This is a genomic window from Microbulbifer sp. ABF4_148 (genome assembly GCF_056158985.1).
In genome coordinates this window covers 3490343-3548013 of record NZ_JBSWUI010000001.1, presented here as the reverse complement: position 1 = coordinate 3548013, position 57671 = coordinate 3490343, and the positions used below count along the sequence as shown (strand labels likewise).

51 protein-coding genes (2 of these 51 running past the window's edge) are annotated in these 57671 nt (G+C 56.9%); 41 read left to right on the top strand and 10 right to left on the bottom strand.

Going from position 1 to position 57671, the window contains the following annotated elements; translation table 11 throughout:
- Nucleotides 1-1673, top strand: partial view of an EAL domain-containing protein gene (locus ACXAD0_RS15660; protein WP_475089550.1) — the 3' portion only. 1336 nt of this gene lie to the left of the window's left edge; 1673 of the gene's 3009 nt are visible here — the last part of the coding sequence; its start codon lies beyond the left edge, outside the window; its stop codon occupies nt 1671-1673.
- Nucleotides 1674-1735: 62 nt separating this feature from the next.
- Here ACXAD0_RS15660 and ACXAD0_RS15655 read toward each other — a convergent pair whose 3' ends face one another.
- Entirely contained in the window at nt 1736-2539 is an 804-nt protein-coding gene (locus ACXAD0_RS15655; protein WP_475089548.1) for an inositol monophosphatase family protein, read from the bottom strand.
- 217 nt (nt 2540-2756) lie between these two features.
- Between ACXAD0_RS15655 and trmJ the strand changes: the two genes are divergently transcribed.
- From trmJ to ACXAD0_RS15560, 19 genes are all read left to right on the top strand, one after another.
- Nucleotides 2757-3578 (top strand): tRNA (cytosine(32)/uridine(32)-2'-O)-methyltransferase TrmJ, encoded by an 822-nt coding sequence (gene trmJ, locus ACXAD0_RS15650; protein WP_475089547.1) that lies wholly within the window; start codon nt 2757-2759, stop codon nt 3576-3578.
- Between the two features lie 161 nt (nt 3579-3739).
- Entirely contained in the window at nt 3740-4243 is a 504-nt protein-coding gene (gene iscR / locus ACXAD0_RS15645; RefSeq protein ID WP_475089546.1) for a Fe-S cluster assembly transcriptional regulator IscR, read from the top strand.
- 76 nt (nt 4244-4319) lie between these two features.
- On the top strand, nt 4320-5534 hold the full coding sequence (locus tag ACXAD0_RS15640) for an IscS subfamily cysteine desulfurase (protein ID WP_475089544.1): 1215 nt from the start codon (nt 4320-4322) through the stop codon (nt 5532-5534).
- Nucleotides 5535-5563: 29 nt separating this feature from the next.
- Entirely contained in the window at nt 5564-5974 is a 411-nt protein-coding gene (iscU, locus tag ACXAD0_RS15635) for a Fe-S cluster assembly scaffold IscU (protein WP_475089543.1), read from the top strand.
- Between the two features lie 13 nt (nt 5975-5987).
- On the top strand, nt 5988-6311 hold the full coding sequence (iscA, locus tag ACXAD0_RS15630; protein ID WP_475089542.1) for an iron-sulfur cluster assembly protein IscA: 324 nt from the start codon (nt 5988-5990) through the stop codon (nt 6309-6311).
- A 115-nt stretch (nt 6312-6426) separates the two neighbouring features.
- Entirely contained in the window at nt 6427-6951 is a 525-nt protein-coding gene (gene hscB / locus ACXAD0_RS15625) for a Fe-S protein assembly co-chaperone HscB (RefSeq protein WP_475089541.1), read from the top strand.
- Between the two features lie 2 nt (nt 6952-6953).
- A complete protein-coding gene (gene hscA / locus ACXAD0_RS15620) occupies nt 6954-8813 on the top strand; it encodes a Fe-S protein assembly chaperone HscA (RefSeq protein ID WP_475089540.1) in 1860 nt (619 codons plus the stop codon).
- Between the two features lie 55 nt (nt 8814-8868).
- Nucleotides 8869-9207: an ISC system 2Fe-2S type ferredoxin gene (gene fdx / locus ACXAD0_RS15615; RefSeq protein ID WP_475089539.1), complete on the top strand. Its 339-nt coding sequence runs from the start codon at nt 8869-8871 to the stop codon at nt 9205-9207.
- A gap of 38 nt (nt 9208-9245) precedes the next feature.
- Nucleotides 9246-9440, top strand: a complete 195-nt coding sequence (iscX, locus tag ACXAD0_RS15610; RefSeq protein ID WP_475089538.1) for a Fe-S cluster assembly protein IscX — start codon at nt 9246-9248, stop codon at nt 9438-9440.
- 253 nt (nt 9441-9693) lie between these two features.
- The gene (gene ndk, locus ACXAD0_RS15605) at nt 9694-10122 is read left to right on the top strand and encodes a nucleoside-diphosphate kinase (protein WP_475089537.1); all 429 of its coding nucleotides are present in this window, start codon (nt 9694-9696) and stop codon (nt 10120-10122) included.
- Nucleotides 10123-10256: 134 nt separating this feature from the next.
- Nucleotides 10257-11384, top strand: a complete 1128-nt coding sequence (rlmN, locus tag ACXAD0_RS15600; RefSeq protein ID WP_475089536.1) for a dual-specificity RNA methyltransferase RlmN — start codon at nt 10257-10259, stop codon at nt 11382-11384.
- Nucleotides 11385-11494: 110 nt separating this feature from the next.
- The gene (gene pilW / locus ACXAD0_RS15595; RefSeq protein ID WP_475089535.1) at nt 11495-12274 is read left to right on the top strand and encodes a type IV pilus biogenesis/stability protein PilW; all 780 of its coding nucleotides are present in this window, start codon (nt 11495-11497) and stop codon (nt 12272-12274) included.
- The gene (locus ACXAD0_RS15590) at nt 12264-13256 is read left to right on the top strand and encodes a RodZ domain-containing protein (RefSeq protein ID WP_475089534.1); all 993 of its coding nucleotides are present in this window, start codon (nt 12264-12266) and stop codon (nt 13254-13256) included. The genes pilW and ACXAD0_RS15590 overlap by 11 nt, the downstream gene beginning before the upstream one ends.
- A gap of 151 nt (nt 13257-13407) precedes the next feature.
- Nucleotides 13408-14520, top strand: coding sequence for a flavodoxin-dependent (E)-4-hydroxy-3-methylbut-2-enyl-diphosphate synthase (ispG, locus tag ACXAD0_RS15585; RefSeq protein WP_475089533.1), 1113 nt, complete (start codon nt 13408-13410; stop codon nt 14518-14520).
- A gap of 77 nt (nt 14521-14597) precedes the next feature.
- Nucleotides 14598-15860, top strand: coding sequence for a histidine--tRNA ligase (hisS, locus tag ACXAD0_RS15580; RefSeq protein ID WP_475089532.1), 1263 nt, complete (start codon nt 14598-14600; stop codon nt 15858-15860).
- 81 nt (nt 15861-15941) lie between these two features.
- On the top strand, nt 15942-16670 hold the full coding sequence (locus ACXAD0_RS15575; protein WP_475089531.1) for a YfgM family protein: 729 nt from the start codon (nt 15942-15944) through the stop codon (nt 16668-16670).
- Complete coding sequence (gene bamB / locus ACXAD0_RS15570) at nt 16667-17830, top strand: outer membrane protein assembly factor BamB (protein ID WP_475089530.1); 1164 nt, start codon at nt 16667-16669, stop codon at nt 17828-17830. Before ACXAD0_RS15575 ends, bamB begins: the two co-directional genes overlap by 4 nt.
- 128 nt (nt 17831-17958) lie before the next feature.
- Nucleotides 17959-19353: a ribosome biogenesis GTPase Der gene (gene der, locus ACXAD0_RS15565; protein ID WP_475089529.1), complete on the top strand. Its 1395-nt coding sequence runs from the start codon at nt 17959-17961 to the stop codon at nt 19351-19353.
- A gap of 87 nt (nt 19354-19440) precedes the next feature.
- Nucleotides 19441-20904 carry an NAD-dependent succinate-semialdehyde dehydrogenase gene (locus ACXAD0_RS15560; protein WP_475089527.1) on the top strand — a complete coding sequence of 488 codons (1464 nt, stop codon included), beginning with the start codon at nt 19441-19443 and terminating at the stop codon, nt 20902-20904.
- 36 nt (nt 20905-20940) lie between these two features.
- On the opposite strand, the gene ACXAD0_RS15555 is transcribed toward ACXAD0_RS15560, so the two are convergent.
- Complete coding sequence (locus ACXAD0_RS15555; RefSeq protein ID WP_475089526.1) at nt 20941-21354, bottom strand: hypothetical protein; 414 nt, start codon at nt 21352-21354, stop codon at nt 20941-20943.
- Nucleotides 21355-21420: 66 nt separating this feature from the next.
- On the bottom strand, nt 21421-21933 hold the full coding sequence (locus ACXAD0_RS15550; RefSeq protein WP_475089525.1) for a MerR family transcriptional regulator: 513 nt from the start codon (nt 21931-21933) through the stop codon (nt 21421-21423).
- Nucleotides 21934-22066: 133 nt separating this feature from the next.
- Between ACXAD0_RS15550 and tsaA the strand changes: the two genes are divergently transcribed.
- The 5 genes from tsaA (at nt 22067) to ACXAD0_RS15525 (ending at nt 27265) form a co-directional block, all read left to right on the top strand.
- A complete protein-coding gene (gene tsaA, locus ACXAD0_RS15545) occupies nt 22067-22777 on the top strand; it encodes a tRNA (N6-threonylcarbamoyladenosine(37)-N6)-methyltransferase TrmO (RefSeq protein ID WP_475089524.1) in 711 nt (236 codons plus the stop codon).
- Between the two features lie 120 nt (nt 22778-22897).
- Nucleotides 22898-25009 carry a protein-disulfide reductase DsbD family protein gene (locus ACXAD0_RS15540; RefSeq protein WP_475089523.1) on the top strand — a complete coding sequence of 704 codons (2112 nt, stop codon included), beginning with the start codon at nt 22898-22900 and terminating at the stop codon, nt 25007-25009.
- A 101-nt stretch (nt 25010-25110) separates the two neighbouring features.
- A complete protein-coding gene (locus tag ACXAD0_RS15535; RefSeq protein WP_475089521.1) occupies nt 25111-25725 on the top strand; it encodes a thioredoxin family protein in 615 nt (204 codons plus the stop codon).
- Nucleotides 25726-25755: 30 nt separating this feature from the next.
- Nucleotides 25756-26259 (top strand): protein disulfide oxidoreductase, encoded by a 504-nt coding sequence (locus ACXAD0_RS15530; RefSeq protein WP_475089520.1) that lies wholly within the window; start codon nt 25756-25758, stop codon nt 26257-26259.
- 193 nt (nt 26260-26452) lie between these two features.
- Entirely contained in the window at nt 26453-27265 is an 813-nt protein-coding gene (locus tag ACXAD0_RS15525; RefSeq protein WP_475089518.1) for an MBL fold metallo-hydrolase, read from the top strand.
- Nucleotides 27266-27325: 60 nt separating this feature from the next.
- On the opposite strand, the gene ACXAD0_RS15520 is transcribed toward ACXAD0_RS15525, so the two are convergent.
- Entirely contained in the window at nt 27326-29386 is a 2061-nt protein-coding gene (locus tag ACXAD0_RS15520; RefSeq protein ID WP_475089516.1) for a TonB-dependent receptor plug domain-containing protein, read from the bottom strand.
- 143 nt (nt 29387-29529) lie between these two features.
- Here ACXAD0_RS15520 and ACXAD0_RS15515 point away from each other — a divergent pair, with 143 nt between their 5' ends.
- The 5 genes from ACXAD0_RS15515 to ACXAD0_RS15495 all read left to right on the top strand — a co-directional run bounded on the left by ACXAD0_RS15515 (nt 29530) and on the right by ACXAD0_RS15495 (nt 36872).
- On the top strand, nt 29530-30084 hold the full coding sequence (locus ACXAD0_RS15515; RefSeq protein WP_475089514.1) for a MotA/TolQ/ExbB proton channel family protein: 555 nt from the start codon (nt 29530-29532) through the stop codon (nt 30082-30084).
- Entirely contained in the window at nt 30084-30428 is a 345-nt protein-coding gene (locus ACXAD0_RS15510; protein ID WP_475089513.1) for a DUF2149 domain-containing protein, read from the top strand. The genes ACXAD0_RS15515 and ACXAD0_RS15510 overlap by 1 nt, the downstream gene beginning before the upstream one ends.
- A 114-nt stretch (nt 30429-30542) precedes the next feature.
- Nucleotides 30543-34589: a cobaltochelatase subunit CobN gene (cobN, locus tag ACXAD0_RS15505; protein WP_475089511.1), complete on the top strand. Its 4047-nt coding sequence runs from the start codon at nt 30543-30545 to the stop codon at nt 34587-34589.
- Nucleotides 34590-34951: 362 nt separating this feature from the next.
- Nucleotides 34952-36010: a hypothetical protein gene (locus ACXAD0_RS15500; RefSeq protein WP_475089509.1), complete on the top strand. Its 1059-nt coding sequence runs from the start codon at nt 34952-34954 to the stop codon at nt 36008-36010.
- Nucleotides 36011-36161: 151 nt separating this feature from the next.
- Nucleotides 36162-36872 (top strand): NlpC/P60 family protein, encoded by a 711-nt coding sequence (locus ACXAD0_RS15495; RefSeq protein ID WP_475089507.1) that lies wholly within the window; start codon nt 36162-36164, stop codon nt 36870-36872.
- 93 nt (nt 36873-36965) lie between these two features.
- Here ACXAD0_RS15495 and ACXAD0_RS15490 read toward each other — a convergent pair whose 3' ends face one another.
- Entirely contained in the window at nt 36966-38831 is a 1866-nt protein-coding gene (locus tag ACXAD0_RS15490) for a DUF885 domain-containing protein (RefSeq protein ID WP_475089505.1), read from the bottom strand.
- A 462-nt stretch (nt 38832-39293) separates the two neighbouring features.
- Here ACXAD0_RS15490 and ACXAD0_RS15485 point away from each other — a divergent pair, with 462 nt between their 5' ends.
- Together ACXAD0_RS15485 and ACXAD0_RS15480 are read left to right on the top strand one after the other, a co-directional pair.
- Nucleotides 39294-39635, top strand: coding sequence for a 4a-hydroxytetrahydrobiopterin dehydratase (locus ACXAD0_RS15485; RefSeq protein WP_475089504.1), 342 nt, complete (start codon nt 39294-39296; stop codon nt 39633-39635).
- A 137-nt stretch (nt 39636-39772) separates the two neighbouring features.
- Nucleotides 39773-40003, top strand: a complete 231-nt coding sequence (locus tag ACXAD0_RS15480; RefSeq protein WP_475089502.1) for a DUF1272 domain-containing protein — start codon at nt 39773-39775, stop codon at nt 40001-40003.
- A 38-nt stretch (nt 40004-40041) separates the two neighbouring features.
- On the opposite strand, the gene ACXAD0_RS15475 is transcribed toward ACXAD0_RS15480, so the two are convergent.
- A complete protein-coding gene (locus tag ACXAD0_RS15475; RefSeq protein WP_475089500.1) occupies nt 40042-40800 on the bottom strand; it encodes a TlyA family RNA methyltransferase in 759 nt (252 codons plus the stop codon).
- Between the two features lie 110 nt (nt 40801-40910).
- Here ACXAD0_RS15475 and nhaA point away from each other — a divergent pair, with 110 nt between their 5' ends.
- Nucleotides 40911-42392, top strand: a complete 1482-nt coding sequence (gene nhaA, locus ACXAD0_RS15470; RefSeq protein ID WP_475089499.1) for a Na+/H+ antiporter NhaA — start codon at nt 40911-40913, stop codon at nt 42390-42392.
- Here nhaA and ACXAD0_RS15465 read toward each other — a convergent pair.
- Nucleotides 42386-43210 carry a Mut7-C RNAse domain-containing protein gene (locus ACXAD0_RS15465; RefSeq protein WP_475089498.1) on the bottom strand — a complete coding sequence of 275 codons (825 nt, stop codon included), beginning with the start codon at nt 43208-43210 and terminating at the stop codon, nt 42386-42388. The two genes, nhaA and ACXAD0_RS15465, sit on opposite strands and share 7 nt — an antisense overlap.
- A 223-nt stretch (nt 43211-43433) precedes the next feature.
- Here ACXAD0_RS15465 and ACXAD0_RS15460 point away from each other — a divergent pair, with 223 nt between their 5' ends.
- From ACXAD0_RS15460 to ACXAD0_RS15450, 3 genes are all read left to right on the top strand, one after another.
- On the top strand, nt 43434-44807 hold the full coding sequence (locus ACXAD0_RS15460; RefSeq protein ID WP_475090404.1) for a flavin monoamine oxidase family protein: 1374 nt from the start codon (nt 43434-43436) through the stop codon (nt 44805-44807).
- Between the two features lie 183 nt (nt 44808-44990).
- Nucleotides 44991-46376: a hypothetical protein gene (locus ACXAD0_RS15455; protein WP_475089497.1), complete on the top strand. Its 1386-nt coding sequence runs from the start codon at nt 44991-44993 to the stop codon at nt 46374-46376.
- Between the two features lie 5 nt (nt 46377-46381).
- Nucleotides 46382-46762, top strand: coding sequence for an MmcQ/YjbR family DNA-binding protein (locus ACXAD0_RS15450; RefSeq protein ID WP_475089496.1), 381 nt, complete (start codon nt 46382-46384; stop codon nt 46760-46762).
- Nucleotides 46763-46863: 101 nt separating this feature from the next.
- Here ACXAD0_RS15450 and ACXAD0_RS15445 read toward each other — a convergent pair whose 3' ends face one another.
- A complete protein-coding gene (locus ACXAD0_RS15445; protein WP_475089494.1) occupies nt 46864-49359 on the bottom strand; it encodes a hypothetical protein in 2496 nt (831 codons plus the stop codon).
- A gap of 241 nt (nt 49360-49600) precedes the next feature.
- Between ACXAD0_RS15445 and trxA the strand changes: the two genes are divergently transcribed.
- Both trxA and ACXAD0_RS15435 read left to right on the top strand, forming a co-directional pair.
- Entirely contained in the window at nt 49601-50455 is an 855-nt protein-coding gene (trxA, locus tag ACXAD0_RS15440; protein ID WP_475089492.1) for a thioredoxin, read from the top strand.
- 26 nt (nt 50456-50481) lie between these two features.
- The gene (locus tag ACXAD0_RS15435; protein ID WP_475089491.1) at nt 50482-50799 is read left to right on the top strand and encodes a YqfO family protein; all 318 of its coding nucleotides are present in this window, start codon (nt 50482-50484) and stop codon (nt 50797-50799) included.
- 71 nt (nt 50800-50870) lie between these two features.
- On the opposite strand, the gene ACXAD0_RS15430 is transcribed toward ACXAD0_RS15435, so the two are convergent.
- Entirely contained in the window at nt 50871-52055 is a 1185-nt protein-coding gene (locus ACXAD0_RS15430) for a sterol desaturase family protein (protein ID WP_475089489.1), read from the bottom strand.
- 92 nt (nt 52056-52147) lie between these two features.
- Complete coding sequence (locus tag ACXAD0_RS15425; RefSeq protein WP_475089488.1) at nt 52148-52687, bottom strand: NUDIX hydrolase; 540 nt, start codon at nt 52685-52687, stop codon at nt 52148-52150.
- A gap of 101 nt (nt 52688-52788) precedes the next feature.
- Here ACXAD0_RS15425 and ACXAD0_RS15420 point away from each other — a divergent pair, with 101 nt between their 5' ends.
- The 3 genes from ACXAD0_RS15420 to ACXAD0_RS15410 form a co-directional block, all read left to right on the top strand.
- Nucleotides 52789-54132, top strand: a complete 1344-nt coding sequence (locus ACXAD0_RS15420; RefSeq protein ID WP_475089486.1) for an efflux RND transporter periplasmic adaptor subunit — start codon at nt 52789-52791, stop codon at nt 54130-54132.
- A 44-nt stretch (nt 54133-54176) separates the two neighbouring features.
- Nucleotides 54177-57344 (top strand): efflux RND transporter permease subunit, encoded by a 3168-nt coding sequence (locus ACXAD0_RS15415; RefSeq protein ID WP_475089484.1) that lies wholly within the window; start codon nt 54177-54179, stop codon nt 57342-57344.
- A 101-nt stretch (nt 57345-57445) separates the two neighbouring features.
- Nucleotides 57446-57671, top strand: partial view of an NUDIX hydrolase gene (locus tag ACXAD0_RS15410; protein ID WP_475089483.1) — the start only. The gene runs 383 nt beyond the window's last position; the window shows 226 of its 609 coding nt (coding positions 1-226); the start codon lies at nt 57446-57448; the stop codon falls past the right edge of the window.

Below are 57671 nucleotides of genomic sequence, written 5' to 3'. Positions count from 1 at the left end.
CCCTTGCTGCGATCACCGATGCGGTCATTTCCACTGACACCGAGCTCCGTATTACCTACATGAATCCCATTGCGGAGCAAATGACAGGCTGGACGCTCGAAGAGGCGCGCGGTATGCCGATCGATACGGTGTGCTCCATTACCGATAGTGGCAGCGGCCAGAAACAGGTGGCCCCGGCGGCCGAGTCGCTGGTGCGCGGCGCGACGGTGTCGGGCCCAGACAGCGCGGTGCTGCATGGTTTGCATGGACGTAGCTACGACATCGAGAGCTCTGCCTCTCCGTTGTCCAACCCGCGGGGAGAGCAGCTGGGTAGCGTGCTGGTGTTCCAGGATGTGAGTGAGCAGCGTCGATTAATTGCGCAGCTCAGCTACAAAGCCTCTCACGATGACCTCACCGGCCTGCCCAATCGTGACGCGTTCAAGCGTGAACTCCTCAATGCGATTGAGGAGGCGGATGCAGAGGGCGTACGGCATTGCCTGGTGTATCTGGATCTGGACCGCTTCAAGGTCATCAATGACAGTGCCGGTCATCTCGCCGGCGATGCCCTGTTGCGCGAGGTCAGTAATTGCTTGCGCAGTCAGTTGCGCGAGGGGGATCGCGTCGCGCGGCTCGGGGGGGACGAGTTTGGTCTGCTGTTCCGCAACTGCAACAGCGCTGAATCCTTGCGTCGCAGTGAGGGCCTGATCGCCCAGATCGGTTCCCTGCGTTTTCCCTGGAACAACCGGATTTACGATGTCGGTGCAAGCGCGGGCGTAACAGAAATCAACCATGGCAACAGTCGTTTGGGGGATTTGTTGAGCCAGGCGGATGTTGCCTGCTACTCGGCAAAGCGCACGGCGCGCGGCAGTGCCATGGTGTACGAGGCGGAATCCAGTACCGCCGCGGACCAGCACCGCGAGCTGATTATGGCTTCGGCTATCCAGGAGGCGATTGACGAGCAGCGTTTCTCGCTCTGTTTGCAGCCCATTGCAGTTAGTGAATCCCCAGAGCAGATCAGCCATTACGAATTGCTGTTGCGCATGCGGGATGAAGCGGGCCAGCTGATTATGCCGATGGACTTTGTGCCGGCGGCAGAACGCTACGGTTTGATGCTCAAAATCGACCGTTGGGTAATTGGGGAAGTACTGCTGCGGCAGGCGGCGAAGATTACCGAGGTGGGCATCAGTCTGTTCATTAATATTTCGGCAGACGCACTGGGTGATCGGGAATTTCAGCAGCAGTTGCTAGAGGCGTTGGACCGTACCCCGATTCCGCTGGATCGTATTGGTTTCGAAATTACCGAAACCGCGATGATCAACCAGATGGATCGTGCCAGTCATTTTGTGACGAGCCTGCGTCGCATGGGGTGTCGGATTGCTTTGGACGACTTTGGCAATGGCCTCAGCTCGTTTAACTACCTGAAGGCATTCGCTATCGACTTTATCAAGATCGATGGGAGCTTTGTCCGTCAGGTGGAAACCAATTTCGTGGACCTGATTATCGTGGAGTCCATCCATCAGGTTGCCCACCGTCTCGGTGCGCGCACTATCGCGGAATATGTCGAAGATGAGGCGACGTTGGAGCGGGTGCGCTCAGTGGGGGTAGATCTTGTACAGGGCTACTTCATTGGCCGCCCACTGCCACTGCAGCACTTGCTTGACCCTGAAATTATCGAGGCAGACAACCCCGATTGAGCGCGAGAAAAAATTGGGGGTGCCCCGCCAACCGCGATCGGGTTGGCAGGGTGCGGGTGTACTTAACGGACTTTGCCCAGGTGGCGCCCAACAATCTGCAGCAGGGGCTTGAAGACTTTGGGGCTTGCGCAAACCAGGTGGCCCGAGTCGAGGTAATCCTCGCCGCCGCGGAAGTCGCTGATCAGGCCGCCGGCTTCTTTAACCAGTAGAGAACCTGCGGCGATATCCCAGCTGTTCAGGTGCATTTCCCAGAACCCGTCAAAACGGCCCGCCGCAACGTACGCGAGGTCCAGGGCCGCGGCCCCGGGACGACGGATACCCGCGGTTTGTCCCGCAATTTCTTTCAGGGCGGCGAGATAGGGGTCGATATTGTCCAGGGCCAGGCCGTTAAAGGGAATTCCGGTGCCAATCAGGGCGCCTGACAGGTTTTTGCGCGGAGACACGCGAATTCGGCGGCCGTTCAGTGCGGCGCCGCGACCGCGACTTGCGGTAAATTCTTCACGTTTGATCGGATCGAGAACAACCGCGTGCTCGATACGGCCGCGATAGCGGCAGGCGATCGAAACGGCGAACTGTGGGATCCCGTGGATAAAGTTGGTGGTGCCATCCAGCGGATCAATGATCCACTCGTAGTCAGGCTCTGCGCCTTCAATGCGGCCACCTTCCTCGCCCAGGATGCTGTGTTTGGGGTAGGCCTTGCGCAGGTGATAGATGATCTCCTGTTCACTGGCGCGATCCACTTCCGTTACAAAGTCATTGCGGCCTTTTTCTTCGTATTGGGTAATATCATTCCGCTCCCAGGCCCGTTCGATCAATTCTCCAGCCTTGCGCGCAGCGCGCAGGGCGATATTCAGCATGGGTTCCATAACTCTTCGCACCAGTAAATAAAAGATTTAAACAGCAGACTCGGGCCGGCCGAGCGGGCGCGATTGTAACAGGCCTTGGCATCGCAGGCCTATAGTCGATAGCCCTGTGAGTGTCTGGCTGGTCGCAGCACGGGATTGGCACGACGCCCTTGTGGGGATTCCCGTGCATTTTTGCTACACTCGCGCGCCCGCAACTGCTCAACGCTTGCTTATTAGTATGGCCAAGTCTCCTTTTGATACCTTCGATATTGCTGCGTCGCTCGACAATGTGCGTATTGTCCTCGTCAACAGTGCCCACCCGGGCAACATTGGTGGGGCCGCCCGCGCGCTGAAGAATATGGGGCTGAGTCAGCTATATCTGGTGGCGCCGCGTGAGTTCCCGGCGGCCAATGCGGTGTGGCGGGCTGCCGGGGCCGCAGAACTGCTGGATTCGGCGGTTGTGGTGGATACCCTCGAGGAAGCGGTTGCCGATTGTGGTCTGGTTGTCGCGACCAGTGCACGCGAGCGGCGTATTCCCTGGCCGTTGCTGACGCCGCGTGAATGCGGCGAGCGGGCTGTGGCGGAGGCGTCGACTCATCCTGTGGCGCTGGTTTTCGGGCGCGAAGACCGGGGGCTTACCAACGAGGAGCTACAGGCGTGTAACTTCCACGTGCATATTCCTTCCAATCCGGAGTACAGCTCACTGAACCTGGCTACCGCGGTGCAGGTGCTGGCTTACGAGGTGCGGGTTGCTGCGCTCGAGGCGGAAAAGGGTGGCGCCCTCAATTACGCTGATTGGGACCGGCCACCGGCCAAGGCCAGCGATATGGAGCTGTATTTCGATCACCTGCAGCTGGCGCTGGCGGAGCTCGGCTTTATCGATCCAGACAATCCACGTCAGACAATGACCCGTTTGCGCAGACTGTTCAGTCGAGTCCGTCCGGACGATATGGAGCTCGGTATCCTGCGCGGTATGCTCACGGCCATTCAGAACCATATTCATCGCTCCGGAGGGCAGGGGCGCCCCGCATCCGATCAGGCCAGCCCCGAGTCTGAGTGATCCCACTGCGTAACCAGAAGTGATTGACTGGTCGTGCTGGTTTGGTCCTTGTTGGCGCTTAACAATACCCGACTAAATCACTTGGTTGTATACTTGACTGTGGAGGTGGGTTATTCCATACTCGCGCCCGCAAATGGGCGATGGACCAGTTGGGAGCAGACATGCGATTGACAACCAAGGGCCGTTACGCGGTCACGGCGATGCTGGATCTGGCGTTACACGCTGATCGCGGGCCGATTAGTCTGGCGGATATCTCCAAGCGCCAGGGTATCTCGCTGTCTTATCTCGAGCAGCTGTTCTCCCGCCTGCGGCAATCCGGTCTGGTCTCCAGTGTCCGTGGGCCCGGAGGCGGCTACCGTTTGGCGCGAGGCGGGGACGACATCTTCGTTGCCCAGATCGTGGACGCGGTCAATGAATCGGTGGATGCCACCAGCTGCGGCGGTACCAATAACTGCGCAGGCGGTGAGCAGTGCCTGACCCATCACCTGTGGTGCGACCTGAGCGCCCAGATTCACAGTTTTCTGAATGGCATCAGCCTGGCCAATCTGGTGGCGCGGGCAGATGTGCAGGAAGTCGCGCGACGTCAGGATATGCGCGAGTTTGCGACAGACGAGGGAGCGAACAATGCTCCCGAGGAAAAAATTGCGTTGCTGGGTGGCCTCTGAGAGAGGCTTTCTCTGGCGAGAAGGACCACAGCACGTCTTTTGATAGACAGAGTTTAGTGCGCGGAGATTGTTGACTATGAAACTTCCTATTTACCTGGATTACTCTGCTACCTGCCCGGTAGACCCGCGCGTGGCCCAAAAGATGGCAGAGCAGCTGACGATGGAGGGTAACTTCGGTAACCCGGCGTCCCGTTCCCACCTGTTCGGCTGGAAGGCGGAAGAGGCGGTCGAAGATGCACGTCGTCACGTCGCTGACCTAATCAATGCGGATCCGCGCGAGATTGTCTGGACCAGTGGTGCAACTGAGTCCGACAACCTGGCAATCAAAGGTGCTGCGCACTTTTACCAGGGTAAGGGCAAGCACATCGTTACCTCCAAGATTGAGCACAAGGCGGTCCTGGATACCTGTCGCCAGCTTGAGCGTGAGGGCTTTGAAGTCACTTACCTCAATCCGCGCGAAGACGGTCTGGTGTATCCCGAGCAGGTGGAAGAAGTCCTGCGCGATGACACCATTCTGGTGAGCCTGATGCACGTCAACAACGAAATCGGCGTAGTGAACGATATTGACGCAATTGGCGAGCTGTGCCGCGCACGGAAAATTATTTTCCATGTGGATGCTGCGCAAAGCCTTGGCAAGATGCCGATCGACCTCGGTGCAACGAAGGTCGACCTGATGTCCTTCTCTGCCCACAAAATTTATGGCCCGAAGGGCATTGGTGCCCTGTATGTGCGCCGCAAGCCGCGTGTGCGCCTTGAAGCGCAGATGCACGGCGGCGGTCACGAGCGCGGCATGCGTTCCGGTACGCTGGCAACCCACCAGATCGTGGGTTTTGGTGAAGCCTGTCGTATCGCCAAAGAGGAAATGCCCGAAGAGGCGAAGCGTCTGGAAGGTCTGCGTGATCGATTCTGGAAGCAGATCGATGACATGGAAGAGGTGCATATCAACGGCACCCTGGATGCTCATGTACCGGGCATCCTCAACGTCAGCTTTGCGTTTGTTGAGGGCGAGAGCCTGATCATGTCGCTCAAGGATCTCGCGATCTCTTCCGGCTCCGCCTGTACCTCAGCAAGCCTGGAACCGAGCTATGTCCTGCGAGCGCTCGGCGTCAATGACGAGCTTGCACACAGCTCGCTGCGCTTCAGCTTCGGCCGTTTTACCTCGGAGCAGGATGTGGATACCGCTGCAGCAGAAGTGCGCAAGGCGGTAGAAAAATTGCGCGAACTGTCCCCCCTGTGGGACATGTACAAGGACGGCATCGATCTCAACACGATCGAATGGGCCGCCCACTAAGTAGCACGTGAATACTCAGGAGAAACGTCATGGCCTATAGCGATAAAGTAATTGACCACTATGAACATCCGCGTAACGTCGGTCGCCTGGATGACAAGTCAGACAAAGTCGGTACTGGTATGGTCGGTGCACCTGCCTGTGGTGACGTCATGCGATTGCAGATCCAGGTGGACGACAATGGCGTGATCGAGGATGCCAAGTTCAAAACCTACGGTTGTGGTTCTGCCATTGCCTCCAGCTCCCTTCTGACGGAGTGGGTCAAAGGCAAGACCATCGATGAAGCCGAGCAGATCAAGAACACTGCGATTGCGGAAGAGCTGGCTCTGCCGCCGGTAAAAATTCACTGCTCTGTGCTCGCCGAAGATGCGATCAAAGCGGCAGTGCGTGATATCCGTGAAAAGCGCGGTGAGACTGTCAGCAGCGAAGAAGCTGCGAGCTGAGTAAAGGCGTAATATGGCAATCACCATGACCGAGGCGGCGCAGGCTCACGTCCAGCGCCAGCTCGAAAAGCGTGGCAAAGGCATCGGGATCCGTGTTGGTGTACGCACTGCCGGATGCTCGGGGATGGCATATGTCCTCGAATTCGTCGATGAGGCCGAGGCCGAAGATCACGTGTTTGAGCAAGGTGGCGTCAAGTTACTGGTGGATCCCAAGAGTCTCGCCTTTCTCGACGGTACTGAGCTGGACTTTGTCAAAGAAGGCCTCAATGAAGGCTTCGCCTTCTCTAATCCCAACGTCAAGAACGAGTGTGGGTGCGGGGAAAGTTTTCACGTGTAATCCCGGCTTTGCCTGGGTGAAGGGCCGGATGCCGCGCAGCATGCCGGCCTTTTTTGTAGGTCCCCGGTAAAGTGCGAAGGTCTTTTTACCGGGTGCGAGTGGAGATCAGGAAGGAATGAGCGAGCAGCAGAATTATTTCGAAATTTTCGCCCTGCCGCCGGCCTTTGATGTCGATCGAGCGGCGCTGTCACAGCGCTATCGCGAATTGCAGAAGGAGTTTCATCCTGATCGCTATGCGTCGCGCTCGGATCGTGAGCAGCGGCTTGCGATGGAATATGCCGCGCGGATTAATCAGGCGCACGCAACGCTGCGTGATCCGGTGGCGAGAGCGGCCTATCTATTGGAGTTGGCGGGCGTGGAAATTGCGCCCGAGCAGACGACGTCGGACACCTCCTTTTTGATGCAGCAAATGATGCTGCGCGAACGCCTCGAAGAGGTGCGCGGCGAGGCTGATCCGGCTGCGGCACTGGAATCGCTGGAATTTGAGGCCTCTGAGCTGTTTCGTGCGCAACAACAGACATTTGCCGAGTGTTATACCGCGGGTAAGGTGGCTGACGCCGAGGCGTCGATGCGCAAGCTGCAATTTCTCGCCAAACTGCTGCGGCAAATTGAAGAACTGGAAGAAGAGTTACTGGACTGAGCATGGCATTACTGCAGATCTCTGAGCCGGGCCAGACGCCCGAGCCGCACCAGCGCAAGCGCGCAGTAGGAATAGACCTAGGGACGACGAACTCCCTGGTCGCAGCCATGCGCAGCGGCAGCGCGGAGGCGATTGCCGCGGAGGATGGCAGCATCATCCTGCCGTCGGTCGTGCACTATGGCGACAAGGACGTTTTGGTTGGCGCGGCTGCGCGTGCGCATGCGGCGGTGGATCCGTACAACACGTTGTTGTCGATCAAACGATTGATGGGCCGCGGTGTGGGTGATGTGCAGGGGCTCGGTGAGCAGTTGCCTTACCGTTTCGCTGAGACGAACGGCGGTATGCCCGCAATTGAGACCCGCAGTGGCGCGGTGAATCCGGTGCAGGTGTCTGCTGAGATCCTGCGGGTGCTTGCCCGTCGCGGTGCAGAGGCCCTGGGTGGAGATCTCGATGGCGCAGTGATCACTGTGCCTGCGTATTTCGATGATGCCCAGCGGCAGGCCACCAAGGACGCTGCACAGTTGGCCGGGCTGCATGTGCTGCGCCTGTTGAATGAGCCCACGGCAGCCGCCGTGGCCTATGGCCTCGATCAGGGCGAAGAGGGTGTCATTGCGGTCTACGACCTCGGTGGCGGCACCTTTGATATTTCGATCTTGCGCCTGTCACGTGGTGTGTTTGAAGTGCTTTCTACCGGTGGCGATACCGCGCTGGGCGGGGATGACTTTGACCGCGCGATTGCAGAGTGGATTGCCGCAGAAGCGGGTATCGGTAGCGACCTGGATCCGGGCACCCAGCGGACTTTGTTGGATCAGGCATGTGCGGCCAAAGAAGCGCTGGCGCAGGAAGCAGAAGTGGCACTGGCGTTCGGCGAGTGGCGCGGCAGTTTGGATCGCGCCGGTCTGGCGGCACTGCTGGACCCGCTGATTGAGCGCACGCTGAGGGCGTGTAAACGTGCTCTGCGGGATGCCGGTCTGGACAAGGGCGAGGTTGACGAAGTGGTGTTGGTGGGTGGCTCCACTCGGGCACTACGGGTGCGTGAGCGGGTTGCCGACTTCTTCGGACGCGCGCCCCATGCGGATATCGATCCAGATCAGGTGGTGGCGATCGGCGCCGCGATCCAGGCAGACGTACTGGTAGGAAACAAGTCCGGCGACGACCTGCTGTTGCTGGATGTCATTCCCCTGTCCCTGGGGATTGAAACCATGGGTGGTTTGGCGGAAAAGCTGATTCCCCGGAATACCACGATTCCTGTGGCCAAAGCCCAGGAGTTCACCACATTCAAGGACGGCCAGACGGCCATGGCAGTACATGTGGTTCAGGGCGAGCGCGAACTGGTGCAGGATTGCCGCTCGCTGGCGCGTTTTGAGTTGCGCGGGATCCCGCCGATGGTAGCCGGTGCCGCGCACATCCGGGTGACTTTCCAGGTAGACGCGGACGGTCTCCTGTCGGTCACTGCGATGGAAAAGAGCAGTGGCGTCAGTGCGGATATTACTGTTAAGCCATCCTACGGCCTGGACGATTCTGAAGTGACGCGGATGTTGCGGGACTCGTACGATCACGCCGAAGAAGACATTGCCGCGCGCTCCTTGCGTGAAGCGCGTGTGGAAGCTGAGCGCACCCTGGAAGCACTGTTGGTTGCCTTGCAGGAAAACGGTGCAGAACTGCTGCATGCCGAAGAGCTCGATGCGCTCGAGTCTGGTATGCAGGCGTTGCGCGAAGCGCATAACGGCAGTGATGCCGACGAGATTCGTCGTCGGATCGAGTCCCTCAACGAGGCTTCCGAGTCCTTTGCTGCGCGACGCATGGATGTTTCCATCAAGCGCGCGATGCAGGGGCACAACCTGGATGAATTTGATCAATAAGCTGTTTGCTGGCGTATAGGCCCCGCCGGCGTGAGCAGACAAGAGAGCGAGAGTTATGCCGAAAATCGTATTCCTGCCCCATGAGGAAATTTGCCCGGAGGGGAAAGTCGTTGAAGTCGAGAGTGGTGTCAGTATTTGTGATGCTGCTCTGGCGCATGGTGTAGAGATTGAGCACGCCTGTGAAAAATCCTGTGCCTGCACCACCTGTCACGTGATTGTGCGCGAGGGTTTCGATTCACTGGGCGAGGCCGACGAGCTGGAAGAAGACCTGCTGGATAAGGCCTGGGGCCTGGAGCCCGAGTCGCGCTTGTCCTGTCAGGCGCTGGTAGAGGATGAAGATCTGGTGGTCGAAATTCCCAAATACACGATCAATCAGGTTTCTGAGCGTCACTGATCCCCGGGTCAGCGACGAGGAATGAAAGGGAGTGCACCATGAAGTGGACCGATATCAACGATATTGCCATTGAACTCTATGAAGCCCATCCGGATGTCGATCCACTACAGGTCAACTTTGTCGACCTGCGCTACTGGGTGATGTCCCTGCCCGGATTCGACGACGATCCCAGTCGCTGCGGGGAGAAGATCCTGGAGGCTATCCAGGCGGCCTGGATCGAAGAGGCAGAGTAGGGTGCCTGACCGGGTGGTCGGCCTTCGCTGTCCTGCCCGCCGGTACCCCCTGGCGTGATCGTGGAGAAATAGTACAAACTTCGTGCAGTACCGCGTATAATCCGCCCGCCGCGAATGGCGGCCGGCCCGGAACCAGTCCCGTAATTGACGGTTTAGTCAGCGGAATACCGGGCCTCGACATCAAAGGAATTCAAGGAAGAGCAACTACGGTTGCTCTTCCTGTATGTAAAACCATTTATATCTGGAGAACACAATGGCCCTGGAGCGCACTCTTTCTATCATCAAGCCGGACGCGGTCGCCAAGAACGTTATCGGCGAAATCGAGAGCCGTTTCGAGAAGGCTGGTCTGCGTATTGTTGCCATGAAGATGGCCCACCTGAGCCGTGAAAAGGCGGAAGGTTTCTACGCTGAGCACAAAGAGCGTCCTTTCTTCAAGGATCTGGTCGACTTCATGACTTCCGGTCCGGTCGTTGTGCAGGTTCTGGAAGGCGAGAATGCTATCCTGGCGAACCGTGACCTGATGGGTGCCACTAACCCGCAGGAAGCCGCTGCCGGTACCATCCGCGCCGACTTTGCCCAGAGCATCGACGCGAACGCCGTTCACGGTTCCGACTCCCCGGAATCTGCAGCGCGTGAAGTCAGCTACTTCTTCGCTGACGACGAAATCTGCCCGCGCGGCTGATCCTGTCACTGGAGGTCTTCCTCCGGTACGCTTTCCCGGTCCGCCCGCTGCGCGGGCCGTGGAAACTCCCCACTGGCGCGAGCCGGTGGCGGCATCTGACTATCAATCGTGCCTTATCGGCGCAAGGTGTATCCATGACCGCAACCACCAACGAAAAAGTTAACCTGCTGGGTTTGTCGCTCGACAAGCTGGGTGCGTTCTTTGAGTCGCTGGGCGAGAAGCGCTTTCGTGCCGTGCAGGTGCTGAAGTGGATCCACCAGAATGGCGTCGACGACTTTGAGCAGATGACCAATGTCAGCAAGGCACTGCGGGCGAAGCTGGCAGAAATTGCTGAAATCCGTGCGCCGGAAGTCATCAAGCAGTGGGATTCGGCCGACGGGACCCGTAAGTGGCTGATCAAGATTGAGGGCGGCAACGCGGTGGAAACCGTGTATATCCCCGATGGTGACCGCGGAACCCTGTGCGTTTCCTCGCAGGTGGGTTGCTCCCTGGATTGCAGTTTCTGTGCGACCGGCAAGCAGGGTTTCAATCGGGATCTCACCGCGGCAGAGATTATTGGCCAGGTCTGGATTGCCTGCCGGTCTTTTGGCCAGATGGGGCCGAATACACCGCGCAAGGTGACCAATGTGGTGATGATGGGTATGGGCGAGCCCCTGCTCAACTTTGATAACGTTGTCGATGCCATGAACCTGATGATGGAAGACAATGCCTACTGCATTTCCAAGCGCCGGGTGACCCTGAGTACTTCCGGGGTTGTGCCTGCATTGGATCGGTTGGCAGAGGTCACGGATGTCAGCTTGGCAATCTCCTTGCATGCTCCCAATGACGAGTTGCGCAACGAGCTGGTGCCGATCAACAAGAAGTACCCGATTGCCATGTTGCTCGACAGTGCCCAGCGGTATATCGCCCAGATGCCGGACAGCCATCGGAAGATGACCATCGAGTACACCCTGATTCGGGAGGTGAACGATCGTCCGGAGCACGCGGAGCAGCTGGCCGAATTGCTGCGAGATGTGCCCGTCAAGATAAATCTGATACCCTTTAACCCGTTTGAGCTGTCGGACTACCAGCGGGTCAGCAACAACGCTTTGCGACGCTTTCAACAGATTCTGCTGGACAAGGGGTATACAGTAACGGTCCGAACGACCCGTGGCGATGATATCGACGCGGCTTGTGGTCAATTGGCAGGGAGCGTCAATGACCGCACCCGGCGCTCACAGCGCTATCGGGATACAGAGCGCCCGGTACGCATCGTTGGTTGATCGGTGACCACAAGACCGGTCATCCGTTGGCGACACGAGCGCAATAAGTAATCAAACATAGCTGGCGAGGGACCCGCGGCAACAACCAAATAAAAATTAAAGGTGATGTTGTGTTGGCACGACCCTTTTCCTTGCCCCTCGCCGCAATCCTGCTGAGTGTGTGGCTGACAGGCTGTGTGACCACCGGCCTCCCGCCCAAGCAGGAGGTCAATCTGGATAAAGCGGTCGAGACCCATGTCCAGCTCGGTCTGCGCTATCTCCAGAGTGGCGATAATCGCGATGCAGCCCGATACCACTTCCACAAGGCCCTCGAACTGGGCAAGCGCAACCCACAGGCACACCATGGCCTGGCGATCCTGTACCAGGCGGACAGTGAGCACGAAGTTGCTGAAAAGCATTTCCGCAAGGCCCTGCGCTTCGATCCCGAATTTTCCATGGCACGGACCAATTACGGTGCTTTCCTGTACAAGCGCGAGCGTTATGAAGACGCGGTAGAGCAGTTTGAAAAAGCTGCCGCAGACCTTGCCTACAATCGTCGTTCCTACGCCCTGACCAACCTCGGCCGGAGCGCCCTGAAACTGGGCGATACCGAAAAGGCTGAGCAAGCGTTTACCCGTGCGCTCGCGCTGGACAAGCGTTTGCCGATCGCGCTCCTGGAGCTCGCGGAGCTCAAGTATCAGGCAGGTGCCTATAGCCAGGCGAAGCGCTACCTCGATTTGTACGCGCAGGGTAATCGGCAGGTGCCCAAGTCCCTGTGGCTCGGCGTACGTATCGAGAAAGTATTTGGCAACCGTGACAAAGAGCGGAGTTACGGTCTCGCCCTGAAGAATCTCTATCCCTACTCGGCGGAAACGCTGGAATACCAGAAGATGATGGCCAATGACGGATAACGTGAGCGATCAGGTAGTACAGGAAAACCCGGCGGAGGTAGCGGCCGATTCAACAATGACCCCTGGCGAGCAGTTGCGCACCGCGCGTGAGCGCGCCGGGATAAGCTGCGCGGAAATGTCTGAGCGGCTGTGCCTGACGGGCACCAAACTGGAACTGCTGGAGGCAGATAGCTTTGACCGGCTGCCCGGTCCCTTGTACGTGCGCGGCTACATCCGCAACGTGTGCAAGGAGCTGGATATGGACCCTGCCCCTGTCCTGGAAGCTTATGCCGGTTACTGCGGCGCGGAAGGCGAGAGTGCAGCGATTGTTGCACATATCCAGAGCAGTGCGACACCGGGTGCACGCAAACGTGCCGGTTTCCCTGGTATGGCCCTGTTACCGCTGGTCCTGGTCGGCGCCGTATTCTGGTGGTTCAACGGTCGCGAAGCGGCACCGCCCGCTGCCGTATCCACCCCGGCTGTTGCGCCTGAGGCTATCGCGACCGTTGCAGAGGCCCCAGTCGAACAGTCCCAAGCTTCTGTGGACGGTGCGGCAGAGCTGCTGCCCGTGAACGAGGAAGACGTTGCTGCTTCGCCGGAAGCTGCAGCCTCGCCGGCAACTATCGAGTCCCCAGCGTCAGCAAGCCTGTTTGAGGTAGCCGCGGCAGCCTCTGCGGATGCGACGGAAACGGTCGCAGACGAGCCTGTTGCCGAGGCGCCCACTGCGGCAGCGGCGCCAGTGGCTCAATCGGAGCGTGCGACCAGTGGACCGCTGGAGCTGAGCTTCACCGAGGAGGCCTGGGTCGAGGTGACCGATGCCAGTGGGCAGGTGCTGCTGGCAAATCTGCAAGGCGCCGGGACCCGTATTGCCCTGGAGGGTGTCGCGCCTTTCAGTGTGATGATGGGCAATGCCGCGGCAACCGAGGTTCGCTACCTGGGAGAGCTGGTGGACAGTGATCCACTCGGTTCCCGCCGCACCCGTCGCCTGACGATTGGCGAGTAAGCGGCTCTGTGATCCCGCGCTGCGGCGCGGGATCACCATGTAACCCGCCACCGCCAGATTCCTCTCCCGGCCAGAGACCATCGAATTTCACGCTGTCAGGCCCTATAATCTCCCCTCAATTTTTCAGACGGCAGTACTGTCAGGTCATCCTATGCAATTTGAGTCTCCCATCGTACGCCGGGTGTCGCGCCAGATTATGGTGGGCAATGTGCCTGTGGGTGGCGGTGCGCCCATCTCTGTTCAGAGTATGACGAATACCGATACCTGCGACGTGGCTGCCACGGTAGGGCAGGTGCGTCAGCTCGAGCAGGCCGGAGCGGATATTGTGCGAGTCTCCGTCCCGACAATGGATGCTGCAGAGGCGTTTGGTGAGATTCGCAAGCAGGTCGACGTGCCGCTGGTAGCCGATATCCACTTTGATTACCGGATTGCCCTCCGTGTGGCGGATCTGGGCGTGGATTGCCTGCGCATCAACCCGGGTAACATTGGGCGGGAAAAGCGTATTCGTGCCGTCGTCGACAAGGCGCGTGACCTGAATATACCGATCCGCATCGGGGTTAACGCAGGGTCACTGGAGAAGGACCTGCAGAAAAAGTACGGAGAGCCCACGCCCGATGCGTTGGTGGAATCCGCTCTGCGTCATGTCGAGATTCTGGATGCCCTCGACTTCCAGGACTTCAAAGTGAGCGTCAAGGCTTCCGACATCTTTATGGCCACTGCGGCGTATCGCAAGCTGGCTACCCAGATTGAACAGCCCCTGCATCTCGGTATTACCGAAGCGGGTGGCTTGCGCTCGGGCACGGTGAAATCCGCCATTGGCCTGGGTGCGCTGCTGCTCGACGGTATCGGCGATACCCTGCGGGTTTCTCTCGCCGCTGATCCCGTGGAGGAGGTCAAGGTTGGCTGGGACCTCCTCAAGAGTTTGCGTCTGCGGACCAAGGGGATCAATTTCATCGCCTGTCCCAGTTGCTCGCGCCAGAACTTCGACGTGGTCAAGACCATGAATGAACTGGAAACGCGTCTGGAAGACATCACTACCCCACTGGACGTCGCTGTGATCGGTTGTATTGTCAACGGTCCCGGGGAAGCCAAGGAGGCGGATATCGGCTTGGCGGGCGGCACCCCGAGCCACGCGATTTACGTCGATGGCCAGCCCAATACCAAACTGAAAAACGATAATCTGGTGGACGACCTGGAGCGGATGATCCGCGAGAAAGCGGCAGCGAAGGCGGCCCGGGAAGCGGACATCATTGCCAAGGCCTGATGGAATCACTGCGTCCCCGCCGTGTATCCGGAAAACAGGTCGTTGAAACCCGTAAACAAGATCATTAAGGAACAGCGTTGAAACAGCTTCGCGCCATTCGAGGCATGAACGACTTGCTGCCGGGAGACTCTCCTACCTGGCAGTACGTGGAATCGACTCTCAGTGAACTCTTTGGCCGCTACGGCTATAGCGAGATTCGCACGCCCCTGCTGGAGACAACCCAGCTTTTTGCCCGCGCCGTAGGTGAGGCTACCGATATTGTTGAGAAGGAAATGTACACCTTCGACGACAAGAGTGGCGATAGCGTAACCCTGCGCCCGGAGGGTACTGCCGGCACCGTGCGTGCGGCGATTCAGAACAATTTGCTGATTACGCCCCAGCGCCTGTGGTATTTCGGGCCGATGTTCCGCTATGAGCGCCCCCAGAAAGGCCGCCTGCGTCAGTTCCACCAGTTTGGTGTCGAAGTGTTTGGCATCGAGGGTCCGGATATCGATGCTGAGATCCTGATCATGACGGCCAGGTTGTGGCGTCAGCTGGGTCTAGCCGACCATGTCACCCTGCAGCTGAACTCGCTTGGTAACAGTGAGAGCCGAGCGGCCTATCGGGATGCCCTGGTTGCCTATCTTTCTGAGCGTCGCGATCAGCTGGATGAGGACAGCCAGCGTCGTCTGGAGCGGAACCCGTTGCGTATTCTCGATAGCAAAAATGCGCAAACTCAGGAACTGCTGGCCGAGGCACCTTGTCTACTGGACTTCCTCGACGAGGAATCAGCCGGGCACTTCGAGACATTGAAGACGATCCTCGATGCGGCCGGCGTTGCCTATGAGGTTAACCCGCGCCTGGTCCGCGGCCTGGATTACTACGGCAAGACCGTATTTGAATGGGTGACAGACAGCCTCGGTGCCCAGGGTACCGTCTGCGCGGGCGGCCGTTATGATGGCCTGGTCGAACAGATGGGCGGCAAGCCGACGCCGGCGGTAGGATTTGGCCTCGGTGTGGAGCGACTGGTACTGCTGCTCGAAACATTGGCGCTGTTGCCCGAAAGCCTCGACCAGCAGGTGGATGCCTATCTGGTTGCGGTGGGTAATGTACAATCGGCGGCTCTGGCGACCGCTGAACAGCTGCGAGACAGTCTGCCCTGGCTGCGGCTGCAGACGCATTGCGGCGGCGGCAGCTTCAAGAGCCAGATGAAAAAAGCCGATAAAAGTGGCGCAGATTTCGCCCTTATTATCGGTGAGGACGAAGCGGCGGCAGGACAGGTGACTGTGAAACACCTGCGCGATGAAGCGCCCCAGCAAACCGTGACGGTAGAGCAATTGTCGGCGCTGCTGCAGGGCTGAAAATAATCACTAAACCAAGTTGGGGTGGGGTTTTGCCCGCCCCCGGAATACTCCGGCATTACAGGAAAGGCGAGTTACGCGATGGCTGAACATCTTACCGAAGAAGAACAATTAGAAGCGCTGAAACGCTGGTGGGCGGAAAACGGCAAGGGCATTGTCACTGGCGTTGTCCTGGCATTGGCGGCCTATTTCGGTTTCCAGTTCTGGGAGAGCAACGAGCGCGCCAGTGCAGAGTCTGCTTCGAATCTCTATCAGGGGTTCGTTGAGGCCATCTCTGCCAACGAGGGCAATCCCAACGAAGCACAGCGCACGACTGCCAACAGTCTCGCGGATCAGCTGAAAGAAGAGTTCGGCGATCGTATCTATGCGACCCAGGCTGCACTCGGGCTTGCGGCCATGGCGGCAGAAGGCAACAACCTCGAGGCCGCGGAGCAGCAGCTGCAGTGGGTGCTGGATAATGGCACGGCGCCAGAACTGGTTTTTCTGGCCAAGCGTCGATTGGCTGCCGTGAAGGCGGCGCGCGGTGATGCAGATGCGGGCCTGAAGTTGCTGGAAGGCACCGTGCCTGAAGCATTTGCCGCCCTGTATGCAGAGACTCGCGGCGACATTTTGTTGCAGCAGGGCGACAAGGCAGGTGCCAAGATCGCCTATGATGAAGCACTGGCCAAATTGCTGCCGGAGCAGGCCGGCTCTGCCCAGATCCTTCAGCTAAAAGCAGACAGTGTCGCTGCTGCGGCACCGAAGAAGGACGAGACTGCGGAGCAGTCCGCAGAGCCCGAGCAGGGCACACAGGAGAGTGATGAACAATGATGCCAATCTACCGCGCGCTGAAGCTGCCGCTCGTCCTGGTGTTGGGTGTGCTGCTGGCGGCATGTTCCTCTAACGAGGAAAAGGAAGATACCGACCCGGTTGAGCTGCAGGAAATTCGTGCCACTGCCGGGCTGAAAAAAGTCTGGAGCGGCAAAGTGGGTGGTATCGATCGTACCCGCTATTCCATGCTGCGCCCGGGCCTGGCCGGTGGCAACCTGATTGCAGCCAGCAGTGATGGTGATGTGTCGGCGTTTGATCGCGGTACCGGAAAGCGGCAATGGCGCACGGAACTGGATATTCCCCTGAGCGGTGGCGTTGGTGTTGGTTCCGGCCTGGCGGTTGTGGTTGATTTCCGTGGGCGGGTGATTGCACTGAACTCTGCCGACGGCAGTGAACTCTGGACCCATCAGCTGTCGGGAGAGGTGGTGTCCGCGCCGGCCATTGGATCGGGTTCCGTGGTGGTTCAGACCGTCGACGGAAAGCTGATAGGCCTGGATGCTACTGACGGCACGCGTCGCTGGCAGCACGTCACTCAACTACCGGTGCTGACCCTGCGGGGTACGGCGTCACCAATTATTTCCGGCGGCGTGGTGTTTGCTGGCCTGGATAACGGCAAGCTCATCGCTTTGAGCGCTCGTGACGGCATCCCGCGTTGGGAACAGCGCGTCGCGATTCCCCAGGGTACCGGTGAGCTGGAGCGAGTGGTGGATATCGATGGCGCGCCTGTTGTACGCGGTGAACTGGTCTTTGCCGCCAGCTACCAGGGGCGCGCGGTGGCGCTGTCACGCGAAGATGGTCGCGGTTTGTGGGCGCGGGATGCGTCTACCCACCACGGTGTGGAGGTGGGAGCCGGGCAGGTATTCCTGAGCGATGCCTCCGGAAGCGTCTACGCCTACAATGTGGGCAATGGTCAGGTTGTCTGGAGTAACGGCGACCTGCTGCGTCGTGAGCTGAGCGGTCCGGCCTATTTCGGTGATGTTCTGGTGGTCGGTGATCTGGACGGTTACCTGCATTTGCTGGATCCGGGCACCGGGGTCATGATCGGTCGCGAGAAAATTGATGGTGATGCGATTCGTATCCCCCTGCTGGTGGATGGCGACCTGCTGTTTGCCCTCTCCGATGGCGGTAAACTGGTTGCGTTGCGACTGGAACGCTTCTGAGTTCATCCTCAATCCATAGGCCTGAGCGCAGGCCCTGCCGCCCATAACGGGCGGCAAAACCTTCCGCCCGCGTTTCGCGGGCGTTCGTATTTTTGGCAAAAGTGATTTTGCCCCGAGTAGATTGAAATATGCTTCCTGTGATTGCCCTGGTAGGGCGCCCGAATGTGGGCAAATCCACCCTGTTTAATCGCCTGACCAAGAGTCGTGATGCGCTGGTGGCGAATTACGCCGGCTTGACCCGTGACCGTAAATACGGCGAAGCCGAATTCGCGGGCAAGAAAATGATTTTGGTGGATACCGGCGGTATATCCGGAGGGGAAGAGGGTATTGATGCAGCGATGGCGCAGCAGTCCATGCAGGCGATCGAAGAAGCCGACTTTGTTCTGTTCCTGGTGGATTGTCGCGCGGGCCTGACGCCCGCAGATGAAATGATTGCCGAGCAGCTGCGCACTCGTTCCAAGCCGACGCTCGTGGTCGCGAATAAGGTGGATGGGGTAAACCCCGATATCGCGCTGGCGCCATTTTATGAAATGGGCATCGGAGAGCTCTTCCCGACCACGGCGACCCATGGTCGTGGCGTACGGTCGTTGATGGAGCGGGTTGTCGATGGTCTGCCGGACCAGGTTGTGCCTGAAGCGCTCGATGAAGCCAAGGGGATCAAGATTGCCATTGTCGGGCGGCCCAACGTGGGGAAATCAACGCTGGTGAACCGTCTTCTTGGAGAGGATCGAGTGGTCGTTTACGACCAGCCGGGGACCACGCGAGACAGCGTTTATATTAACTATGAGCGCGATGAAAAACCCTACACCATCATTGATACCGCCGGCATTCGCCGTCGCAAAAATATCAGGGAGTCGGTGGAGAAGTTTTCCATTGTGAAGACGCTGCAGGCGGTAGAGGACGCGAATGTCGTGGTGCTGGTGATCGACGCGCGCGAAGGGTTGGTGGATCAGGACATGCACCTTATGGGCAGTGTCATCCAGGCCGGACGTGCTCTGGTAGTCGCGCTCAACAAGTGGGATGGCCTGGAGTCGGATCACCGCGACTACGTCAAGGCTGAGCTCGAGCGACGCCTGCGTTTTGTCGACTTTGCGGATGTCCACTTTATTTCGGCGCTGCATGGCACTGGCGTGGGTCATCTGTACGAATCCATCGAGTCGGCGTACAAGTCGGCGACGGACAAACTGTCTACCAATCACCTGACGCGCATCCTGCAATGGGCCGTTAGCGAGCACCAACCACCACTGGTACATGGTCACCGGATCAAGCTTCGCTATGCCCATGCCGGTGGGCAGAATCCGCCGGTGATTGTCATTCATGGCAACCAGACCGAGCAGGTTCCCGCACACTACGTGCGCTACCTTGAGAAGACCTATCGCAAGGCTCTGGGTCTGCACGGGACGCCGGTTAAAATTGAGTTCCGTACCAGTGAAAACCCCTATGCGGGCAAAAAGAACAAACTGTCAGATCGCCAGAAGGCGAAAAAACGTCGTCTGATGAAGTTCGTGAAAAAGAAAAAGTAGCGCTCCTCCGGGAGCTGCCGCCTGCGGTCAGAGTTGATTTTGCGCCGGCGGGCCATGGATTAGGCGGGAAGCTGAAAGGAGATCGCCATGCTGAACCTCAATAACCCAGCGCTGTTGCGTACCCAGTCATACGTCAATGGGGAATGGATAGATGCTGATTCGGGGGCCACGCTCGACGTCGCTAACCCCGCAAACGGGCAGGTCATCGCGGCCATTGCGAGTTGTGGTGCGGCGGAAACCCGGCGTGCCATTGAGGCGGCGGATGCGGCCTGGCCCGCGTGGCGGAACAAGACCGTCAAAGAACGGGCATCTATCCTGCGACGCTGGTTTCACCTGATTGTCGAGAATGTCGATGACCTCGCGGCGATCCTGACGGCAGAGCAGGGCAAGCCGCTGTCGGAATCGCGCACCGAAGTCCTTTACGGTGCGAACTATGTGGAATGGTTTGCCGAAGAAGCGAAACGTATCTACGGCGATATCATTGCCCCTCCCTCCCCGGACAAGCGGATTGTGGTAATCAAGCAGTCTGTGGGTGTTGCAGCCTCTGTTACGCCCTGGAATTTCCCCAGTGCGATGATTGCGCGAAAGATGGCCCCAGCGCTCGCTGCCGGCTGCACATTTGTCAGTAAGCCCGCATCCGAGACACCCCTCTCAGCGCTGGCGCTCGCGGTACTCGCAGAAGAGGCGGGTATTCCCGCCGGCGTATTCAATGTGGTCGCCGGTAAGAGCTCGCGGGAAATTGGCGCGGAGATGACATCCAATCCGCTGGTGCGCAAGTTTACCTTTACCGGCTCAACGGCGGTCGGTAAGCAGCTGCAGGCCCAGTGTGCGCAAACCATTAAAAAAACCTCCATGGAGCTGGGCGGCAACGCGCCGTTCATCGTGTTTGATGACGCGGACCTCGATGCTGCCGTGCAGGGGGCGCTGGTGTGCAAGTATCGCAATGCCGGTCAGACCTGCGTTTGCGCCAACCGTATTTTCGTCCAGGAAGGTGTGTATAACGAGTTCGCGCGGAAATTTTCCCAGGCCGTCAGTAACCTGAAACTCGGTGAGGGTACCGAAGATGGCGTTGAGATGGGGCCGATGATTAATGCCAAGGCAGTAAAGGATGTGCATGCGTTGGTGGATGATGCGCTGGCAAAGGGTGCCAAGGCCCCGGTGCCGGGTGGCCCGAGTGAGCGAGGTGCGTGCTTTTACGCACCTACGGTGCTGACCGATGCACGTCCGGATATGAATCTGTTCCGCGAAGAGATTTTTGGGCCAGTGGCCGCTCTGTATAAGTTCTCCACCGAGGAAGAGGTCATCCAGCTCGCCAACGATACCGAGTACGGATTGGCCGCGTATTTCTACGCCCGTGATATTGGCCGAATCTGGCGGGTAGGCGAAGGACTCGAGTACGGTATGGTCGGCGTAAACGAGGGCATCGTCTCTAACGAGATGGCCCCGTTCGGTGGTGTGAAAGAGTCCGGCACCGGCCGAGAGGGTTCCAAGTATGGCCTCGACGATTATCTGGAAATCAAATACCTGTGCCTGGGCGGTATCGACCGGTAAAGTGAGGTCGACACGCAGCCATGCGAATAGCGGTCGTCAACCAAGCGGTTTCAGATCGGGCTCTACGAATGCGTCCCTGGCGTGTGCGGAATGGAGCAGGGCGTCTGAGTAATATTTAGACAGGAACCGCGGATTGAAGAGCGCCGGGTGTATTTGCAGAAAGCCATCGGCGTCGGCGGTTGCCGTAGAATTGGACATCAAATGATGGAGTACGGTTAACCACGCGCGGGTGATGGTTTCGTGGTAGATGTTGTCTTCCACCTGGTTACGTTCGAGTAATCTGAAAATCCCTGTGCGTATCCTGCTGGCTGCTTCTTCCACGGTGTAAGTAGTCAGATAGCAGTAGGCGATGCGCAGGTGCGCGCGATGGTCGAAGTCCGCGATGGGGTATTCGCCGCTTTCGAATTGGTGCACAAAGCTTGTGTCTTGTAGTGAATGTTGATACTGCAAAATGGCTACCTCCCTTAAGTATTGATGACCGATTCTGGCCGGTTTATGACGCTGCTTGTTGAACCTCTAAAGGTTACGGATTCTGCGGATTTCCTCCGGCCCAATGCCCAGTGACTCAAGAAAGCGCTGATGCTCCTCCGGTTCCATTTGTTCGAACTTCTGGTGCCAGATCGTCATCTCTGCATCGTCGAAACCTGCTGCACGCATAATGGCGACCCATCGCTCCTTGGTGACGGCGTTGTCCCGGATCAGTTCCGGCTCCTGTAAGAGGGAAACCATTGCTTTCTGTTGATCGCGAAGCTGCTGGATTTCCCGTTCCAGCTGGTCGAAATGATCCCTGAGAATCTGGCTCTGGGATTGCGCCCCCGTGTGATCCAGTAGCGTACCGATTTGGTCTATGGGCACTCCGTAAGAACGGTAGGCGATAATGGCCTTGAGTCGCGCGACTTCTCGCTCGCCGTACCACCGGTAGCCGTTTGCGGAGCGGCTTGCGGGTTCCAGCAGTCCGACCCGTTCGTAGTAGAGCACCGAAGTACGTGAAGATCCGCAAGCGCGCGCCAGTTGGGTAACAGTCAGCATGGGCAAGTCCAGTCCATATTGCTCACAAGGGTGAACCCTATACCGGTAGACGGGTCAACAGGTAGTGAATATAGTCGAGCGAAGGTACTGGCTCAGCAAATGCTCTGAGCCCCGCTGCTGTGGATGAAACGTTATGAGTATCGAACCGATCGGCCGCGTTCACTCCTGTTTTGGGGAGAAATTCGGGGTGCCGCGCCAGCCCCTCCTGGCGGATGCCAGCCGGGCATCGATCGAACTATTGCCGCCTTGGAATTGCGCGGAGATGGTCGCGGGTTTGGAAGACAATTCCCATCTCTGGGTTGTGTTTCAGTTCCATCAGGTCGCCGGTCAATGGTCTGCCAAAGTCAGGCCGCCGCGTCTTGGTGGCAACCGCAAGCTCGGCGTCCTGGCGACGCGCTCGCCCTTCCGCCCAAACAATATTGGTTTGTCTGTGGTGCGGTTGTTGGAAGTGCGCACATCCCCGAAAGTGGAGTTGATCATCGGCGGCGCGGATTTGGTCGACGGCACTCCTGTACTGGACGTGAAACCCTATATTCCCTATGCGGATGCCCTGGAGCATGCTGTTAGTGCCTTTGCGGATGGGGCTCCTCCCCCTTTGCCCGTGGTCATTCCCGACAACGTTTTGCGGCAAGCCCGTGCCTTCCGGGACGACTGGGGCACGGATTTACCCCGGTTGATTGAACAGGTACTGGCGCAGGACCCCAAGCCGGCGTATCAGCAGCCCCAGCCGGAGCGTGTCTTTGGGATGAAACTGTGCGGCTTCGATCTGCGCTGGCGCTACGAAGATGGTCGCATCGTCGTGACCGAGTTGGCTGCTGGAGAGACTGGCGATGATTCTCCCTGATACATGCGCGGTCGATTTGCAGCGACGCGTCGAATCCGATTGAATGGTGGCAGCGTAAACGAATAACTAAGAATTGCCCGTAACAATCGTGACGTCTGTGCGACTAAGCAGGATGGTCAAATGGCGCGCTATGAGCTGGATGCTATCGCGCTGGTGACTTCCGGGCATTTTTCTAATCAGGAGCCATTGGTGAGCAAGTTGAAATCCCTTTTCAGTAGTCTGCTCCGTATCGTCCCCTTACTTTGTGTGGTCTTGTCGAGCGCCCTGTATCTGGGCGCGGCTCATGGTCAAGATACGGCCAGTGGTGACCACGTCAAGGTGCGCTGGCTCGTCCCCGACAGTTTTGAGGCGGGGCAGACCACCACCATCGGTTTGTATTTTGAAGTTGATCCGGAATGGCATGTCTACTGGCGTAATGCCGGGGATTCTGGTGCAGCGCCGCGCTTCGCATTCAATGCGAGTGGTGCACAGGTGGGCGAGACGCAATGGCCCGCGCCCGTGCGGCTTCCCGTTGAGCATCTGACCAACCTGGGGTATCCCGGTAATGTCGCGTATCTCTTCGATGTAACGCCAACGGCGGACACCGCGGAAGTCGCACTGCAGGTCAGTTTGGAATGGCTGGTCTGCAAGATCGACTGCATCCCGGGTTTCGGCAACATGAGCGTGACCAAACCGGTGACCCTGGAGGCGTCGCGCTGGCCCCCGGGTGACCTGCGCCTACGTGATCAGTTTGTTGCACAGGTCCCTCGAGCCGCGGCGTACAGCCCGTGGCAACCGGAGGGCCTGCAGCGTCTGGCAGACGGGACTGTGCAGCTCACCGTTGAAGGAAATACAGCGAGTGAACTGCCTGAAGTCTTTCCGCTGGATGGGGATGTCCTGACAGCAACCGCCCCAAAGGTACGTAGAGACGGGGATCAGCTGCAATACGTCTTTACAACGGTGCCGGGGGCGACTGAGCCGACGGCAGCGAGCTTTGTGGTTGTCGCCAACCAGGAAGCCTGGCGCCTCGACAATGTGCCGTTTGCTGCGACTGCAACGGGTCCGGCCACCGAGGCCTCTGCCACACCGCTGTGGTTGTTACTGCTGTTTGCCCTGGTTGGTGGTGCCATCCTTAACCTGATGCCCTGTGTCTTTCCGGTGCTGTCGATCAAGTTAATGGGATTGGCACGCGCGGGGGAGGGCGATGGCTCACACCTGCGCGAAGGCCTGCTGTATACCGCGGGTGTCCTGGTGACATTCGCTGCCCTGGGTGCCCTGTTGTTGGCGCTGCGCGCCGGTGGTGCAGCGGTTGGCTGGGGATTCCAACTGCAGTCACCGGTGGTGGTTCTGGGGCTGATATTGCTGTTCTGGTTGATGGCGCTCAGCTTCAGTGGCGTGTTCGAATTTGGCCACCGCCTGATGACTGTCGCCGGCAACAGTGATCGTGGGGGCAGTTTCGCCACTGGAGTGCTCGCGGTGTTCGTGGCCGCTCCCTGCACAGGCCCGTTTATGGGCGCGGCACTGGGTGCTGCAGCTGTACTGCCTGCCATGTCGGCCATGGCCGTATTTATCGGTCTCGGCGCAGGGTTGGCTGCGCCATTCCTGTTGCTCTGCATCAGCCCTGCGCTGTTGCGGCATTTACCGGCTCCGGGTCCCTGGATGGAGAAGTTGCGCCAGTTCCTGGCGTTTCCTCTCTATGCCACGGTGATCTGGTTGATGTGGGTACTGGGTCGTCTGGTGGGTGAAACCGGTTGGCTCATCAGCGCCATGTTAATGCTGGCGGTGGGCTTTGCCATTTGGCTGGCACGGGGCGCCACTCGAGTGTCGCGTCTGACGGGCTACGGTGTATTGGCTGTTGCCCTGCTCGCCGCATTCAGCACGATTCGACTGGGGTCGCCGGTTGCCACGCCGGTGGCAGAGCGTTGGCAGCCATTTTCTCCTGCGTTGATTGAGCAGGCTCAGGCGGAAAAGCGGTCTATCTTTATCGACTACACCGCCGCCTGGTGTATTACTTGCCAGGTCAACAAGAAGCTGGTGCTGGATACACCCGAGGTAGAAGCGTTGTTCGAGGCCAATGATGTACTGCTGGTGCGCGCGGACTGGACCGACCACAATCCTGATATCACTGCGGCACTAAACGCCCTCGGCCGCAATTCGGTTCCGGTCTATGCGTGGTATCCGCAAGGCGCCTCCCAGCCCGAATTACTGCCGCAAATATTACGCGAGAGCATGATCGAGGCACTGTTCGAGTAGTGTTCTGATTGGGCTTTCCCGAGGTAGCAGGCAATCGCGCATTTGCGCGGTTTGTCCAAAAATGATGTGCTAATCGCAATCTAAAAAGAGGACTTATTACCATGAAAACGACACGTACGATTCGCAATGCGTTGGCCTCGCTGATGCTGGTTGCACCCGTACTGGGGTTCGCAGCCGCAGAGCCGGGAAAGCCGGCCCCGGCCTTCTCCGAGGTAGACGCCAAGGGTGCCACGCATTCCCTGGAAGATTACAAGGGTAAGTGGTTGGTGATCGAGTGGTTCAACAAAGATTGCCCCTACGTGCGCAAGCACTATGGCAGCGGTAATATGCAGGCGCTGCAAAAAAAGTACACGGACCAGGACGTTAACTGGCTCACGGTCATCTCGTCTGCGCAGGGTAAACAGGGATACCTGAAGCCATCAGAAGCGATGGATGTCTTTGGCAGTCACAACCTGGTTGCGAGCGCCCCGTTCTTGCTCGACACCGATGGCAGCATGGGTCGGGCGTATGGTGCGAAAACCACTCCGCATATGTTCATCATTAATCCGGAAGGACAGGTCGTCTATGCCGGTGCCATCGACGACAATGACTCTGCCAACCCGGCCGTGATTCCCGACTCAAAAAATTACGTTGCAGCTGCGCTGGATGCCTCGCTGAATGGGCAGCCTATCGAGATTGCCTCGTCACGCGCGTATGGCTGTTCCGTAAAATACTGATTGGGTCGGGCTCCTTTGGGCGCACAAAAGATGGCAAGCCGGTCGCGCCGATGGCTGCGTGAAGTGCTGGTGTTCGTGGTGCTGGCCGTGCTGGTTGGCACCGCGATTGGGCTTTATCAGCAGCGAGACGTACCCAGGGATCAGGCGCCGGCGCTGGCCGGCGAGCTGTTGACCGGTGGCACGTTCGATTTGGCTGCGCTATCCAAAGAGGGGCCTGTACTTATTTACTTTTGGGCGACCTGGTGCGCGTACTGCAAGGTGGTTTCCCCCGCCGTCAGTGGGCTTGCTGAAGAGTATCAGGTCGTTTCTGTTGCCTTGCAGTCCGGTAACGATGAAGACGTTAAGCGTTTTATGGCGCGGGATAAGATTTCCATGCCGACCCTGAACGATCCCTCCGGCTTGCTCAGCCACCGTTGGGGCGTGCGGGTGACTCCGACGATTGTCATTGTCGGCAGTGATGGTCGCGTGCAGTGGGTGACCTCCGGAGCGACCTCCAAGCTGGGTCTCGAAGCCCGATTGGCGATGACCGACTAATTCTTGATCTTCCATTCTCCGAACCCTACCGCAATGGCTGAAAAGTGGCCCTGGCGGTCAGAAATGTCACTCAATATCCATCAATCTGCCATTCAATCTGGCCCGCGCACTGCCGGACAATGACCGCAGTGGCAGAATCCGCATCATCGGGGTTTCTGCATGTTTTTCGTCAGGTAACGCAAGCAGGTACCGCGTGTCTGTAATTGAGACTTTTCGCCATCACGATCTTGAAGCCATTCGCGTAGGCCGCCTGAACATGGGGGTGAATTCCTCGTTTGTGGTGTACCGACTCAATGGCACTTTGATTGATTGTGGTCCCAGCAATCAGTGGAAGTTCGTCAAGACCTTCATCCAGTCGGGGCCGGTGCGTCAATTCTTGCTCACGCATCATCACGAAGATCATTGTGGTAATGCGGGCGCGATCCAGAATCTGACTGAGGTGCAGCCACTGGCGCCTGCAGCGACGGTGGAAATCCTGCGCAAGCGCTATTCGGTACCGTTCCTGCGACGCTTTGTCTGGGGGGAGCCATTCTGGGCAGATGCTGCACCTTTGCCGCAAGAGTTACATATTGGCAAAGAGTCCGTGGAAGCGCTGTTCTCACCGGGGCATTCGGTGGACATGACCTGTTACCTGCTGCCAGAGCGCGGCTGGTTGTTTAGCGCCGATATGTATATCGCCAACTATCTCAAGATGCTCCACAACGGTGAGGACCTGCCCACACTGCTGGACAGCATCCGCAAAACATTGCGTCATGACTTCGATACTATTTTGTGTCCGCATCGGGGGTTGGTCGAGAGTGGGCACCAACGCTTGCAGGAGAAATATGAGTTCCTGCTGAACCTTTCCAGCGATGCACAGAATCTCAGCCTGCAAGGCCTGTCCCCCGGGGAAATCACGCGTAAACTTCTGGGTAAGGAACCCATGCTCGCCCTGATGACCGGGTTTGAATTCAGTAAGCAGCGTTTGATTCGCGCTTGCTTGAAAGTCCGCTTGGCTGATTATTAATTTCTTCGAAGCAGAGTGTATGCAGGGGGCCGGAGCCCCCAGACTTTGTGTCCCCGAATATTACCAGTCGTAGGTTGCGCGTAGCATGACCGCACGCCCGGGCGCGAGTAGCGTTTCGCTTGCGGTTGCGTAAACCTTATCTCCCAGATTGCTGAGCTCAAGATTCACCGAAACCTGCTGATCCGGTCCGAAGCTGGTACCTGCAGCAATGTTGGTTGTACCCCAGCCCGCATAGCGTATGCGCGTGCCATCGCTCAGCGCATCGTCGGCGCCGCTCGCCCCGCGACCGAATAGGTCCACATAGTAGCTGGGCAGCCAGCTGAAGGTGCCGTCGTAACGAATGCCGGCACGGCCCTGGATACTTGGCAGGCCAACCGCATCGGTTGCAAAGCTACCGTTGTCTTCTTCGCGATGGGTCCAGCTCGCGTTGAGGTAGGGCACCAGATTTTCAGTGACTGCATACTGTACGCTGAGCTCCAGGCCCTTGGATGTTGCGCTGTTGGCGTTGGTGTAGGTGCGTTGCTCGTCTGACAGGCACGCAATAGCCACGTCACTACAGAAGGTTTCGGTAATATAGTTCTCTGCATCAGAATAGAAGAGCGCCGCGTCCAACGTGAGGGATTCGCCATGGAAGCGGTAACCCAGTTCGTGGTTCAACGATGTTTCTGCCTTGAGGTCCGGGTTCGGATTGACGAACTCGGGGCCAAGAGTACCGCCCACCGCAAGTTGCAGCAGGTTGGGGAAGTGGTAACCCTGGCTCAGGGTGCCGCGCAGGTTGCCGTAATCACCCAGGCTGTAGTTCAGCGCGATGGAGCCAACCTGATGGCTATCATCGTGGGTGCCCGGCTCCAGTCCATCGCGGGTGGAGCTGAGCAGATCTGCTTCGATCTGGTAGCTGCGAACGCCGGTAGTCAGCAGCAGTTGTTCGGTAGCCTGCCACTCGTGCTGTGCATAAACTGCCGTCGTGGACATTTCCGCTTTTTCAATACGGCTGTCGCTGCTGTTCAGGAAGTCCATCGGCGCGTCGAAGAACATTGCGGTTTCTGTCTGTTTCGCCAGGGACTCGTCTGCGTACTGCAGGCCGACAATCACGTAATGTCCCTCCGCCGGTGTCAGGTCCAGCTGTCCGTTGATGCCATGGGTATCCAGTAGTTCAGCGATGGTGGTATCCATGGCAAAACCGGGGAATGCCATGTTCTGGACGAAGTTACGATCCACCTCCTGGGTGTAGGCATCGATATGGAAGCTGCGCAGACCCATGCCAAAGGTCTCCTCCAAGTGGCCAACGTCATATGCGATGGCAATTTTTTCCCGGTCGCGTCTGGGCATATCCAGGTGAAAGCCGGGCTCCAGATCGGCAATTTGGCTCGCCATACTGTATTGCGTGAAGTTGGCAGACAGCTTGTGATAGCCGAATTTGACGGCGCCATAGGCATACAGGGTGTCGCTGGAGAATTCGGTGTTGCTTATGGTGCCTTCCGGGGTTTCGCGGTCGCCGTGGTCAGCGGCGGTATAGGCAATCCGGTATTCATAGGTGTCGTTGCCGCCGTAAAGTGAGGCGATGGACTGGGTACCTTCCGTGGCATTGCTGAAGCTGGTGCCCAGCGTTAAATTCACCGACTCTTCGGCGCCTTTTTTGGTGATGAAATTCACCACACCACCGAGTGCCTTGCCGCCATATAGTACGGACGCTGTGCCGCGGATCACCTCGATGCGCTCGACCAGTGCCGGGTCGAGCAGCAACGGCACACCGTAGCCGGAGTGGTCTGTCACTTCCTGGCCATCAATCAGGATGGCCACCCGCTGGGAATTTTCACCGCGCAGTGTCAATCGCTTCATGCCCGGAGTGGCTGCGTCGGTAATTTGTACACCGGGTACATCCCGTAGCGCTTCCGCCAGCCCGTCATTGGTTGCCCGGGCGATGTCTTCCGCGGTAACGACGGAAATCGAGACAGGACTTTCTTCCAGAGTTCGGGTCGTTCGCGTTGCGGTAACGCTCACCTGCTCCAGATGCGGATCCTGCGCTGTATCCGTGCCTTCTTCAGCCAGAGCGGGAAAAGAGAGTGCTGCAGCCAGGGGCAGCAGGGCGAAAGGCAGTGCGCGAGCATCCATTTTGTTCATAGCGGTATCCGTTAAATCGGGGTTGGGAATTGTTTGCGAATGAGAGTGTTTCTCATTTCGGGTTGGATTCTAAGCTTAAATATGTTGATTATGCAAATAAGAATGATTAACATTTACGAAAATTTCTTGAAGGACCCAACCCAATGTCTGCTGTACAGTCCCTAGAACAGTTGATGTATCAGGTCGCAGACCTGTTGCTGGCCCCGGTACTGGTGATCATTGCCGCACTTTTTGTCTATTCCTTGATTGCGCTGGGTCGCTTTACTGGCCTGTACCTACAGCGAAAGCGCAATGCCATGCGCTATCAGCGTTTCCTGGACACTTCCAAGTCTGAGGACGAATCCGCAGCTGCACCGATGGCCGGCTACCAGCTCCATAACTACTGGGTGGCCAACCGCACTGCCAGTAGTGATGAGCTCGAGGTCTTTGCACTTAAGAAGCTTGAAAACCTGCGTGTCGTTACCCGTATCGCTCCGATGCTGGGCCTGATCGCCACCATGATCCCGATGGGACCAGCGCTGAAGGCGCTGGGTGACGGAAACCTGCAGGGGATCAGTGACAATCTGGTCATTGCATTTGCGGCCGTGATCTGGGCGCTGGTCATTTCCTCCCTGACCTATTGGCCGGCCAATGTGAAGAAGCGCTGGTTGGCGACTGAGCTCATCAACATTAACAGCTTGCGTGAAGGTAAGTCCTGATGCGCCTGCTGGATGAAGATGAGGAGCTGAACCCGATTCTCTCCGCAGTCAACCTCGTGGACGTTTTTCTAGTGATTATTGCTGCGCTGATGATTGCGCTCGCACAAAACCCCCTCAGTGTATTTTCCGATGCGGAAGATGTAACGGTGATCAAGAATGCCGGCAAGCCGGATATGGAGATCATCGTGAAAGAGGGCAAAACCGTGACCAAGTACCAGTCTTCCGGAGAGATTGGCGGTGGTGAAGGCCGTCGGGCGGGCGTGGCTTACAAAATGGCTGACGGCTCCATGGTTTACGTCCCCGAAGATAAAGAAACACCTGCACAAGGTGGTGGAGCACAGTAAGTGTATTCACCCGATTTAAGCGCCGCCGGCTAATCACAGCTACTGGCAGGTATTGAAAAGAACAGCTCAAGGATGCGGCCCGCTGAGGGGCCGCGCACCATTCTGGAATACTCTATGATCCCTTTGAATGTTTCCCGCATGGTGGCGCGATGCGCTGCCAGAGTTTCTGCCAGCACAGGACTGGTTCTGGCCCTGTTAGCAGCGGGTTTGATGGCTCCGGCAGCATACGCGGACGTGACCGCTTCACAGCGCCCGAAAGTACTGCTGTTCCAGTCCAGTCACGCGGCGCCGGCAAAGACCCGTTTGCTTAACGCAGCAGCAGAGGGGCATAGCTTTGACCTCGTTTCCGAGAAACTGTCCGGCAAGGATGAAGGAGAGCTGGCTGTACTCTGGTCTTCCGCAGACCTGATTTTGCTCGATGGCATCAACCCTGCGCTGTCGCGCTTTATGTTCCATAAACATGCACCGCTGGTACAGCAGCACCCAAAGGTGCCGGTGATTGGCGTTGGCGACGCGCCTAATTCACCAATGCATAACGGGCTTGAAGGTCAGGTACGCGAAACCATCAGTACCTACTTCCTGAATGGTGGTCGCAAGAATTACGCGAATATGATGGCGTATATTGATTACCAGCTGTTCCAGATTGGCAATGGGGAGATTGCAGCACCCCGTGAAGTTCCGATGACCGGCCTTTACCACCCATCCTATCCGCAGCAACTGACTGCAGACGAAACACAATTCTTTGGTTTTCTCGATGGCCATGCCTCCGATAAAGACCTTAGTGGCCGCAGCATTGGTATTGCCATTCACCGCTCGGTGATTGATTACGAACAAACCGGCATTGTTGATGGGCTGATCAATGCGATCGAGCAACAAGGTCTTCCAGCGTTTGCGTTCTTCCATGAAGGGGAAGATACCGAACTTAATTACATCGACCTGTTGAACGATGAGCAGGGCAATACCCGCCCGGCTCTGGTTATTTACTATCGGTCATTACACTACGCTGAAAAGCGCAAGAAAGAATTTGCCAAGCTGGATGTGCCGGTATTGCATGCACTGAACTACCAGGATGGCGACGCTGACGCTTATCTGAAAGATCACACTGGTGTGTCTGCCAACATGACGCCGTTTTTCCTGGTAATGCCAGAAAGCGCCGGTGTTGTGGATCCCACGGTTATTGCGGGTAAGAGCAGCAGCGAAGGCCACGGAGGTGGCGACAAGATCGCGTTTGATTTCCAGTTGAAGGCTCTCGCAGAGCGCGCGGCTAACCACGCGAGCCTGGCGTCTACCACTGAGGCCGATAAGAAAGTCGCCGCCTTTATCTGGAATTACCCTCCAGGAGAGAAAAACGTCGGTGCGGCCTTCCTTGATGTGCCGAGTTCGCTCAGCAACATTGCCAGCGCGCTACGCGACGCGGGCTATCAGGTAGAGGAAAAAGATCCTGCGTTCTTTATCGATGGTGCGGGCCGCTTACTGCGTCCTTTTTATCGCAATGAAGATGCGTCCGACCTGCCAGAGCAAGATCTCGCGGACTACCTGCCGCTGCAAACCTACCTGGACTGGTTCTCCAAGTTGCCGGAATCGGTTCGAGAACCGATTGTTGCGCGCTGGGGTGAGCCTGGCTCGAACGCCATGCTGGTCGATAACCCGCAAGACAACGGTAACAAAGCGTTTGTGATTCCACGCATGAACGTTGGCAACATGATCGTGTTGCCCCAGGGCGTGCGCGGTGAAGACCCCGAGGGCAGTGCTTCGCTGTATCACTCCACCGTCACCCCGCCGAACCATTACTATCTGGCGTTGTATATTTATGCCCGCGAAATTTTTGGTGCAGATGCATTTGTCCATCTGGGTACCCATGGTTCCCAGGAGTGGCTGAGTGGTAAGGAGCGTGGCCTGAGTATCTACGACGCACCTTCACTGGCGGTGGGCAATACCCCGGTGTTCTACCCCTATATTATCGATAATGTGGGCGAGGCTATGCAGGCCAAGCGTCGTGGTCGTGCCACCATGATTTCCCATATGACCCCGGGCTTTGCCAAGGCGGGTCTGTATCGAGAAGTGGCTGAACTGGGCGAACTGATCGCCAGTTATATGCAGCTGGATGAAGGCCAGACCAAGGCCAATACCCGCAACAAGATTATTGCGCTGGCGGAAGCACAGGGAATTTATAGTGATCTTGGCTTGAGCAAGGAAGAGTTTGTAGCTGAATTTGACCTGCGCCTGGCCCAGGTGCAGGACCACTTGCATCTTCTGGGCGCCGAAGCGCAGCCCCTCGGCGTACATACCTTTGGTGACCTGCCACCGGAACAGCACCTGCTGACCACCATCCTGCAAATGCTGGGCGATACGTTCCAGGAGCAGGCTTCAATGGTTGAAAAGGAGCAGGGCTGGCAGCTGTCGGAAGACCAGCAATTGGACGAACACAATGCCCTGGTGCTGGCTGCAACTCCTGGCTTCCAGTTGCTGGACCGGGTTCTGGTACAGAAAACCGAACACGTGGAATCCTTTGGCGAGCTTGCGCCAGAGGTCAAAAAGGCCCGGGAGCACTGGAATAATTTCCACCAGAGTGAAGAAATCTCTGGCCTGCTGCGTGGCCTTGCTGGTGCCTATATCCCGGTTGCCAACGGTGGCGATCCGATCAGAAACCCGCGCGCGGTCCCAACTGGTCGCAACCTGATTGGTTTCAACCCGGCCAAGGTGCCCTCAAAAGCGGCGTATGAGGCTGGCGTTAAGTCCATCGAGCAAACTATTGCGGATTATCGTCAGAAACACGGTGCTTACCCGGACAAGCTGGCTTTCTCCCTCTGGTCCCTGGAGACCATGCGTCATGAAGGCGCGCTGGAGGCCCAGATCATGCATGCGATGGGTGTCCGTCCGGTTTGGAACCAGCAGGGCAATATTACCGGTAGTGAGATTATTCCTTACGCAGAGCTTGGCCGCCCCCGTGTGGATGTTGTGATCTCTGCAACCGGTCTGTACCGGGATGCCTTCCCGAATGTGATTCTTTACCTGGCCGACGCTATCGATAAGGTGGCCAAGTTGAAGGAAGAGAGCAACTCTGTTTACGCCAATGCGCAGAAGATTCGCAATGACCTGCTGGCCAAAGGCAAGAGCGAGGAAGAGGCGGACTACCTGTCCAGCGTGCGTATCTTCTCGAATGAGACCGGTAACTACGGCACAGGCCTGGCGGGCGCGAGCCTCGCGTCCGGCACCTGGGAAGACGACGGTAAGCTGGCCGACCTGTATCTGCGTCGTATGGGCTACTTCTTCGGTAAGGACGAAAGCCGCTGGAGTGACAAGCTGGATGACGTGGACCTCTACTCCCAGGCGCTGTCCGGCACCGATGCAGTGGTCTTCTCCCGCTCCACCAACCTCTATGCCCTGATGACTAACGACGACCCGTTCCAGTACTTTGGTGGCGTGGCACTGGCTGTGCGTAGTATCGATGGTAAAACGCCGGAAATGTACGTGAGTAACCTGCGTCGACAGGATCAGGTGCGCTCGGAAACCATGGAAGCATTTATGGGCCGCGAGTTGCGCAGCCGCTATTTCCACCCGCGCTGGATTCAGGCCATGCAGGATGAAGGCTATGCCGGTGCGACAGCGATCCTCGACCGCCTGAACAACTTCTGGGGCTGGGAAGTGATGACTCCAGACCTGGTCCGTGATGACCAGTGGCAGGAGTTCTTCGAAGTGTATGTCGAAGACAAGTATGAACTGGATATGCGCGAGTTCTTTGAGGAGGCTAATGCCCACGCCCTGGCCCAGATGATGGAGCGTATGCTGGAAGCAGCGCGCAAAGGGTACTGGGATACTGACGAGGCAACCTTACGTACGCTGGTTGAAGAATATATGGAGTTGGCCAAAGAGTTCGATGTAGTGACCGATAACGAGGCCTTCAATGACTACCTGCAGGAGCAGGCTGCGGGATTTGGTCTGACTGCGCCACTGGCGCCTGGCCAGGCAGCAGATGTTCCTGCTTCTGCACCTGCCATGACCGAGCAAGTGCAGGGCCAGAAGCTCGAAGAGCAGGTGCAGCCGCAGGAAGTGGAGCGCCCGGAAATCTGGGGTCTGCTACTGCTGTTACTGGGTTGCTTTACGGTTGGGCTGGTTTCCCAGTTCCGACCGCTTGGCAGAGTTCCTGCGGCAGCTGGCTAAGCCGTAGATCTAATCCTAAGAAGGGCGCCTATAGGTGCCCTTTTTTATTGCCGCCTATTAATCAGTTTCTGTCGTCCATTGATACGCGAGTAGGGCCCAGCCTGTTGCTTCAGGGGAGCTACCTCCGTATATTGCGCTCCTCGCAGCGAAATGCTGTTTCTTTTTCCTCAGTAAATACCTCAAAAGAAGGGAGGCTCATGTGTTGATTTCAAATGTTTGTGAACAAATGCTGGGTAGTTCCTTCGCGCTCATCTTTTCCTGATTGCGCCTGGCCGATACCCGGCTGATTCACATAGATAAAATTTCCGAGCTGACAATGTCCTGACTTCGACGTTGATGCTTGTAATGTCTGCTATTTGCTGATGCCCGTTGCGGATATCGCAGGGAGGACTATTGCCTGCGATTTGGGTGTTGGCCGCAAGAGCGAATTGATTATGGAAAATTCAGAGCTAAATATGCTGCTCGATTGCCTGGGCGGCGAAAGAAGGACGTTTTACTACTTTAGAGACAAATACTGTCTCGAGCTGGTGGGACGTTTGATGGCTCGTGAAAAACGGGAAGAGATCTCCTTGCGGGAGTTGCGAAAAGGGCAATATGCCAAATTGCTGGAGCGCCCGCTGATGAAATCTGTTCTCGCTTCATCAGGCAACGGTAACCTGAACCGTCGCCAGCTGGATGTATTGTGGCCTGAGGAGCACCACGCTTTCAGCCTGACACTTGATGCCTGGAGGCCAAGCTGTAAGTGCTGCGCTCAGAGTTCAAGGCGGGGGGCGACCCTGGTGTTACAGGTAAATTTCGATATGCGGCATAACCGTCTATACGAGCAGTTACTCGCGCCGCTGCCGGAACGACTGCGATACAGCCAGAGAAATGGGAAAGTGTCCCTGCGGGGATGGAGTGGTCATCCTGTGAATCGTGTTCGGGGCTGCACGATGTCGTGGGTTAGATTCGACCTGGATCTTGAGACTGGCGAATGCCTTATCGAGGAGATTCAGAATGACTGGCTCAGACAGTGCGCCGATTTCGCGAAGTACCTGAGGTCATTGGATCTAAGCGAGAAATCGGAACTGCTAGAGCGGCGCTACCCTCTCTTTGCCGGACATTATCGGGAGTTTGTTGAGTATGAAAGGGAGGTTTTGGAACCCTATCGGAAACTCTGGATGGAAGTTTCCTTGATGGCTGCGATTGATTTTATTCAACGGGATATTGGTAATCTGGATATCTATTACCACACATTTGCAACCGGTGCGGCGCTGAAGGGGATACGTGGCCGCCGGCCGCCGCGCTCGCTGTATACCAAGCTTCCGGAAAAATTTGGTTTTCAGTTGGTGGACGATGCACCGGAATTCCTGAGGAAGGATCGGTTCGCCCGTCGCTGTATGAAGGCGCTGAAGGAACCCGTGCAATTTTACCGCCTGTAATGCCCTGTGCCAGAAGGAACTTGTCCCGAACTGCGGTGCGTGCAAAGGTAGTTGTTGAGCCGGTGGTATTGCAACTGCCTATGGGTATCGGCATCTTTTCAGGGCTCGCAGTATGGAGGCGATTCAGCACACTTAGATAAGGAGGTTTAAGGTGACAGTTAAAGATATCCAGGAAGCCCTGCACGGATTGGGTTTCGATCCGGGGCCGATTGATGGCATCAATGGACGCAAAACCATCGCGGCTATCAAGGCTTTTCAGGGCGCACGTGGTCTTATTGTAGATGGACTGGTGGGGCCGAAGACGCGCGCAGCCCTGTTCGAGAATGTCGAGGTTCCGGAGGCGCGTGGCTTTGAAGTTCCGCTCTCCATGCCCTGGTTACAGACAGCGTATCAGCTGATTGGTACTCAGGAAGTGCCGGGTAAGGGCGCCAACGAGGCAATTATGGGCTGGGCCGAGGATCTGGAGATGTCCTCCTACAGTGATGACGACATTCCCTGGTGCGGACTCTTTGTTGCCCACTGTGTTGGTTCTCAGCTGGCAGATGAAGTATTACCTGCCAGCCCACTAGGGGCACGGAACTGGCAGCGCTTTGGTAATAGAATTGATCCCCAGCTTGGCGCGGTGATGGTCTTCTGGCGAGGTAGTCCCGACGGCTGGAAAGGGCACGTGGGTTTTTACTGGGCAGAAGACGATGAGGCGTATCACATTCTTGGTGGTAATCAGTCGAACTCAGTAAGCGTTACCCGAATTGCGAAAAATAGGTTGCTGACGGCTCGTTGGCCGGAGGGTGGCCTATTGGTCGATGGCCAGGTTCGAAAAGCCGCAACCAACGGGAAGCTACTGTCGACAAATGAAGCGTGAAGGGGCAGGACTTAGGATCATTTAGTCTGAACCGGATCCCTACCAGGCTTCGTTTGTGAGGCCTGGTGGGGGCGGTTGGATGTTTGATGTTTATTACTGCGCGATCTCGCTCAGCATTAACTCACGGATGACAGGAACAGGCGCGTTGCCGTAGCTCAGGAACTTCTCGTGGAATTCCTTCAGGTTGAACTTGTCTCCTAGCTTTTCTTCCATTTCTTTGCGTAACGCCATAATGTCGGCAAAGCCCGCGTAGTAGCTGGTGAGCTGCACCTGGCTCAGTGTCGCGCGGCGCCATTTACCCATTGCTTCCGCTTTCTGCTGAAAGGCATCGGTGACCATCAATTCCATGGCGCGATCTTCGTCGATGCCTTTGACCTGGATTTCATAGTCAAGAATCGTGTTGGTCAGAACGCGTAAATTCCACTTGTAGTACATCAGCCACAGTTCGGGCGAGAAGTCCCCGTAGCCCGCGTCCAGCATCATACGCTCGGTATAAACCGCCCAGCCTTCGATCATCGCGCCATTGGCGAGGATGCTCTTGATCAGGCTCGGTGACTTGTTGGCATAAACCAGCTGAGTGTAGTGTCCGGGGATCGCTTCGTGGATGTTCAAAATCTGCATCAGGTAAGAGTTGTATTCCTTCAGGAAACTCTCGGCCGCATCATCTGCATAATTCTCGATCGGCATGACGTTGTAGTAGGTATTGGCCTCGGTATCATAGGGTCCGGGGGCATTGATAGAGGCGACTGAGAAACCACGCATATAAGGCGGCGTTGTTCTCACGACCAGCGGTTTATCCTCATCGAGGGTCAACAGGTCTTTTTCCTTGACGAACGCGACCAGTTCTGGAATTTGCTTCTCCACTTCCGCCTTAAACGTTTCCTTGGTCGCATGGTTTTCGGAAAGCTTTTCGAGTACTGCAGAGATCTTTTCCAGTCGGTCCGCTGGTGCCTCCTTGTCGGGGAAGTATTTGCTCCAGAGTTTATCGGCCAGTTTGCTCATCTCTTCATGCAGGACCTCTTTATCACGGAGGGCGCGTTCGTAGAGCTCCTTGGCTGTCATGCCAATCTGGATATCGTATTTGAATTTCTCCTCATATAGCTTTTCACCAATGCGGAAGTCTTTGTAGTTCTGCGTCTTTTCCAGATCCGAGTGTATGGTTTGCAGGTGGACGACATAGTCCTCAATGGCTTCGCGAGCAGATTCCAGGCGTTGCTTGAAGGTTTCCTTGTCTTCCTGAGATAGCGAGCTGCTTTCCAGTTTCTTCTCGATATCTTCCCCGAAGACACTCAGAGCGCCTTCGTTTTGCTGAATTGCGAGCAACAGTTGCGGCGAGGCTGGTTGCTTGAGGGAAGCTTTTGCGGCTGCATAGTACTCAGGCACTTTTTCGAGCCGACGGCTGAAAATACTGAGCCGCTCGTCAAGCGGGGCAAACTCATTGTTTGCGATCAGGGAAAAGCCATGGGATACGTTATAGGCCGCGGGATTCCACTGGAAGGATTTGAACGCGTTCTGTTCCCATTCGATTTTGTCGAGGAAGTTCTGGATCAGGGCCAGGTCGCTCTTCGCCTGCGGGTCAAGCGCTTCCTTGTCGAGTGCGGCAAACTTGTTCTTGTAATCCTGTGCGAAGGCCAGGGTTTTTGCTCTTTGTGCATCGTCGGGAATGGCCAGCTGGTCGGCAACTTTGTAGTAGCCCGCTTGAATGGCCCAGGAAGGGAAGAGTTGCCACATATCCAGAATCATCTGCTCACTGAGCGCATTAAATCTGGAGGTCGCGTCATCCCCTTCTGTGGTGGCATCTTGCGCAGCACCGCTGCCTGCGGCATCCGCCCATCCTTCGTCCGAGGATTCGCTGGTTGTGTCCTGAGATGGCGTCTGGTTTGCGGTGTCAGCCTTTTCCGTCTTGCCACAACCACTGAGGCATGCCAAAAGCACTAGGGGAATGAGGTATTTGTTCATGATGTCCTTTGGGGATCTTGTGCGTCGTTACTGTTATCTATCTCGCTCTGCGACGTGCCCATAGGGGCATTCGCCACAACACGGCTGAAGCAGGCGAGGATCTCCGCTGGGGAGGCCCCTACACTATAGAAGTATCAGGCGCTGTTGAGAACTGGCGCATACTGTGCGGAGGGCCCGGCACTTGATGCTCGGCACCTGACGCCAACTTCGGTCAGCATGTCGTCTAAATGACCTTTTTACAGCACTCTATACCTCTCATTTGAATGAAAAGCGCATAGAATCAGGTTTTCTTCATGATGGTTGTCTCGTATTCGCGCCGTGCGTACAGTTGGCGGGTCAGATTGTCATCATAATTCCCTCTCAATAAATTGACGGCGCTCAGAGTGATTGACGGGCACGCGTACACAAGGTGTGTGTCAGGGTTGTCATCTATTGAGTGGTATAAAAATTCAAGGAGCTCTTATGACTGATCTTGCCCAGCAAGAATGTGTAGCCTGCCGTGCCGACGCGCCGCTGGTGAGCGACGAGGAACTGGCGGAGCTGATTCGTGAAATTCCCGATTGGACCCCCATTGCGCGCGATGGCGTGATGCAACTTGAGCGTGTGTTCAAGTTCCGCAACTTCAAGCAGGCGTTAGCGTTTACTAACCGCGTCGGGGAGATCGCAGAAGAGGTTGGTCATCATCCAGCGTTGCTCACTGAGTGGGGCAAGGTCACGGTGACCTGGTGGAGCCACGAGGCCAAAGGCCTGCACCGAAATGACTTCATCATGGCGGCGCGTACCGACCAGCAGGTAGAGGCGTAATCCTGCGACCCTGATGCCCGGTCATGTTTGCGTCTGACGTCACCCCGACAGGGCGTTGGGGCGGCGTCAGGCTTGTTGGCCCGGAGATGGGCCGATAAAGGGAGCGTTTTCATCCAGGATGGATAGGCGGAATATTGATGTTAAAAATGAAGTCGACTTGCGAGCGATGTACCGAGCCGCTGAACCTCGGGGCAGAGGCGTACATTTGCTCTTATGAATGTACCTTTTGTCCCGCTTGTGCCCAGGCATTGGCCAAGCGATGTCCCAATTGTCAGGGGGACCTTGTGTTACGGCCTCCGCGCAAGCAGTCACCCACAGCAGTACCCACATCCGGATTTCGCGCCAAGCTGGAAGAGATCTTGCCCTGAGGGGTAATACGGCCGCCTTCGCGGCAGCCCCGTACCGTTCAGTCTGCCTTTTCCGCCCACAGCAGAAACTCACGATTGCCATCTCCCCCGAGGATGGGGCTCTCAATGTAATCCCTGACTGACAATCCCAGGGTCTCGCACAGTGACGTGATTTTATCGCGCACCGGCCCGTACAAGCTTGCATCGCGCACAAGGCCCCCTTTGCCGATATTCTCGGCGCCAACTTCAAACTGCGGCTTAACCAGACTCAACAGCTGCCCCCGATGGCGTAACAGCGCCGGTAACCGGGGCAGTATCAGGGTCTGTGAGATGAAGGACACGTCCATTACGATGGCGTCAAATCCCTCGTCGCCAAACGGCGCAATCTGGTTTGCCTCGAGGTGTCTGGCGTTGACACCTTCGAACAGGTGCATACGCGGATCTTCCAGAAGGCGGGTGGCCAGTTGTCCATGTCCAACATCGACGCCCACCACCATGGCGGCACCGCGCTGTAACAGGCAGTCACTGAACCCGCCAGTGGAGCAGCCCACGTCCAGCGCGCGCCACCCCTTAGGTTTGAGGCCGGTGTGCTCGAGAATCCCCTCCAGCTTGAGGCCCGCACGGGACACATAGCGGTCTTCGGGCAGTGCTTCTACCTGAAGTGCCTGCTGCTCCGAGATCGGCATGCTTGCTTTGCGCGTCGGTTCCCAGCCTGCTCCCTGATCGAACTGTACTCTCCCGGCGTCGATCAGCTTGCGGGCATGGGTGCGGGAGTTGGCGAGGCCCCGCTCTACCAGGGCTAAATCAAGGCGTGTCATAAGAGGCAGAATAGTTCGGATAGTGGAGGTTGACGCGTGCGTCATGCTAACCTCTGTGCCCCCGTCATAGAAGCTCTATTCTTAGAGGTACGAGAGGAGTCCGCTGTCCAATGGCGAAAAGTGTTCTCAAAAAGTTCAGGATCCGCAAAGGGAAGGTTTTCGAAGCGCCACTGGAAAGCGCTTTTGGCCGCCTCGTCACCCCATTTGAGGAATTTATCCACCGCCAGAGCAGCAGTGGCTTGCTGCTTATGTTCTGCGCTGCCGCGGCGCTGGTCATCGCCAACTCACCCCTGCAGGAAGCCTATGACCACCTGCTGCATATCCCGGTGAGCCTGAATGCAGGCGAATGGAGCTTTTCGCTGACCGTCCATCACTGGATCAACGAAGGCCTGATGACGATCTTTTTCTTCCTCGTGGGGCTGGAACTCAAGCGGGAGTTTCTCGTGGGGGAGCTGTCTGAGCTGCGCCAGGCGGTGTTGCCGGTCATGGCGGCAATTGGCGGTATGGTGGTGCCCGCGTTGATCTACGCCTCCTTCAATGCCGGGGGCGAGGGCGCGCGTGGTTGGGGTATTCCCATGGCCACCGATATTGCGTTTGCGGTTGGCTGTATCGCCCTGCTTGGCAATCGTGTGCCGCGCTCGGTGGTGACCTTTCTGGTCGCCCTGGCGATCGTTGACGATCTGGGCGCAATTCTGGTCATTGCGATCTGGTATACGGAAAGTGTCAACATGACCGCGTTGATTACCGGCGGTGTGCTCGTCGTGATCATGTGGCTGTTGAAGGGTGCCGGGGTGCGCCGCTCGCCCGCCTACATTTTCGTGGGTATCTTGCTGTGGTACGCGTTCTATCAGGCGGGGATTCACGCGACACTCGCGGGCGTGATTACCGCGATGGCGATGCCGGCAAAACCAAAATATGATCCGGTCGCCTTCAGTACCTTTGTAAAAGATATTATCCGGAGCTTTGACCGGAGCTTCCGCCCTGGCGACAAAATTATTGCGAACGATGCCCTCAGGGCCCGCGTCACTGCGCTGGGTAACGGGGTGCGCCTCGCCCAGTCGCCTCTCCAGCGTATGGAAACCCGGTTGCACACTCCGGTAGCCTTTATTGTCATTCCCATTTTTGCCCTGGCCAATGCTGGCATCCCAATCGACAGCTTTACCAGTTCGGAAGCTGTGCTGAATCCGGTGACCATCGGGGTCATTATGGGGCTGGTATTCGGCAAGCTGATCGGCATTGTCGGTGCGACCTGGCTTGGCTGGCGGCTTGGGCTGGGGAAATTACCCAGTTCGGCGACCTTCCATCATATTGTCGGTGTGGCGCTGTTGGGTGGTATCGGCTTTACCATGTCCATATTCATTACCGAACTCGCGTTTTATGGCAAGGGTGATTTGCTGGTGCAGGCCAAAGCGGGTGTGTTGCTCGCGTCCGTGATCGCCGGTGTTGCCGGTTTCCTGATTTTGCGCAAAGCCCCGATTGGCGAAGATCCGAATCTGGAGACGGTAGGACGAGACGTCGACACGGACGAAGATGGCGGTTCGGATGAGCACGCGGGAGATCCGCTGCCTACCGGACTCGGCAAAGGTCACTGAGTACCGTATCGGGTTTGTGGCATGCATATGTTTTCCAGCTTTGCCCGCATTCTCTGGTAGTGGCTGCCTTGCCAGTAAACACGGGCGCAGGCAGTGCACTGCCAGAATTCGGTGTAGTACTGCCGCGTGCGTGGTTGTAATTGATGGCTGATCCGCTTTTTGTCCGTGTGCCGAAGTATGCCGTTACACTTCAGGCAGCGGGTAAATGGCGCTATACAGCCATGCAGTGCCCAGCGATCAAAAATTTCCGGTAGCTGTTTATGTGGCTGTATGGCCCTGACAAAGTAACCAGCTTTCAGGGTCGATCGCATCAGTAATCCGCGATCTCTGCTTAAAAGAATTCGGCCCTGTTGGTTGGCCTGTCGCACCAGCGCGCTGTCGTCCGTATTAATGGGGATGGCGGAGTCGATGCCAAGCATGCGTAGTTGGCGCGTGAGTGCACCCAGATGACAGTCCAATAGAAAAGTGGGTGGCCTCGTGACCGGCGGTTGCAAATGGAGCAGGGGCCCCGTGCAGTGCTGTTTCCCTGGCGTCATAGTGGCCGGATACACCAAGACTTTATCTCCCCCTGCGAGCTCGTATTCGAACGGCACGGAATGCCCGTTGACTACAATGAGATCGATTTCGACGTGAGGTATGTCCAGGCGTTGCAGGGTGTCTTTGATGGAGTTGTATTGTCGTTGGTGCAGCGTGTGTTGAGCCTGCTTTTGTGATCCCCGTCGCAATTCTTTCAGGTCCCCACAAAATGTGATTTGTACTGGCGCGCCATCAATTGAATTTGTAGATACTGACGTCTCTGGCGTGTGCGACTTTTTCATGGGAATCGTGTTGGCTATTGCGCCAATATGGCGTTATATTGATCCTTTTTTTACCCTGCCCTCAGTCTTTTTTGCTCGGCAGGCGAGTGTTTGCAGTTTGCTCTACCCAAGTATGGTTGAGCGAGAGCGCGCAGCATTTTCTGACATTGGTCCGCACCATTGCGAGCCTGGACAGATAAGCCCGGAATAAAACAGAACAAGCGGGAGTGATCCATTGGAACAGGTGCAGGTAGCAATCATCGGAGCGGGGTTGTCCGGTCTGCAGGCTGCGCGGCTGTTGTCGCAGGATCTGGACGTTCGCGTATTGGAAGCCAGGGAGCGAGTTGGTGGTCGTTTGTATCGGCATCAATTCAGTAATGGCGACAGCGTGGATCTTGGTGGCCAGTGGATCGGTCCCGGCCAGGAGCGCATGTACAGACTCCTCGCGGAGCTGGGTGTGCAGACGTGGCCACAACATACCGAAGGCGATAACTTACTTATCCTTCAGCAAAACCTGCGCCGCTATCGTGGCGAGATTCCCCTGACCAACCCTCTGGTGTTTGCGGATCTTGGGCGAGCATTAGGTGCGTTTGACACACTCGCTGCGCAAATTGACCCCTCTGCGCCCTGGGTGCACCCCAAGGCCTCCGCCTGGGACAGCATGACCCTGCAAACCTGGGTGGAAAAACATACCTTTACGCGGCGAGCCCGCGAGCTGTTTGCGGTTGCTAGCGGAGCAGTATTTGCGGCCGAGCCTGCGGATATCTCGCTGTTGCATGCCCTGTTTGTGGCGCGATCGGGAAAAAGTCTGCGCACGTTGATGGCAACGCGGGATGGCGCCCAGCAGGACCGCATTTCTGGCGGTAGTGCGGCACTGTGTGAACAGATGGCCGCCTCACTGGGGGATCGCGTCTCACTCAATGCGGCGGTGGAATCTGTTCGACGCACGCCATCTGGACGTCTGCGTTTGCGTTATACGGGGGGTGAGCTGGAGTGTGAACGGCTGATTCTCGCCGTGCCGCCTAATCAGGCATTGCGTATCAGATTTGAGCCCGCGCTGCCGGGTTGGCGTGATCAGTTATTGCAGCGTATGCCGGGTGGCGCCTGTATCAAGTGCATTGCGCGCTACGAAGAGCCGTTCTGGCGAAAAGAAGGGTTGTCAGGTCTGGCCGTGGGAACTTCTGTCCCTGTGCAAACGGTTTTTGATGTATCTCAGCCCGAACAGGGTACCGGGATACTCATGGGGTTTCTCAGCGGGGATGCAGCGCGTCACTACAGCAGTGTTGATGCGGAGCATCGTCGAGCGGCGGTACTCGACTCGTTTGCCTGGTTTTTTGGAGAGCGCGCCCGTCAACCGGTCGAATATATCGATCTGGATTGGTCGAGTGAGGCCTGGACACGGGGCGCTTACGCTGCGGTGATGCCCCCCGGTTTCTGGACTCGATATGGTGACCAGATGCGCGTTGTGAATGATCGTATCCATTGGGCGGGCACCGAGTTCGCACGGGAATGGTACGGCTATATGGAAGGTGCTCTGGAGTCCGCCGAACGCGTGGCCAAGGAGGTGCGTTGGCAGCTTAAGGAAGAGCCATCCCCGTCGGCGGTGAACGTGCCCTGATCTTCAGCAGGCGCTGCAACGAAGCTTTGCGTGCCCACACTCCCTACCAATTCCCCGGTAATTCGCGCCGTTTCCTCTGGCCGGGTGCGCATTTGTCTACGCACCGCGGTATAGTTTGTCTGATGCAATATTCCTGCGCGGTGTCTTGCGGTCGGCATCTGTGCTTAGTAACAAGGAAACCCTATGAAACGCTTTTCTTCGCCGTTAGCCCCGTTTTTGGTGGCTGTTATCGCCGTCGCATTGACGGGTTGTGGCCCCAAAACACCGTCTCCGGATGAGGCGACCACTGCAGCCGTCGAGACAATGGAAGAAGCCGCCGATGGCGCCGGACCCAATGAGGAGACGGAAGAATCCTCCATGGATCAACTGGCCAAAGAATATGTCATGTTGATTCTGGAACTCGGTAATCACGATAAAAACTATGTTGATGCCTATTACGGACCGGAAGACTGGCTAGAGAAAGCGAAAGCCAGTGAAGCGAGCGCTGCCGATATTGCCGAGCGAGCCGAAATCCTGATGGCCAAGTTGCCTGCACAGGTGGCGCCCTCATCCGACATGGATACCCTGAGAACCCACTATCTCAAGACCCAGTTGCGCGCGGTCCTTTCCCATGCACGTGCGTTGGCTGGCGAGGAAAAGCCCAATTTCGAACGTGAAGCCAAGGAGCTTTACGATACCGAACCTCCGCGGCAGGACTTTTCTGAATTTGAACCGGTTCTGGCCGAGCTCGAGGCATTGCTGCCGGGAGAGGAGCCTCTGCACGAGCGCGTTGATGCATTCCGCAAGCAATACGAAATACCCGCAGATAGCCTGTCGGCGGTATTTGATGCTGCGATTGAAGAGTGTCGAGAGCGGACCAAAAAGCATATGTCTCTACCGGAGGCAGAAAGCTTTGTGCTGGAGTATGTCAAAGACAAGCCGTGGAGCGGATACAACTGGTACAAGGGCAATAGCCAGAGTCTTATCCAGATCAACACGGAGCTGCCCATCATGATTGATCGCGCGGTGGATCTCGGTTGTCACGAGGGCTATCCGGGGCATCATACTTACAATGCCTTGCTGGAAGAAAAGCTGGTCGACAATCGCAACTGGATCGAATACAGCGTGTATCCGCTATTCAGTCCACAGTCGTTAATTGCCGAGGGCAGCGCCAATTATGGTATTGAGCTGGCTTTCCCCGGAGATGAGAAGCTGGCGTTCGAAAAGGAGCAGCTCTATCCGCTTGCAGGGTTGGATCCGGATACTGCTGAGAAATACAGTCAGGTGATGAAGCTGGTCGGCAAGCTGAGCTTTTCCGGTAACGAAGTTGCACGTCGCTATATCAACGGCGAGATTGATGCCGACGAGGCTACCGAACTTTTCCAAAAGTATGCCCTGATGAGTCCGGGTAAAGCCCGCCAGCGGGTACGCTTTGTGGATACCTATGGTGCGTACGTGATCAACTACAACTGGGGTAAGAAACTTGTCGCGGATTATGTGGAGTCCGGGGCAACCGGACAGGATGCGCGCTGGGCTCGTTTTTCCCGCCTGTTGTCCTCACCCCGTCTGCCGTCTTCCCTGAACTGGTAGGCCTGGTGGATCGGGCGACTGCACGCCAGTATTTATTGTCGCGTCCGGAGGCGGTAGAGGACTACCCCTTCGGGCCCGATGTGGCTGTCTTCAAAATCGAGGGAAAGATGTTCGCGACCTTGAGTGTGGAGCGGGGCATTGTTCGATCCAATCTCAAATGTGATCCCGATGAGGCCCAGGCTCTGCGAGACATTTTCTCTGGCGTGTTGCCTGGCTATCACATGAACAAGCGACATTGGAATACGGTATTGTTCGACGGCAGTGTGCCGGACTATGAAATAGAACGGTTGATGGATCGTTCGTACGGGCTGGTTGTGCGCGGGCTGCGGAAGGCGGAGCGCTCTGCGTTGGAGCTGCAGTACGGAGTGGAGCAAGTCTATCGATAGGGTGCGTTAAATATTCCTGCATGCGCCATGTACTTTGGCGCATGCAGGAGGCTCACGGTCTAGAATAGCCGGCCTCTGCGCTTACATAGGTGTCCCTGTCTCTAATTCACGCTCGTATCGATTACGATAAAGCGTGGGTTTTTCGTCGAGGGAGTGGAGGCGGCATCAAACTCCTGCGAGTATACGAATACTTTCTCCCCGCCGTTAATGATTGGTCCATCCAGTAAGAATACCGTATCCGGATACTCCGTTAGACTTTTCTGTTCGTAATTTTCATCCAAAATCTGGACCCGGCTATGACACGCTTGGGGAGCGCCGCGGCATTCGGTTGCAGGATTTACAATGCCCGCATTGGTCCATAACGCGCGCACACTACCGCCATCGAAAGCGAATAGATTCAACAGTTGTGTCACTTCTGCTTTATTCTCGATTGAATAGACCGTCCTGTTCCACCGGTTGAAACCGAGTGTTTTGTCTGGAGAAAATTCCAAATCCACTGCGCCTGGAATGAACTCGGCATTTTCAGTTTTGATTAATGTAAGGGTCTCAAAATCCAGGGTGTAACCCTTTTCAGCAATATCTTTAAATTGACTGGAGAGGTAGCGAAACCCGAGATCTATCGACTGGCTGGCCGACGCTATGACCTCCAGCCCCGGTCCGAAGACCTCAACGTTTGGAAGTGCTGCCGCGGAATCGTATGTTTCGCGAATCAGATAATTCCCATCCGTCGAGTATCCTGTAATCCAGTCCACGGGGGGAGGGGGAAGAGATCTGTCGGAGGAAAGCGGTAATTCCTCCGAGAGGTCAAAAAGCACCAAATCAGTTGGGGAGAAGATCAGGACCAGTCGATTCTGGGCGGGCCAGTGGACAACCTCAAACTGTTCTCCGTTTACGCCCAGCGCTCTGTTAATGTCCAGTGGCGGTAGGAATGAGCGGGTTTCCAGACTCCATCTAAGAATTTGGGAGGCGACGGGGCTACACCCTTCAACATAGCATCCGTCCCAAAAATAGGCTGTATTAGTCGCCTCATCGAATAGGTGATTCATCGTCCCGATGCGTTCGATATAGCAAATTTCTCCGTTGCCATCGCTTTCTTTGCTGCAGGCGCTATTGTTCGGATACAGGTCTTCTGTGTCGGTAACGCCGTCATTATCGTCGTCGGTATCTGCAACGTCTCCAATGCCATCACCATCGAAATCGGCGGATTCGCTAGGGTCAAGTGGAAAGGCATCATCTGGGTCAAGGACGCCGTCTCCATCATCGTCATCATCGTTCGCGTTGATGATGCCGTCGCCATCCGTATCGCGGTTGTCCAGTACTTTAATACCTTTAGCAAAGCGCTGAATGAATTCGCCGGACGGATCGGTAGCGATAATAGAGACGCGCCAATCTCCGGGCTCGCTGAAGGTGATATCGAAGGTGCCGTAGGCTAGCTTTTGCACATCGGCAAATTGGGCAATGTCATCTCCAGAAGCTGTTCGTGAGGAGGCCAGATCATCCACGGAAAGCTGGTGGTTGAGCAAATCGCCATTCAGGTCAGTAATGTTGTTCGACAGTCCAACGCTCTCTTTAGCGCCCAGGTTGACGGTTGTATCACCTTGATTAAAAAAGCTGTCGATGGTGCTGGGGGCGACATTGACGTCTCCGAAGAAATCCACTTGTCCGGTTTCGAGGTCACTCATCTCCAGTCGCACACCGAGATCGGATCGCGTTTGGCCATTGCCGGGAAAATGCATCACTTCGATATCAAAGTCGGGCCAGAGCCCCACTTTTCGAATCATGCCAGTGTTGGCATTCACTCCAGAGATGAGGCTTGTGATCTGAAAGTCTTCGCCTGTGGCTTCGTTAGCGCGCGTTAACACGGCCAATCCTTCGGTTCCCACCTCGATACCGCCCTTAAATCCGTTGGCATCGACAAGATGATGAGGTGAGGAGAGGGGCAGGAAGAATTCAAACTCTTCGGATCTAAGAAGCAGCCCCGATGTGTTCTCCATAGCCTCAAGGTTGGAGGTTACTACGATCCGGCGAGGTTGCGCGGAGGCTTTGTCGACTGCTACGTCCGTGGATCCATTGAGCGTGGCACCTGAACCGGTCGCTTCGATGCTCAACTCGTTCAAACTGATTTTGGCGGAGTATGCGCCATCAGAGCCAGCCTCGGTCAAAAAAACTTCCACAGTGCCGTCGACTTCCTGATCTACGGAATCGCTGCACTTGTCGAACGTAAGCTTTTGATTTTCACCGCCGCCGGTAACTTCTGCGGTGACGCTGCCTGAAATATCGCACGGAATCGTTTGCGAGGAATTATTGGCTGATGAAAATGTGGGTGTAGACGTGATGTCCAGAAAGTCGTTGATCAAGTCGATATTCAAATTTGTAATTTCAACGACGGCGCCAGTGAAACTGCGCAAGTTGTCAGCTGAGATATCCGCGCTGGCGACGAGCGGTGCGTCAGAACCGCTTCCACCCTGATCATCGACGGGCGGTGGTGGAGCATTATCGCTGGAACCACCTCCGCCTCCGCCTCCGCCACAGGCTGCTAGTAATAGGGTGAGCGTGACAACAGTCGCCTGAGTGAAATTTGTAAGGTGGCGGTTCATGGGAGTTCTTCTTTGTCTGTCTGGCAGATAACCTAAAATTTGGATGTTAATAGTGCCAAAGTGAATAAAGTTCAGGCAAGGTACTGTGTCCGTTTTGGTCGAAAAATGATCGAGCACTGTCGGCAGGGAGAGGTGTCTGACTATTGGGGGATTGTTGGATAGTGTTACGCATGGAAGTGTCCGTTGGTTGGTCACCAACTGATCGGTTAAACTGCGCCCAAAACCCGTTCGAGGAAAGTTTGTGAGCGAATTTATTGTTGATGTGACGGCGGAGAACGCCCAGCAGGTCCTGATCGAAGAGTCCATGAAACGCCCGGTAGTGGTTGATTTTTGGGCAGACTGGTGCGAGCCGTGCAAACAGTTGATGCCGGTTCTGGAAAAACTGGCCAATGAGTATGCGGGCCAGTTTTTGCTGGCGAAGGTCAATGCGGATACCGAGCAGATGCTGGCCGGGCAGCTGGGCGTGCGCAGCCTGCCCACCGTAATGGTGCTGAAAGAAGGCCAGCCTGTGGATGGGTTTGCCGGGGCGCAGCCAGAACAGCAAATTCGGGAAATGCTCGACAAGTACCTCCCCAAGCCCTGCGATATCAAGTTGCAGCAGGGGCAGGCGCTCGTCGCCGAAGGCAAACTCGATGAGGCTTTGCCGGTACTGCGGGAGGCCTATAACGAATCGGAGGAGCGCGCCGATATCGCCAAGCAGTTGGCGGCAGTCCTTCTGGAGCTGAACCGTGTAGCGGAAGCCGAGGCGGTGCTTGGCAAGATTCTCATGGCGGATCAGGATGCCGATTACCAGCAGTTGATGGCCCAGCTGGAACTCAAGCAGCAGGCAGCGGAGTCGCCTGAAATCCAGGCGTTACAGCAGGCGCATGAGGCTAACCCTGAAGATTTTGACACCGCTTATAACCTGGCCGTGCAATACAGCCAGAACCATCGTCAGGAAGAGGCGCTGGAGCTTTTGTTGAATATCCTGCGCAGCGACCTGGGTTATGGTGACGGCGTGGTGAAGCAAGCTTTCCTGGATATCGTCAAGACACTCGGCGCTGGTGATCCTGTGGCCGCCAAGTATCAGCGCAAGCTGATGACTCTGATGTTCTGAATTCTGGCTCCTGCGGATACGTCTCCATGTACAAGCTTTGTATCTACATACCGGCAACTCACCTGGAAGCCGTCAAGGAGGCGCTATTCGCCGTCGGCGCCGGCCGTGTCGGGGACTACGACAGTTGCTGTTGGCAAGTGTTGGGCACCGGCCAATTTCGTCCTCTCGAGGGCAGCCAGCCCTTTCTAGGACAGACCGGGCAGGTTGAGCAGGTGGCCGAGTATAAAGTCGAGATGGTCTGCGAAGACCATCTCGTCGATACCGCGGTGCAGGCTTTGCGTGCTGCCCACCCCTACGAAGAACCAGCCTTTGATCTGTGGCGACTGGACTCTCGCTGCGGTTAATCCGCTACCGCCGGCTGTGGTGATAGCGCTGCGATAGTTTCATGTAGCGGTACGACTTCCCGGGCGACGTACTAGGTATTTTTCTTGTCGGCGTTGCCTGAGCGTTTGGCAAGATCCAGCAGCGCGGAAACGGGATAAAGCAGCTGTCCCCAAAAATCCCTCGGCAGGCGCTTGGTGGTTCCATAGTCCGCAGGCCAGTGATCCCCGGGTAAATGGTAGGTTCCGAACAGTCGATCGAACAAAACCGTATGCGCAGAGTAGTTCGTATCGATAGCAGGCTTTTCCGAGCTGTGATGCCAGTGATGGAATTGTGGGGTGACAAAGATTGCTTTCAGGGGGCCGAAATTCAGCCTAGTATTGGTGTGGATCAGCACCGCTTGCAGCGCCGCAAAAACCACATAGATATCCAGTGCAGTCTGGTCTGCGCCCAGTAAGTAGAGCGGTACCAGGACCATGGCACGCTCCGAAAATACCTGCAAAAAATGTCCGCGGGAACCTGCCAGCCAGTCCATATGTTCGACGGAATGGTGGACGGCATGAATGGGCCAGATCCACTTGAACTCGTGATAGAAGCGGTGCTCCCAGTACAGGACAAAATCAGCACACAGAACGACCAGGGCAACCTGCAGCAAGAGCGGTGTCGACTGTACCCACTGCTGAAGCGCCGGGCTCACTGCCCAGCCGAAGTGACTGGCGTGGTAGTTCCCGTAGATGAGAATGGCCGAGATCAACAGGTGGTTTAAGCAGAAGTAGAGGAAGTCGGTATCCCATTCCGGGCGCAAAATGACCTGATTTCGATACTTGGGAAATAGCTTCTCTATTGCCATAAAAATGAACATGGAGCCGAGGAGCGCAAGAATCAGCCAGTCGACACCCAGAGAGAGCCTGACGGGTTCGACCGGCCCGACCGGAATGTTGTATCCACCCAGTGCGAAGGCCGTCAAGGTCAAAGCCAGGCCTGCGAGGCCCATCCGCCGGTAGCGCCCCAGAACAAACGTCAGAATGCCAAAAAACAGCGAGGCATACATGCCGTATTTGAGCAGCTTCTGCAAAGCAGCGGCATCATAGACCTGCCGTAACTCGATGGTGGTAAGGTATGCAGGGTAGAGGTAGGCAAAGACTGCCAGCAGACTCAGGGCACCGAGAAAAACGGAAAGGTAGCCGCTAATCCGCCCTTCACCCCAGCGAAACTCTTTGGCACGGTTCAGGGGAACCCTGCGCTTCCTGTACTGATAGTCTTCTGCGCCCGAATCCATCTTCCCTTTCCTCCGTTTGCGTCAGAAACCCGACCGATCAAGTTTGAACTGATTCCTAATCTATTGGATCGGCGAGGCAGGCGCAATTTTCTCTAAAGCTTCCTTTGTATGACACCCCGGTGCAGGCCGAACTGACCGCTGCGTCTGTCGCGCAGGTAATGTTCCAGGGTCGATTTCATGATCGGGAAGGCCAATTCGTCCCAGGGAATATCTTCTTCCCGGAATAGCGCAACCTCGAGCGATTCCGGGCCTGGCCCAAAATTGGTATCGGTGAGTTCACCGCGGTACATCAGGTAAACCTGATTGATATGGGGAATGTCGTATACCGTGTAGAGATCGTCGACGCGAATGTTGGCACGCGCCTCCTCCCATGATTCACGCAGTGCACCTTCCTCGCTGCTTTCTCCGTTCTCCATAAAGCCCGCGGGCAGGGTCCATAACCCCAATCGCGGTTCGATGGCGCGCTTACACAGCAGAATCTCGTCGCCCAGATAAGGCAACACACCGACAATAACGCGTGGGTTGATGTAGTGAATGGCGCCACAACTACCGCACAGGTGGCGGGGGCGATCGTCCCCATCGGGGATGGCAAAATTCACGGCATCGCTGCCGCAGTGACTGCAGTATTTCATCGCGGCAGTATACCCGTCCCGGTACCGTGCAGTGCAAGCAATTGTCAATTAGACGTCGCCTATAGTTGTTGTATGAGGTTATTTTCAGGCGTTTGCTGCAGTTGAAGAAGTTCACTGACTCCGGCCAGATCGTTTGTCGGGTTGCGCTCCTCGCACTGGCTGGTGTGAGTGGGTTGATTGCTGCCTGCGGGAAGAGTGAGCCGCCACCCGAGCCGCCACCGCCACCCGTCGAGGTCATTGCGGTTCGCGAGCAACCGGTGATTCCGCGCTTCGAGTACGTGGGTCGGATCGAGGCGACCGATGAATATCTGGTGCGCTCTCGGGTAGAGGGCTATATCGCTGCGCGATATTTCGATGAAGGATCGATGGTGCAGCGCGGTCAGCAACTTTACCTGATCGATCCACGTCCGTTCGAAGCCGCCCTGGATAGCCAGAGGGCCGCCGTCGCGCGGGCTCAGGCGGCACTGCAGGTCGCAGGACGGAACTTCGAACGCGGCAAGGAATTGATTAAAACCGGCGCCATCAGCCGGGCGACTTTCGACGAGCTCACCGGCAATTTTGAGGAAGCCGAGGCGACCTTGAAGTCCGCCAGGGCAGACGAAGAAAATGCCCGCCTTGATCTGTCCTTTACCGATATTCGCGCGCCCCTCACAGGCCGCATTGGCCGCAGTGCCTTTACGGAAGGTTCTCTGGTCGGCCCGCAGTCAGAGCCGCTCACCTCCATCGTCAACATGAATCCGATTTTCGTGCTGTTCCAGATACCCGAGGATCAGCTGTTTGCTGTGCAGGTGGAAGAGGAGCAGCGACGCGAGGCAGGCCAGGAACGGGTGCGGCGCGATATCCGCATCGAGCTTCCCGATGGCAACTACTACAAGTATCCCGGTGTGATCGTTTTCGGTGACAACCAGATTGACCCAAATACCGGCACTCTGGCGGTCAGGGCGCGGTTCGAAAATCCCCGCCAGTTTCTGGTGCCTGGACAGTTTGCCCGGGTTTCCATACGGGTTTTTGCCGGAGATGAGGCGATCAAGCCGCTGGTGCCGCAGGCCTCCGTACTCGAGGATATCCAGGGGCGCTACGTGTACGTCCTGGATGAGAATAATGTCGCCAAAAAGCGTTACCTGAAATTGGGTCAGCGCGAGGGCGAATTGTGGGCGGTGGACGAGGGGCTGAAGGCGGGGGAGCGGGTCGTCGTCAACGGCTTGCAGCGCGTCGTGAATGGCAATCCAGTCACTCCACAGAATACCGCCGTGGATCCCTACGCCCCCAAGGAAAAGCCCTCTGAAGGAAAAGCGATCGAGGAGATGCCAGCCGGACCGAGCAGCAGTACACCGGCCGGGCGTGATCGGGCGGTAGCCGGCCCGGATGACAGGGGCGCGAGCGACACCGGCTCGCCCGCTTACGATGATCCGGAGTCGCTGCAGGAGGCAGGGGATGTTAAGTAGCCGCCCTGCCAGCGCTCAGCGCGACCCGCCGGGGAGGTGTTGAAGTGATCAGCGCCTTCTGTATCCGTCGTCCACGTTTTGCTTTCGTGGTATCCATCCTGATTACCCTTTCGGGACTGCTATCGCTGCCGATTCTCCCGGTGGCGCAATTCCCCGATATTGCGCCACCCACCATTACCGCGACTGCGACCTTCACCGGTGCCAGCGCCGAAGTGGTTCGCGACAGTGTGGCGGTTCCGATTGAATCGCAAGTGAATGGCGTTGAGGACATGATGTACATGTCTTCAACCAGCGGTAATGACGGCTCCTATAACCTCACCGTCACGTTCACTACCGGCACCGACGGTGACATTGCCCAGGTCAATGTGCAGAACCGGGTTCAGCAGGCCATGGCCGGCCTGCCGGAGGAGGTCAAGCGCGATGGTGTGGATGTGCGCAAGCAGTCCAATACCATGCTGCTGGTGGTCAACCTGTTCTCTGATAATGATGAATTTGATGAGCTGTTCCTGGCGAACTACGCGCAGATCTATATCCGTGATGAGCTTGCACGGATTCCCGGTGTGGCCAGTGTGGATATCATGGGCGCCATGGACTTTGCCATGCGTATCTGGCTCAAGCCTGATCGCATGGCGTCTCTCGATATCACGACCGAGGACGTAGTGGCGGCGCTGCGCGCGCAGAATGTGCAGGTAGCCGCCGGTCAGCTCGGCGCGGCCCCGATCAGCGAGACCCAGCAATTCCAGTACAACATCATCGCCCGCGGGCGTCTGGTCACCGCTGAGGAATTCGGCAATGTAAGTATTCGCGCGTTGCCGGATGGCGGTATCGTACGCGTGCGTGATGTCGCGGATGTCGAATTGGGCAGCCAGTCTTATGGCGCCTTTGGTCTGCTGGATAACAGGCCGTCTGCGGTGATCGCTGTGTATCAGTTGCCGGATGCCAATGCGCTGTCCGTGGCCGAGGCGGTACGCGCGCGTGTCGACGTGCTCGCGGAGCGGTTTCCGGAAGATCTCGAGGCGGCAGTGATCTATGACACGACTCGGTTTGTTGTGGCATCCATTGCCGAGGTGGTGAAGACGCTGATCATCGCCCTGCTGTTGGTGATCATGGTGGTATTCCTGTTCCTGCAGGACTGGCGTTCCACCGTTATCCCGGCCATAGCCATCCCGGTGTCATTAATCGGTACCTTTGCCTTCATGCTGGCGCTGGGTATGAGCATCAACACCATCACCCTGTTTGCATTGATCCTCGCCATCGGCATTGTGGTGGACGATGCCATTATCGTGGTGGAGAACACTCAACGCCTGATGGGTGAGGGTCTGGCGCCGCCGGAGGCGGCACTGGAATCCATGCGTCAGGTCACTGCGCCGGTGGTGGCTACCACGCTGGTCCTGATGGCGGTGTTTGTTCCCGTCATGCTGATGCCAGGGCTGACCGGACAAATGTACAAGCAGTTTGCGATCACCATCAGTATTGCGGTGGTCATTTCCTCGGTGAACGCGCTGACATTGAGCCCGGCATTGTGCGCCACCGTGCTGAAACCTGTGGAGAAGGGACGCGCTGCGGGAGATCGAACCGATGGCATGTTTGGCTGGTTCAACCGTGCCTTGCACGGGGCCAGCGGATTCTACGAGCGAATGGTGGGGGTCGGCATTGGTCGGCCGTTGCTGGGGGTGGCATCCATCGCAGGTCTGTTGTTTTTCCTCGTCTGGCTGTTTCGGGAAGTGCCGACCGGGTTTATCCCCAATGAGGACCAGGGATATTTCATGGTGCATGTACAGCTCGCAGATGGAGCTTCCATCGAGCGCACCGGACCGGTGGTGACGCGACTGACCAACATGCTGCGGGAAGAGCCCGGCATGGAGCATGTGATGGCGGTGCCCGGGTACAGTATTCTCGCCGGTTCCCTCGCTTCCAATGCGGCGTTCATGATTGCCATTCTCGATCCCTGGGATGAGCGTACCGATCCATCGTTGCATCAGATGGCCATCATGGAGCGGGCGCAGGCAAAAATGAATGAGGTGAAAGAAGCGCAGGTCATGGCCTATCCGGTGCCCCCAATACCGGGCGTGGGTTCCGTTGGCGGTTTTGAATTCATTCTGCAAGATCGACAGGGGCGTCCGGCGGCGGAGCTGGCGGAGGTCATGTATGGCCTGATCGGTGCGGCAAACCAACGACCTGAGATCGCGCAGGCGTTTACGAGTTTCCAGGCCTCCACCCCGCAAATGGAACTCATCGTCAACAAGGACAAGGCGCATATTATCGGGGTGCAGTTGACGGATTTATACGAGACGTTGCAAACCTTCCTCGGTGGACTGTATGTCAATGACTTCAACCTGTTCGGCAAGGTGTTCCGGGTCATGGCGCAGGCGGAGTCTGAATACCGTAATGACGAGGAAGATCTGGCAGGGTTCTACGTGCGGGCGAAAAGCGGCAATCTGGTACCGGTAACCTCGCTGGCGGAGATCAAGCCCATCGTCGCCCCGCAGACAATCAATCGCTACAACATGTACAACAGTGTCACGATCAATGGTTCCCCAAATGCCGGGTATTCCAGTGGCCAGGCCATGAATGCCATGGCTGAGCTTGGGAACCAGTTGCCCGCCGGTTACGGGTATGAATGGACGGGCCAGAGCCTGCAGGAAATTTTGTCAGGTAATATGGCGCCGATTCTGTTCGCCCTCGCGATTGTGTTTGTGTACCTGTTCCTGGTCGCACAATATGAGAGCTGGAGTATTCCGGTTGCGGTGTTGCTGTGTGTACCTATTGCGCTGACCGGAGCGTTGTTTGCCAACTGGATAGCGGGGGCGGAAAACAACCTGTATACCCAGATCGGGCTGGTGCTGCTGATCGGGATGTCGGCCAAGAGCGCCATCCTGATTGTGGAGTTTGCCAGTGAGCAGCGGGCTTCCGGCCAGTCCATTCGCAATTCGGCGTTGACGGCAACGCGCCTGCGTTTTCGTGCGCTGCTAATGACCGCCTTGTCATTTGTACTCGGCGTGGCGCCCTTACTGGTGGCCACTGGCGCCGGCGCCGCCAGTCGCGTATCGCTGGGCCTGGCCATCTTCGGTGGCATGGTGGCAGCCAGTGTGTTCGCAACGCTGTTGGTGCCCATTTACTACGCCCTGGTGCAGTCCCTGCGGGAGCGTATTCGGGGCGAGCGCGCCAGTGGTATTAAGCCGCCAGCCGATCCCGGTCCCAGTGAGGGATAGGCCGAAAATTTTTCACGTCCTGCGAATCCATCGATATTGGCGCATAATGAGGGAGATCAAGACAAAACATTGCCCCGTTGGTGCAGTGTCGGACAGAAGTAATGCTGGTAGATATCGAACAAAAATTAGACGCATTGCGACCAAAGCTGGTAAGCCAGGTACCGAGCGGACCTGACTTGAGCGGGCATGCAGCCGTTCTACTGGCGCTAACCGATGAGCCGGATCCTCAGGTCATCCTGACGTTGCGCGCCGCCCACCTGTCCACACACTCCGGTGAAGTCTCGCTGCCCGGTGGCCGCTGGGATACCACCGATCCGTCGCTCGAGT

Coding starts and splice junctions, on each gene's coding strand:
- ACXAD0_RS15655 (WP_475089548.1), bottom strand. CDS start 2,539: ATGGAACCCATGCTGAATATCGCCCTGCGCGCTGCGCGCAAGGCTGGA.
- trmJ (WP_475089547.1), top strand. CDS start 2,757: ATGGCCAAGTCTCCTTTTGATACCTTCGATATTGCTGCGTCGCTCGAC.
- iscR (WP_475089546.1), top strand. CDS start 3,740: ATGCGATTGACAACCAAGGGCCGTTACGCGGTCACGGCGATGCTGGAT.
- ACXAD0_RS15640 (WP_475089544.1), top strand. CDS start 4,320: ATGAAACTTCCTATTTACCTGGATTACTCTGCTACCTGCCCGGTAGAC.
- iscU (WP_475089543.1), top strand. CDS start 5,564: ATGGCCTATAGCGATAAAGTAATTGACCACTATGAACATCCGCGTAAC.
- iscA (WP_475089542.1), top strand. CDS start 5,988: ATGGCAATCACCATGACCGAGGCGGCGCAGGCTCACGTCCAGCGCCAG.
- hscB (WP_475089541.1), top strand. CDS start 6,427: ATGAGCGAGCAGCAGAATTATTTCGAAATTTTCGCCCTGCCGCCGGCC.
- hscA (WP_475089540.1), top strand. CDS start 6,954: ATGGCATTACTGCAGATCTCTGAGCCGGGCCAGACGCCCGAGCCGCAC.
- fdx (WP_475089539.1), top strand. CDS start 8,869: ATGCCGAAAATCGTATTCCTGCCCCATGAGGAAATTTGCCCGGAGGGG.
- iscX (WP_475089538.1), top strand. CDS start 9,246: ATGAAGTGGACCGATATCAACGATATTGCCATTGAACTCTATGAAGCC.
- ndk (WP_475089537.1), top strand. CDS start 9,694: ATGGCCCTGGAGCGCACTCTTTCTATCATCAAGCCGGACGCGGTCGCC.
- rlmN (WP_475089536.1), top strand. CDS start 10,257: ATGACCGCAACCACCAACGAAAAAGTTAACCTGCTGGGTTTGTCGCTC.
- ACXAD0_RS15590 (WP_475089534.1), top strand. CDS start 12,264: ATGACGGATAACGTGAGCGATCAGGTAGTACAGGAAAACCCGGCGGAG.
- ispG (WP_475089533.1), top strand. CDS start 13,408: ATGCAATTTGAGTCTCCCATCGTACGCCGGGTGTCGCGCCAGATTATG.
- ACXAD0_RS15575 (WP_475089531.1), top strand. CDS start 15,942: ATGGCTGAACATCTTACCGAAGAAGAACAATTAGAAGCGCTGAAACGC.
- bamB (WP_475089530.1), top strand. CDS start 16,667: ATGATGCCAATCTACCGCGCGCTGAAGCTGCCGCTCGTCCTGGTGTTG.
- der (WP_475089529.1), top strand. CDS start 17,959: ATGCTTCCTGTGATTGCCCTGGTAGGGCGCCCGAATGTGGGCAAATCC.
- ACXAD0_RS15560 (WP_475089527.1), top strand. CDS start 19,441: ATGCTGAACCTCAATAACCCAGCGCTGTTGCGTACCCAGTCATACGTC.
- ACXAD0_RS15550 (WP_475089525.1), bottom strand. CDS start 21,933: ATGCTGACTGTTACCCAACTGGCGCGCGCTTGCGGATCTTCACGTACT.
- tsaA (WP_475089524.1), top strand. CDS start 22,067: ATGAGTATCGAACCGATCGGCCGCGTTCACTCCTGTTTTGGGGAGAAA.
- ACXAD0_RS15540 (WP_475089523.1), top strand. CDS start 22,898: ATGGCGCGCTATGAGCTGGATGCTATCGCGCTGGTGACTTCCGGGCAT.
- ACXAD0_RS15535 (WP_475089521.1), top strand. CDS start 25,111: ATGAAAACGACACGTACGATTCGCAATGCGTTGGCCTCGCTGATGCTG.
- ACXAD0_RS15530 (WP_475089520.1), top strand. CDS start 25,756: ATGGCAAGCCGGTCGCGCCGATGGCTGCGTGAAGTGCTGGTGTTCGTG.
- ACXAD0_RS15520 (WP_475089516.1), bottom strand. CDS start 29,386: ATGAACAAAATGGATGCTCGCGCACTGCCTTTCGCCCTGCTGCCCCTG.
- ACXAD0_RS15515 (WP_475089514.1), top strand. CDS start 29,530: ATGTCTGCTGTACAGTCCCTAGAACAGTTGATGTATCAGGTCGCAGAC.
- ACXAD0_RS15510 (WP_475089513.1), top strand. CDS start 30,084: ATGCGCCTGCTGGATGAAGATGAGGAGCTGAACCCGATTCTCTCCGCA.
- cobN (WP_475089511.1), top strand. CDS start 30,543: ATGATCCCTTTGAATGTTTCCCGCATGGTGGCGCGATGCGCTGCCAGA.
- ACXAD0_RS15500 (WP_475089509.1), top strand. CDS start 34,952: ATGCCCGTTGCGGATATCGCAGGGAGGACTATTGCCTGCGATTTGGGT.
- ACXAD0_RS15490 (WP_475089505.1), bottom strand. CDS start 38,831: ATGAACAAATACCTCATTCCCCTAGTGCTTTTGGCATGCCTCAGTGGT.
- ACXAD0_RS15485 (WP_475089504.1), top strand. CDS start 39,294: ATGACTGATCTTGCCCAGCAAGAATGTGTAGCCTGCCGTGCCGACGCG.
- ACXAD0_RS15480 (WP_475089502.1), top strand. CDS start 39,773: ATGTTAAAAATGAAGTCGACTTGCGAGCGATGTACCGAGCCGCTGAAC.
- ACXAD0_RS15475 (WP_475089500.1), bottom strand. CDS start 40,800: ATGACACGCCTTGATTTAGCCCTGGTAGAGCGGGGCCTCGCCAACTCC.
- nhaA (WP_475089499.1), top strand. CDS start 40,911: ATGGCGAAAAGTGTTCTCAAAAAGTTCAGGATCCGCAAAGGGAAGGTT.
- ACXAD0_RS15465 (WP_475089498.1), bottom strand. CDS start 43,210: ATGAAAAAGTCGCACACGCCAGAGACGTCAGTATCTACAAATTCAATT.
- ACXAD0_RS15455 (WP_475089497.1), top strand. CDS start 44,991: ATGAAACGCTTTTCTTCGCCGTTAGCCCCGTTTTTGGTGGCTGTTATC.
- ACXAD0_RS15445 (WP_475089494.1), bottom strand. CDS start 49,359: ATGAACCGCCACCTTACAAATTTCACTCAGGCGACTGTTGTCACGCTC.
- ACXAD0_RS15435 (WP_475089491.1), top strand. CDS start 50,482: ATGTACAAGCTTTGTATCTACATACCGGCAACTCACCTGGAAGCCGTC.
- ACXAD0_RS15430 (WP_475089489.1), bottom strand. CDS start 52,055: ATGGATTCGGGCGCAGAAGACTATCAGTACAGGAAGCGCAGGGTTCCC.
- ACXAD0_RS15425 (WP_475089488.1), bottom strand. CDS start 52,687: ATGAAATACTGCAGTCACTGCGGCAGCGATGCCGTGAATTTTGCCATC.